This window comes from Amycolatopsis sp. ATCC 39116 (genome assembly GCF_000231075.2).
Classification (GTDB): domain Bacteria; phylum Actinomycetota; class Actinomycetes; order Mycobacteriales; family Pseudonocardiaceae; genus Amycolatopsis_E; species Amycolatopsis_E tucumanensis.
The window spans coordinates 1-55,059 of the sequence record NZ_AFWY03000019.1 but is presented as its reverse complement, the minus strand read 5'-3'; the positions used below and the strand labels follow the sequence as shown (position 1 = coordinate 55,059).

Here is a 55,059-nt window from a genome sequence, read left to right as displayed (position 1 = left end):
TCCCTCCCGCGCCGCCGAACGGCCGACACCCCTCCTGCCGGGAACCCGCCGAGCTGCGTTTCACTAGATAAAACTGACAATCTATTGTGCTCAAGGTACGGCTCATTCGATCAGGCCGTCAAGGGGGCGCGTTCAACCAGCGGTGAAGCCCTTGGCCCCCTGACAGTCGATCGCGCAGCTGACTAAGCTCTGAAACAATCACATTGGCAACCGAAACGAGGAGGAAGACGTGGCTCGCCGTCGCAAGCAGGACCCGGACGACACCGCTTCGGGCGGAAGCGCTCGCGTAGAAGAGGAGCGCGACTACTCGGTACGCGCCGTCGAACGCGTATGCCTGATCTTGAACCTGCTGCAGGAGTCCGTCGACGGCATCACCCTCAACGAGGTCGCCCAGACGACCGGCTTGCCGAAGTCCTCGGCGTTCCGCTACCTCTGGACTCTGGAGAGCCACCGCTACGTCGAGCGCGACGAGGAACGCGGTCTGTTCCGCCTCGGCCTCGGCTTCGTCGGGATGCAGTCGAGGCACCTCGAGATCCTGCGCGAACGCGCGCGCCCGTCACTCGCAGCGCTGCGCGACGAATTCGGCGAGACGGCGAATCTGGGGCTCCTCGACGGGGACCACGTCATATACATCGACATCGTCGAGAGCAGGCGTGGCGTGCGCCTGGCCGCCGCGCGCGGCGATCACGATCCCCTGCACTCCACCGCGTTGGGCAAGGCGATCGCGGCGCACCTTCCCGAGGACCGGGTTCGCAGCCTGCTGGAGACCACGGGGCTACCTCCTCGGACGTCCAGCACGATCACTTCGCTGGACGACTACTTGGATGAACTCGCCAAGGTGCGCCGCGCCGGCTATGCCGTGGACAACGGGGAGAACGAGGAGGACGGTCGCTGTGTCGCGGTACCGCTTCTCGCGACACACCTGCCGGCAGCGATCAGCGTGAGCGGGCCTGCCTCCCGTTTCTCCATGCAGGACGTGAAGCGAGTGGCCAAGACGCTGATCGAGGTGGCTGCGGGGATCGCCACGAACCCGTTGACCGAGGAGCGTTGATCCGGTCAACGGTTTCGGTAGACGACTTGGTCTTCGAAGGGGTACATCGGCCTGCGCCGGTGCAGGTACTCGAAAGCGCCCAGGTTCATGGCCGCGATGCCTGGCGTGTCCACAGTGACGAGTTTCTGCGCGACGGGGGCGTAGGCCGCCCGGGGGGCGTTGCATCCCTTCGCGACCACCACCCGGTAATCCCGGACGTCGATGCCCAGCGAGCGGTACTGCTGCAGGCTCGTGTTGGCTGTCTGCTTGCTCATGACCACCAGCGTGTGCCCGTCTGAGGTGTCCAGCACAGCGGTCGGACCCATGTCGAAGAACCGGAACCCACCATGTGTGGGTCGAGGCTCCTCGAAACGCCCATCGGCCAGCCGGCGCACGACCGCCTCGACCCGGACCGGTTGACCGGCCGAATGCGGATGGCGCGCGCCGACCTCGAGGGCCACCTCAGCCCCCTCACCCGCATCCATGCACTCCGCGACTGTTTCCGGGTCCCACAGGGTCTGCAGCAAGGAACGCACTCCTACCTGCTGGGCCACGGCCAGGATGACAGTCGAGTCCCCGGGTGCTCCACCCCCCACGTTGTCACCCACGTCCAGCAGAACCACTGGGCCGGCGTCAGCGTTCCGCGCCAGGTCGAGCGCTGCCCGCACGTCATGCCCCTCGCCCTGCAACTCGCCACGACAGGACCAGATCTCGTCCGCGAGCTCGTCCGCGGCCGCCGCCGCTGCCCGCGGATCCCCGTCGTGGATCGAGATGCACGACATGCCCATGTGCGACACGTCCGCGTACGGGAACCCCTCGACCACGCTCGCGGAAAGCATCCCGGGCCGATTCTTGATAGCGGCAGCAGTGGCCACCAACCCGGCCATGGGCTCCTCGTCTGTGGTCTGACGCGCGATGTTGACGACGAGAGGCAGTTGCCGCAGCGCTTGGACCGGTCGAACCTCCTCCCGGATCGCCCGCACCAGCAACCGGGCGCAGTCCACTGCCCTCTCGGCGGCGTCGACGTGTGGGTTCGTCTGGTACACGAGGGTGATCGTCAGCGCGTCGATCAGCTGCTGGGAAACGTTGGCGTGCATGTCCAAGACCGCGCCCACAGGCACATCAGGTCCCACGGTCGCGCGCACCATACGCGCCAGCTCCCCATCGGCGTCCTGCACGTGCTCGGCGACCGCCGCACCATGAAGCGCCAACAGGATCCCGTCCCACGGACCATCGGCAGCAAGGCGATCTACCATCTCGGTCGACAGCTGCTCGAAGGCGTCCCGGGTGATCGGTCCAACCGGGTTGACCCTTCCGAACAGCAGCGGGACGAGTTCGAAGCCGAGTTCCGAGCTCGCCTGGATAAAGCCCCCGATCGTCGCGTGCGAGCTCGCGAACTTGTCGATGATCTCGCCGTCCCGGTAAACGCCGCCCTCGTTGAACAGCTCAAGATCCGCGGCGATGGGCGAGTACGTGTTCGCCTCGTGGTAGATGCCCAGAGTCGCTATCCGCAACGGTACCTCCTGGTCGAAGACTCGGATTGGCGGGAAAAACAGTCAAGCCACCACCATCGCGCCAGCGGCGCGGGAAGCCTGCCGGATCGCCAGGCGACTGCGCCGGCGTTCTCGTCCAGCGCAGTGGCTCCTCCGCTGGTGGGTCCTCCTGGAGCTGCGCCGTGAGCGCTCGAGCAGCTCCGTCAGGTCACAAGCCCTGGCTTGACGCGGTCTCGGAGATCCACACACTGGCTCTGCCACCGCAGGTGACCAGGGCGGGCACGGTGTCCTGTCCCACTGGTTTCAGGCATGGCCGGTCACCGCACCTCCGACAACGTCGCGGATACGCTGGCCCTCCGCGACGACATCCAGTCGTCCACATTTGTGGCGACATCCCGGACAGCGACTGTGCGCAGGCGCTCGGCGTCTCCGTGGAACCGGTTGAGATCCTTCCACCCGGCTCCTGTGACGACCAGGACGACGTCGTCATGCGAACCGATGCGACCCCTCCGGACGTCGTCAATGAGGACGGCCAGGGCGCACGCGGACGCAGGTTCGGCGAAGACACCCTCGGTAGACGCCAGAGCACGCTGCGCTTCCAGGATGGCAGTGTCCGGAACAGCCCCGGCCCATCCTCGGGTGCTTCGCACCGACTCAGCGGCGCGCCGCCCGTCCGGCGGACTCGGCAGTTGAAGAGCCGAGATGTCACTGTTGCAGGCACCGACATGCGGATGGTCGATCTCACCGGCGAGGTAGCGCGCGATCGGTGCGCAACCGGAAGGCTGGCACGCGACTACCTTCGTCCTCGATCCGCGGCTTCGCAACCCCCGCGCGATCGCCACCAGAAGCCCGCCACCGCCAGTCGGCACGTAGAGGTGCGACATGCTGGGCGCTTGCTCGGCCAGCTCGTAGCCGATGGTGTCGGCGCCGCGCATCCCCTCGGGATTGAACTCGTGCGCGGTGATCCCCAGGTAGAGGTTGTGCCGTTCCGCTGCCGCCCGCACCTCGTCGAACAGCCCTCGTTCGGCCGCCCTCGTCGCCGCCCTCCCGACACCCTCGACCAGGAGCAGCTCGGTCGCGTAGGGCAGGATCGACAGCCGCTTTTCCGCGGGTGCGGACGCCACCATGCAGAGGCACCCAGGCAAACCCGCGCGAGTTCCGTACGCCGCCATCGCCATCCCGGCGTTGCCCGAAGACGTCGCGATCCACCCGGACATCCCGTCACGCCGGGCCAGGGACACCGACATCGCCGCTATGCGGTCCTTGTAGGAACCTGTGGGGTTCAACGACTCGAGCTTGGCACGAAGTCGCGCCAGACCGAGTTCGGCCGTGAGCCGGGGAAGCTCGACGAGTGGCGTGTCACCCTCACCGAGACTCACGAAGCTGGTCACCGGAGGCAGATCGGCGGCAAAGCGCTCCAACCCACTATGACGATCTGTCATGTCCGCTCCTGTTCTCCGCACTCGCGTCGGCCATCACGAACAGCACGTCGCCGCGTCGTACGCGTGCCTGCCTGCGCAGGAACATCACGAAGCCGGCCTTCGTCGCGCACACGGCTTGGACCTCGTCGCCGTCGAAGGTGTACAGGTGCCCGATCTCAGCGCCGGCCTGAACGAACGCCCCCGCGCCAACCGCCGTGACGAACAGACCGTCGCATCCCGACTGCATCCCGCTGTCGAGATCGCCGGTACCGTGAACCCATTGCGCGGGCGCGGCCGGGGAGCGCGTGAAGCGCTCCGACACCATCCCGTTGGCGGCCATGACCGAAAGCACGCCACGCACGTACGCGTCGAGCTCGGCTTTCCGGATCTCACCACCACCTGAACACTCCGCGTAGATAGAGGGTATGCCTCGTTCAGCGGCAACGGACAGGCTCCGGCCGGTCGAAGGTCTCGGGTGCTGCCAGATCATCGGCGCTCCGAAGGCTTCTGCGAAGGTACGTGACTCCCGGGAGGCAGCGTGTCCCTCCGAGAAGCCGCAGAACAGCGGCATGCTGTAACGGCTACCCGCGGAGTGCAGGTCGATCAGCACATCCGCTTTCAGGAGGACCTCGCTAGTCAGCCCAGCGGCCACGGCAGCCGTGGGACCGGCGTGGGCGGCTCCCGGAAAGCTCCGCGCCAGGTTCTCTCCATCGAGGGGACTGGTCCTGCTTGCCGCGGCCCAGGCCGCGGGATGCGCGCGGGCAACCGCGAGCACCGTGCCGGAAAGATCGATCCCGGCGAGTTCGCGCACGACCCGCAGGACCGCGAGCACTCCCTCGTCCTCGTCCCCGTGAACCCCGCCAAGAAGCGCCAGCGTCGGTCCAGCCCTGCGTCCCCGCACCCTGATCAGGCACGAGCCGCCGGGAAGGACCTGATGATCTGATTGCCCTCCCTGACCTGGGCTGAATGCCGTCATGCCGATTCGAACGAGATCACTCGCACCTCCGCCGTGGGCCAACCTGGTTTCATCTGGCGAACCACATGTCTCAGATGAGCATACATCCGCCCGCAAGCAGCCATGGCGTGTTGACACGAACTTGAACAGGATGTCTCATGTGATGAAACTTCATGCGGCCATCGGCGATGGTGATGCCCCTGGCGCACCGATCACTTCGTGACGCAGCCGCCTGCGAACTCGCCACCCGCAGAAACAGCAAGCACGCATCTTTCCGGCCAGCTGGTTCCGCCGAAGGACTCCCCCGACAAACACCCCTCAACTAGGAGCGAGACATGTCGCCCAACCCCCAGATGAACCGCCGGACCCTCCTACAGGCCGCCGGATTCACTGGTATCGCCCTCACCACCGGGGCCTTGAGCGCAACACTCAGTTCCTGCGGAACCGGCGGGAACAGCACCTCGAACGGCCTCGCCGCCTCAGGCACCGCTGCCAGCGGAAGCGCACTCCAGCCAGGGCAGAGCCTCGAAGGCACGATCTACAGCGATGTGATCGGCCCCCTTCCTCGTGGCGGAAGCCTCGACATCACCCTCACGTTCCCGTCCGCGACACTGAACATCCTTTCCACCACCGCCTCCAACACCCAGTGGTACGCCGACCCGTGCCACGATTTCCTCGAGCGCTTCGACACCCGCGGAAATCTCGTGCCCTCGTTGGCGCAGAAGCTCGAGTTCGTCAACCCCACGACATACCGTTACACCCTGCACGAGGCTCGCTTCCACAACGGCCGCCAGGTCACGGCCGACGATGTCGTCGCCACCGTCGAACAGGTCCGCAGCCCTGCCCTGGGTTCCAACCGCGCAGGCGCCTTCCGCGATGTCCAGGTGAAGGCCGTTGACGTGAAGACCGTGGAGTTCGTTCTTCCCGCACCCAACGCGGGATTCCGCTACAACCTTCCCGGCTTGTGCATCGCTCCCGCCGAGGCCCTCAACCAGCTCGGTGACAGTCCGATCGGTTGCGGCCCGTACCGCTTCGAACGGTGGGTGAAGGACTCGTTCATCGACTACACGGCTTTCCCCGATTACTGGAACAAGGAGCTGCCACGGCTCGACCGGCTCCGGCTCACCCTCCGCACCGACCAGCAAGCGGCAGCCCAATCGATGCGCGCTTCGCAGACCGATGTGCTGGACGTCGTGCCAGCGGCGCAGGTTGGCGCGTTCAAACAGCTGGTCGATTCCAAACAGTTGAACGGCGTCACCTATTCCGCCGGTTGGACTTTCGCCGGCCTCAACACCCGATCACCCGCTCTCGCCGACCCACGTGTCCGTCAGGCACTCGCGCTCACCGCGGATCGGGCCACGATCGCACGTGTCACCGGCGGCGGTCTCAACGAACCCTTGTGCACCGCCCCCTACCCGCCGTCCGACAGCAACTACCCCAAGAACCTCGACTACAACCGGGACGTCGCGAAGGCGCAGTCCCTCATGCAGCAGGCGAACGCGAGCAACCTGACCGTTAACATCCTCACCATCGACGCGGTCTCCGAGGCCGCCGCGACGGTGCTGCGGAGCAACTGGGGCGAGATCGGAGTCACCGCGAACATCTCGCGCGTCGACGCCCCGACCTACGTCAGCCGACGGACCAAGGGCGATTTCGAAGCCGTTGTCAGTCAGTGGTTCCTCAGCCCGGAGCCGTCCTACGTCATCGATCCGCTCTTCTCGTCAAAGGGAACCAGCAACTTCTGGGGCTACAACAATCCCCGCGCCGACGAACTCATCGTGCAGGGGCGCACCACCTTCGATCCCGCGCAACGCGCGTCCATCTACAACGAGCTGTTCAAACTCATCTTCATCGACGAACCGACGATGATTCCGTTGTCCACGGCCGGCCGCCTCATGGTCTACAAGCCCGGCGTCAACGGTGACATGATCGTGCCGAGCTCCCTCGGCTTGTGGCGGTACGCAATCGCCGCCAAGAGGTGAATAGGGGGAACATGTCGCGGTTTCTTCTCGGTCGCCTGGGCGCAGGCCTGGTCACCGTCTTCGTAAGCACCCTCGTCGTCTTCGCGATCGTGCGGTTCATCCCGGGCGATCCGGTGTCCGCACAACTCGCGCAGGGCGGCTTAAGTCCGGAGGCGCAGGAAGCTCTGCGCAGCCACTACGGCCTCGATCACTCGATACCTGTCCAGTACCTCACGTGGATGGGCTCGATCCTGCACGGTGACTTCGGCAGTTCCTTCCTGACGCAGGAACCGGTGGTCACCGAGGTCGCCAGCCGGATATCCCGGACCATCTACCTTGCGGCCGCGGGAATCCTCGTAGCACTCGCGGTCGCCGTGCCTGCAGCCATCGCTAGCGCTCGGTACGCAGGCCGGCGCGCCGACGTCACGATCGCGACCGGCGTCTCGGTCCTGATCTCGATCCCGAACTTCATCATCGGAATCCTGCTGATCGTGGTGTTCGCGGTTCAGCTGCGCATCTTCCCAGTCGCAGGGTACGTCGATCCGACTGCCGATCTGGGCACCTTTTTCCAGAGCATGGTTCTTCCCGCGCTGACCATCGGTCTTCCGGCCTCCGCGGTCATCGCACGTGTGCTGAGATCGAGTCTGCTGGACGAAATGCGCCGGGACTACGTACGTACCGCGGAGGCCCGTGGGTCGTCGAGAATGCGAACGATCGTCCGGCACAGCCTTCGAAACGCGTCGATTCCCACAGTCACGATCGTCGGACTCCAGGTCGGCTACCTACTCGGCGGCGCCTTCGTCGTCGAACTGCTCTTCACGTACCCGGGAGTCGGGCTGCTGCTTCTCAACTCGATCACCCAACGGGACTACCCGACCATCCAGGCCTGTCTGCTGTTCTTCGCAGTCGCTTTCGTCATCGTGAACCTGATCACCGACATCCTGTACGCGGTCCTCAATCCTCGACTGAAGGTGCAGCAATGACGGCCGTCGAGACAACCAGCCGGGCGCCACGGGCAGTGATGCGGACATTGCGACGCGCTGCCACGCGCAACTACCGGGTGACCATTTGCACCACGCTGCTCACACTCGTCGCGATCGCCGCGGTCTTCGCGCCGTTGCTCGCCCCCTACGGACCGCAAGACCTGGCGGTCGGTGAGCCGCTTTCGCCACCATCACCCGAACACATCTTCGGTGTCGACAACTTCGGACGCGACCAACTCAGCCGGATCCTCGACGGTGCGCGGATCAGTTTGGGGATCTCGGCGATCGTCACGATCGTGAGCATGGCGCTGGGCGCCCCTCTCGGCTTGATCCTGGGGTACCGGCGAGGCCGGGTCGATTTCCTGGTCAGCAGGTTCCTCGACCTCCTGTTCGCGTTTCCGGGCATCCTGATCGCGCTGGTGCTCGCGACCGCTCTCGGGCCAGGCTTGACGACCGCGGCGATCGCGATGTGTGTCATCTACGTCCCGCAGGCGACAAGGTTCGTCCGTGGTGTGGTCGCTTCGGAGAGTGTCAAGGACTACGTGGTGGCCGCGAGAACAGTCGGCGCGTCCGGTTTTCGCGTGATATTCGTGCACATCCTGCCCAACATCCGCTCACAACTCCTCGTCATCACGACGCTGGTGCTGAGTTTCGCGGTCCTCACCGAAGCGGCGCTGTCGTTCCTCGGTGTCGGCGCACAAGCTCCGAGCTCCAGCTGGGGCCGGATGCTGACCGACGGCCGCGATTTCCTCATGACCCAGCCTTTCCTGGCAGTCGTACCGGCGCTGGCCATCGCTGCGCTCGTGCTGATCCTCAACGGCCTCGGAGACGGTCTGCGTGACCGCCTCGACACCGATGCCGTGACCGTCGACCCGAAGGCAGCACCGTGAACACTGAACTGAAACCCGGTTATGCGATCCCGTCCGGCGAAAGCACACTCGAGCCATCGTCATTGCTCGAGGTCGACGACCTCACCGTGCGCTTCCGCAGGAACCGCCGGACCCTGGAGGCGGTGCACGGGATCTCCTTCAGCCTGTCCGCCGGCGAGTCACTGGGTATTGTCGGCGAGTCAGGGAGCGGGAAGTCGATCACTGCCCTCGCGATGATCCGCCTGCTCGACCCGATGACATCCTCGGTCTCGGGCGCAGTTCGCTTCGCCGGGCGTGACGTCTTCACCCTGTCACCGAGAGCATTGCGCAAGGTGCGTGGAGCCGACATCGCCTACGTCTTCCAGGACCCACTGGGCTCGCTGAACCCGTCCATGCGCATCGAGCACCAACTCACCGAACCGCTCCGGCTGCACGGGCTCGCTCACGGGCGCCAGGCGCGCCAGCGTGCGCTCAAGATGCTCGAACTCGTCGGCATCAACGATCCCGCGCGACGGCTTCGCCAGTACCCGCACGAAATCAGCGGTGGCATGCGACAGCGGGTGATGATCGCCGGAGCGCTCATCACGAATCCGAGCGTGGTGATCCTGGACGAACCAACGACGGCCCTGGATGCCACGATCCAGGCACAGATCCTGGAGCTACTAGCCGACCTGCGCAAACGACTCTCGATGGGCATGCTCCTGATCAGTCACGACCTCGGGGTCGTGGCGCAGGTGACCGACCGGGTCGCGGTGATGTACGCGGGGCGCATCGTCGAAACCGGTGCCACCGCGGAAGTACTCGCCGCACCCCAGCACCCGTACACCCGCGGGCTGCTCTCCTCACGTCCACGGCTCAACGCTCCACGTACGGCAGCGTTGACGCCGATCCCGGGACAGCCGCCCACCCTCGAGGCGCACCCGCAAACCGGCTGCGGCTTCGCGCCGCGATGTCCACTCGCCGACGACCACTGCCGAAGTGCGCTTCCGCCGCTGGGATCGCAGACCCACGCGGCTGCGTGTTGGAAGGCGACACCGGGGAGGGCGGCGTGACGTCGCAGCAGGCGCAACCGACCACACAAGCGCGAACCACGGGAAGTCCTGACGTCCTCGACATCTCCGACCTGCACGTGCACTTCCCGGTGCGAAGCGGGCTCAGAACTGTACGGCAGCTCCGGGCTGTGGACGGTGTTTCGCTCACGATCGCTCCCGGCGAAACCCTCGGTCTGGTGGGCGAGTCCGGGTCCGGGAAGTCGACGGTCGCACGAGCCGTGGCGCGCATCGAGTCGATCACTTCCGGCTCCATCACGTTGAGCGGCCGGGACATCACTACAGGACGTCCTGACCAGCGCCTGCGGAGATCCGTTCAAATGATCTTCCAGGATCCCCGGGCGAGCCTGAACCCGCGCCACACCATCGAAGCCGCTGTGCGGGAACCGCTCGACATCCACCGCATCGGCGACCCCGGACGCCGCCGCGACGTGGTCGTCGAGCTGTTGCGCAAAGTCGGCCTGGACGCCGCACACCGGAACCGGTTTCCACATGCCCTCAGCGGCGGGCAGTTGCAGCGGGTGGCGATAGCTCGAGCCCTGGCGGTCGAACCGGAGCTCCTGCTCTGCGACGAGCCGGTCAGCTCCCTGGACGTCAGCATCCAGGCTCAGGTGGTCAACCTGTTGAAACAGCTCCAGAACGAACTGGGTTTGAGCTACTTGTTCATCGCCCACGACCTCGCGGTCGTCCGCAACCTCTCGCACCGCATCGGCGTGATGTACCTCGGCGCACTCGTCGAGACGGCCCACTCCGACGACCTGTTCGATCGACCGATGCATCCGTACACCAAGGCGCTGATCGACGCGATCCCTGAGGTCGAAACTGATCCCACGCGCGAAAAGATCGTCCTGCGGGGCGAGGTGCCGAGTCCGTTGTCCGTGCCGAGCGGCTGCCGGTTCCGGACCCGCTGCCGCTGGGCACAGCCCCGCTGTGCGACCGAGCGTCCGGCTCTGCGCCCGATCGCCTCGACGAGCACACTCGTGGCCTGTCACTACGCGGAGTCGATCGAAAACAGCGAGCGAACTGGGGTGCCGGTCTGATCCACGACGCTCACGAGGGCGTCAAGCCTGCTCTGCCGGGTAGCGGGCGCGCCGGCACGCCCGCTACCCGTTCACCTCCGGGCACGTCCCGGACCACTACCGCCCCGGCGCCGATGACCGCCCCGTCACCGACGCGGCGTCCCGGGTGGATGAACGCGCCGACCCCGATGTGCACGCGGGAACCGACAACCGCCCCGCCCCCGATCGCCGCCAGCGGGCTGACGGTCGTGTAGTCGCCCACCAGAACATCATGACCGACCACAGCGTTGACGTTGACGAGCACGTGCCTTCCCACAACCGCATACGACTCGATGCAGGCGCCTGCCAGGAGCAGGTCGCCGGCACCGAGCTCCACCGCGGTTTCGAGATGTGCACCGGCATGGACGAGCGTGGCCGCCCGCCCTCCGCGCTCACACGCGTATGCATCGATCCGCTCCCGGGCAGCCGGATCTGCCACGCCGATGACGAATTCCGCCGCCAGCTCCTCGAACAGCCGATCCGGTCCGAGAACCGGGATCCGCTTGTCCGGGTCCTCTTCTCCGAGAAAACCAATCAACCGGTAGCCGGCGCCTCCGCGGTTGGCGCCCTCGATGAGGGCTTCCATCCGGCGGGCCAGCCCACCGGTTCCGAACACGACGAGGTTCTTCATGCTGTCGTTCATCCTCGGACCTCGAATTGAACATCGTGGAAAGCTTTCCGCGGCTTGCCGACCGGTACGGCTCGCAGGATCCCCGCGATCCGCTGCGCGGCGTGACCGTCCCCGAACGGGGAGGTCGAACGGTTCGTCAGCTCGCGGTGAGGTTCGGACATCGCCCGGTGCAGTGCCTCCGCGATCTGATCCGCGCCACATCCGCTGTCGATGACCGAAGGCGCCCGCGGCCGCCCGTCCTGGCGCGAGCCGATGTTCACGGTCGGGGTTCGCAACGCGGGGGCCTCGACCAACGCGCTCGAGGAATTCCCCGCGACGACATCGGCATGGTTCAGGAGGGACAAGTAGCGGCGCTGCCCCAGCGACGGTACGAGGACCGCCCGGTCGGCGTGGTCGGCGACGAACCGGGAAATCCGCCTCGCGATCCGCCCACCACCGGCGTCCACGTTGGCTCCGGTGAAGACGGCGACGTGGGTCTTCATTTCGCCGAGTGCGTCGAGCAGGCCGTTCAGTCCCTCGTCGCTCCCGTCCGGGTCGGCGGTCGCGGGGTGATATGTGACCGCGATGAGTCGCGTCTCGTCGGGCAGGCCCAGGTCGTCGAGAAGTTCACCGCGCGACATCAACGGGAGCGTCCGCACCGAGTCGAGGCCCAGCGCGCCGACGCAGTGCACCCGCTCCGGGGCCTCCCCCAGCTGCACCACCCGGCGACGGAACTCAGGTGTCGCGGTGAAGTGGAGGTCCGACAGCTTCGTGATCGCATGCCTGAGCGAATCGTCCAGAGCGCCTTCGGTGATCTGCCCGCCCGCGATGTGGGCAACCAGCCGGCCTTGCAGCATGGCCACGGTCGCCACGGCCAGCGCCTCGTACCGGTCTCCGAGTACGACCAGGACATCGGGGCCGATGCGGTCAAGCGCATCTGCGTAGCCGAGCACGCCGACTCCGAACGACTTCGCCACCGCGGTGGGCGTGTCCCCGCACAGGACCATGTCGACGCGACCGCCGATCGGGAATCCGTCACGCTCGATGACCTCCACGGTGTGTCCCTGGCCGTCGACGAGGTGCCCGCCACTGACCAGCAACCGGAGATCGATGTCCTGGTCACGGTGCAACTCTTCGATCAGGGCGAGCAGCGGCCCGTAGTCGGCGCGAGACGCGGTGAAAACGCAGATTCTTCGCATGGCCTGCCCTCACACTGCCGAGTCGTGGCGTGAGTGCGTGCTGTTCAGCGCAGCGCGAAGACTGACGACGACCCGCTCCTGATCGCGCTCGGACAGGTGCGCCGAACTCGGCAAGGACACGCCTCGGCCGTGGAGCTCCTCGGCCGTCTCGCCGGCCAGCCGTTCAACGTCCCGATACGGCGCCTGCAGGTGGAGCGGGGGCCACAGCGGCCGCGCGTGAACTCCGGCTCCCTCGAGGCAGGCCACTACCGCCGCAGTGCTGGAGGCGTCGTTCAGTAGCACCGAGTAGAGCCAGAACGTCGGATCCGCCCAAGGGGCGTGCGGTGGTGGTGACGCCGGCAAGCCGTGTAGCGCGCGTCCGTACCGAGCGCTGATTTCTCGTTTTGCGGCGAGCAGGTCATCGAGGCGCTCGAGTTGCCCAAGACCGAGCGCGGCCGCGACGTTGGTCAGGCGGTAGTTGTAGCCGACGGTGTCGTGCACGTAGTACTTGCCAGCGGTGTTCGCCTGTGTCGTGAGGTGTTTGGCCATGGCAGCCCGCTCGGCGTCATCAGTCGTGATCATTCCGCCACCACCGGTTGTGATCAGTTTGTTGCCGTTGAAGGAAAAACATCCGAAGTCGCCGATCGCGCCCGCTCGCGCGGGCGCCGGCTTTCCCGCCACCCACGCGGCACCGAGGGACTCCGCGGCATCCTCGACTATCCGGATCCCGAACTCTGCCCTGAGCTCCAGCAGCGGCTCCATCCGCGCCGGGTGTCCGAGCACGTGCACGACTTCGACGATGTCCGGGATCCGACGTCCTGTCCTGGCGCGGTATCGCACCGTGTCGTAGAGCATTTCGGTGTTCATGTTCCAGGTGTCGCGCTCGCTGTCCACGAGCAACAGGTCGGCACCCGTGTACGAGACCGCGTTGGCCGAGGCGATGAACGTGAAGTCGGACAGCGCGACCTGTGTGCCCGGCCCGGCTCCAGCCAGACGCAGCGCCACATGCAGAGCCGCGGTGCCGGAAGAACACGCCACGGCGTGACGCGTACCGATGACCCGCGCGAAGGCGTGCTCGAACCGTTCGACGAACGGACCGACCGAGGAGACGAACCCGCTGTCCAAGCACTCCTGTACGTAACGCCGCTCCACGTTTCCCAGAGTCGGCTCCGCCAGAGGGATCATACGTGGTACCTCGTCGCGTGACGGGTGTCCACGCGTGGCCGCATCCAACGGGCGGTCTCTTCCAGGCCTTTGGCCAGGGGCCAGGAAGCTCGCCAGTTGAGCAACGTTCCCGCTTTGGTGGGATCGGACAGGAGTACGTCGACTTCGGCTGCCGGCGGGCGGGCCCGCCGCTTGTCCGTGACGACCTCGGCCTCGGACCCCGTCACCTCGCAACACAGCGCGAACAGCTCGCCGATCGACACCGTCTGCCCAGTACCCAGTTGCACGAGCGACCCGGGACTCAGCCGCGCCGCCGCCATCGCCAGGAACCCGTCCACCGTGTCCTCGACGAAGGTGAGGTCACGGCGGGGGGCGAGGTTTCCGAGCCGGACCTGACGCGCACCCGCGAGGAGCTGGCCGAGGATCGTGGGGATGACGGCTCGGGCGGACTGCCTGGGGCCGTAGGTGTTGAACGGTCGCAGTGTCACGACGTTCGTACCGTACGTCCGCGCGTAAGCCTCGCACATCTGGTCCGCGGCGATCTTCGTCGCCGCGTACGGCGACTGTCCCCGGAGCCGATGTCCCTCCGTGATCGGAATTGTCTCCGGGGTGCCGTAGACCTCACTCGTGGAGGTGTGGATCATCTGCACCTCCCGCGCGTCGCGCACCGATTCCAGCACGTTGAGAGTTCCCCGGATGTTCGTCTCCACGTACGACTCAGGTGCGTCGAAGCTGTACGGGATCGCGATCAGGGCCGCGAGGTGGAAGACGATCTCGGTGTCCCGTACGGCGTTGGCCACGAACCGTCGATCACGGATGTCGCCCAGCCGCACGTCCACGCGCGCCAGCTGGTCGTCGGCGAGCTCGTCGAGCCAGCCGAAGGATCCGTTGGGGTTGTACGCGCAGAACGCGCGAACCTCGGCACCTTCCCTGAGCAGACGATCGACCAGGTGGCTGCCGATGAAGCCGTCGGCACCGGTAACCAAGACGTTTCTTCCGGAGAACGAACCCACAGTCGGCCCCTCGTCGTCGCATCGGCGGCACGATCGTCCGCGCCCGTGCACGTGTCACCGCCCATGGTGTGGGATCGGCGCCGGGTGCGACGAGGCCCCGATTTACGCTGCCGCGACGTTGACAGATCGACGTCTCCCTTCATACGATACGTCTGTTTCACTCAGCGAAATCTCCGTACGAGGGTTGTTCAGGGGAGCCATGGGACACGAGGCAGGACTCGCCGGTGAGCCGGGCACAGCCGATCCCGTCGACGTTCGCGAGGTTCGCATTCCCTTCGCTGACGGATCGGGGTCGCTCGCGGCTGATCTTTATCCCGCATGCCGGGCAGATCGGGCTCCGACCATCGTCACCATGGTTCCCTACCGCAAGGACGTGGCAGGAGGCATCAGCTACGACCACGCCTTCCGCTGGTTCGCCCGGCGCGGGTACAACTGCCTGCTGGTCGATTGCCGCGGGACCGGCTCCTCCGACGGGCCGGCTCTGCCTCCGTTCGCCCCAGAGGAAGCCGACGACGCCCTGCAGGTGATCTCCTGGCTGGAGCTGCAGGACTGGTGCGACGGCAGTGTGGGCATGTGGGGAAGCTCTTACGGTGGCATGACCGCGATGAAAGCGGCGGTTCGCAAGCCCCGTGGCCTGAAGTGCATCATCGCCATGGTGGCGATGACCGATCCCGAACTCGACTTCGTCCACCCCGCCGAAGGTTCGAGCGACCTTGGTCCATTCGCCATGTGGGGGGCCAACACGCTCGCGCTGCAGCTCCTGCCGCCCGTTCGAACGCCGTCCCGCCAAGACGAACAGCGTTGGGAGGAGCGGTTGAACCTGTCTGGCTCCTACCTCGCTGACCTCGCTGAGCACGGGCCTGGGGACCCGGTGTGGCGCGAACGCGCCATCGATGCCGCATCGGTCAGTGTGCCCACCTTCTGCGTCGGCGGGTGGCGTGACATGTGCACGGACAGCATGATCCGCGCCTATGAGGCCATACCGGCACCCAAAAAGCTGATCGTGGGCCCTTGGATGCACTCGCAGCCCCAGGATTCCTTCGTGGAGCCGATCGATTTCCTCCCGATCGCGCTGCGGTGGTGGAACCACTGGTTGATCGGGGAGGAGACGGGCATCCTGGACGAACCTCCCGTCACCGTGTACGTGCAGAAAAGCAGGCCGGGTTGGCACGCGCTCGACCGCTGGCCCCCGTCGTCGACGACGGCGTACTGGTCAAGGGATTCGGACGTGCCCGAGCTGCGTGAGATGACGGACCGAGCGCACCGGTCCGCCGATGTCGAACACATCGACAGCGACCCGACAGTCGGCGCGCTCAGCGGTTTGTGGGGAGTACCTTCCGCGGGGTACGGACTTCCCCAGGACCAGCAGGAGGACGACGCGCGTTGCCTGTCGCTGACGACGAGGCCGCTGGACAAAGGCCTCCTGCTGGTCGGACGACCACACGTCGAGGTCACGGTGTCGCACCGAAGTGGCGACAGCGAAGCCGCTCAGCTCTTCGTTCGACTCACCGACGTGGACCCGGCTGGCCGTTCACATCTGATCACGGCGGGCGCCTCTCCGGTGACGGAACCGGGAGCCATCAAGATCCCTCTTCGCGCCACTGCTTACCAGGTAGCGGCGGGTCACCGTGTCCGCGTCAGCCTCAGTACTGGCGACTTCCCTCGGATCCGGCCAAGGCCGGAGGCAGCCGAGCTGAAGATCACCGATGTTGTCGTGGAGACCCCATCACCGCGTGACGCGCTCGAACGATCACTCGACCTGCCGCCGCCGGCACCTCGACCGGTCACCTCTGATGATCGGTACGATCCGGCCTGGTCCATCAGACCCGACCGCTTGAACCAGCGGCTCGAGGTCGTTCTCGGACACGACTCGTCCGGCCGGATGCCGTCGGGCCAAGTCCTCCGAGCCCACCGGGAAGTCCACGCCGAGGTGTCCAAACGCGCACCGGCCGACGCCGCGATCCGGGCGCACGAGGAGCTGGTCGTCCAGCGCAACGGCACGACACTCGCCCGGGTTGGCGTCGACCTCCACCTGTCCGCCGGCGACTTGATCGCGCACGCGGTTGTCGAACGAAACGGCCTGCCGGTGTTCGAAGGAGGATGGTCGTTCCGCTCCGCACGGGAGCCGCACGGTCACGAGACAGTGTCCTCCGAGCTCAGCACGTGACGTGAGCGCACCGTGCTCGCCGCGACGACCGCAGCCACGCAGGCACCAGCCGCGATGAGCAACATCGTGCTCTGGAAAGCTGCCTGGTAAGCGCCGCGCGCAGCGACTTCCCACTGCGCCGCGGACTGTCCAGCGGGTTGCGCGAACCTGCCCGCAGCCACTCCCGCCAATACCTCAGGGGGGAGCGGGCCCACGGCCCCGGTGAGCGACGTGCCGACGCGGGTCTGGAAGAACACACCGGTGAAGCTGAGTCCGAGTACCACACCGAGCTGCTGCAGACACTGGTTGTGGCCGGACGACAGGCCGGCACGTCCCGGCCCGGCCTCGTGCAGGACGACCATCAACCGCACCGGATTCCACAGGCCCATCCCCAGGCCGAACAGGACCATCATCGGCAAGAGCATCGCCAGTGAGTCCAAGGGGCGGACAAGTCCGGCGAGCACACCGCCTGCCGCGACGAACGACATCGAGGTGATGAGAATGCCGCGCGGTGAGCAGATGCGCAACAGCCGGGCCGACGCCATGTTGCCCGCCCAGATGAGGATCGTCCACGGCAGCAGCGTCAGTCCAGCAGTCGCCGGTGACAACCCCAGACGGTTCTGCAGGTAGGCCATCGAGAAGAAGATCGCCGGCACCGAGGTCGCCCCGGTGAGCAGCGCCAGCAGTGACATGCCGTTGGTGGTGATGCTGCGGAACAACGAGAGGTCGAGGAGGGCATCAGCGCCACGGCGAGCTTCAGTGAGGAGGAAGGCAGTCATGGCGACCACGGCGGCAGCCAGAACGACCCAGACCAGCGTGCCACTCACCGGCTGCTGCCCAATGCTCATCGCCGAGACCACCGTGAGGGTGATCGCGACGATCATCAACGCACCGCCCGTCCAGTCGGTGGCAACGGCTTTCCGGCCCGTCGCGACGGGCACGTGCCGCTGAAGGGCCCACCCGATCAGCAGGCACAACGGAACGTTGATCAGGAATATCAGGCGCCAACCGCCGAGCAGGACAAGCATGCCGCCGACCACCGGACCGAAGGCCATCGCGAAACCCGCGACCGAACCGAAGACGGCCAACGCTCGGGGGCGGGATCTTCCCGTGAACACTTCACTGAGAAGCGCTGGACCGACAGCGAGCAGGGTGGCACCACCGACCCCCTGGACGGCTCGCGCGGCGATGAGCAACTCCGTGTTCCCGGCTAGACCACAGGCCAACGACGCCGCAGCGAACACGCACAGACCGGCCGTGAAGGTCCGCTTCCTACCCCACCGATCCGAAACCGAACCGGCCAGCAGGAGGAACACCGCCAGTGCCACCGCGTAGGCATCGATGACCCACTGCAGCTCGTGGAAGCCGGCCCGGAACTCCTGCCCCAGTGCGGGGAGCGCGACCTGGACCGCGATCACGTCTAGCTGCACCAAGCCGGCAGTCGCCGCAACGGTCGCGAGCGACCACCGCCGCGTCGTCACATCCTCGAGGACACGCAATGTCGCTCCTCAAGCTGTCCAATGCCGTGTGATCACCCGGATGCCGTTGACCTCGACCAGCCCTTCGGCCCGCAACTGGTCGTCTTCGACGGTCACCCGCGCCTCCACGATCACGTCGTCGCCCGACTCGGTACGGACCGACGCGCGGCCGGACCCCTTTATCTCGGTGCTCGTCGCATTCCGGTCCGAGACCGTCGCGCGCATCGTGCGATCAATGATCAGCAAGTGCTCGCCGCCGGACTCGTATGGAGCCCCCTCAGTCGTGTCGATCCGCACAGCCGCGCCGCCGCTCACGTGGTCGCGGGATGTCTCCCACACGGGGTCCGGCAGTTTCACCCGGCTCGTTCCTCCCGTCGATTTCGCGGGTCGAGGCACGGCAACGGGTCGCAGGGTGCTCTCCTCCAAGATGGGCAGTTCGAGCCGCGACCAGTGTCCCTTCGCGCCGGAAAGCCGGTTCGCGGAGGCGACAGCGAGGCAGGAAGGCCCATTCACCGGCCAGAGCCGGGGAAAGTCGTTGTCCGCCAGTACCAGCCGCAGGCGGTGCCGCCGCGCCACCCGGTAGCAAGTCGAGTTCATCGTGACGGTGACTTCGTCCCGCGTGCCGGGAGTCAGACCGGCGACGCCGACAGCAATAGCCCGTGAACGCCCCGCCTCGTCGACGTCGGTCAACTTGGCAACGCAACGTACCGCTGTCGTGTCCTCCCCGCACACCAGTCGTAGAACCGGCCGGCCGGTGATGATGAGGTCCTCCGCCAGCGCATCGCTGGTGAAAGCCATCGACCGTCGATCATCGTCGGTCTGGTCGAGCGGGTAACCGAACACCGCGGTCGGCGTCGTCCACAAACCCGTCAGGGCACCGACGGTGGAATCGTTCTGATGGGCCGCGATGGCTTCGTCCTCGCCAGTCGCCCCACGCTCATCCACCGGCGCCAGTTCGTCCACGCCCATTACCGCATAACTTCGCACAACACTGTCCGGAGGTGGCCATGCTCGCGGGGTGTACCAGCCAGGGCGCGTTCCCTCGAGATAGATCATCTCGTCGTGGTCGGCGCTGTTACCGGTCTCAGCGTCCCGGAGCCACCGGTCCCACCAGTCACACGTCAACTCCGCCGTGCTGACCGGCTCCCTCGGAGACGCGTCGACGAAGGTGTGGAGCCACGGACCCGCGAGCAGCTTCTTCGGCACGGAGAGCTCCTCGTAGGCTTGGATCATGTTGTCGCAGTAGACGTCCCGCCACCCAGCCACACAGAAGGTCGGGACCTCGATGCGCCCGATGTCCACAGCACGTTCCCGCCAAACCGGGTCGCCCGCCTTGTTGCGCCACGCGTCGAGCACCAGGGGTGTGAAGCCACTCGCCCGCGCTTTCCAGCGTCGCCCATCGACGTCATCGCCCGCGCGCAACGCCGGCATCATGCTGAAGATGATGTCCAGGAGCGCGAACCGTCCGAAATATCCGATCCCCCCACGCTGGTGAGCAGGGTGGATCAGATCTCGCTCGATGTCCGTCGCGGCGAGCATGGCCACAACGGCCTTCAGGGACGGTGGCCGCAGGCTTGCCGTTGCGAGTGTGAGCATCCCGCCGTGCGACGACCCCCACATCCCGACCGCTCCGTCGCACCAGCTCTGGTCAGCGATCCACTCGACCACCGCAGCCCCGTCCTCACCCTCGCTCGGACTGAGCAACGGAACCGCCTCGCCATCGGACGAACCAGTCCCCCTGGTGTCCACGAGAAGCGAGGCGTATCCGCGCTTCGCGAAGTAGCGGAGAAATCGTCGGACACCCATGCCGGCCATCGCATCCTTGCGGACACTGTGCATGGTCACGACGGCAGGACACGGCTTGGTGACCAGTGGCATGTAGATGTCGGCGGCCAAGCTCACCCCGGGTGAGCTCGACGGAATCCGCACGTCCTTCACGACGATGACATCGAACTCCTTCGGGGGATTCACCGATCGTCCTTCACGCACATCGGCTCGGACCTCATCCAAGGCCGTACCCCCCGGAGACCGTGAGCACTTCGCCGGTCAGGTAGCCACATCGAGCGCCACTGAGGTACATGACCACGTTCGCCAGTTCCTCGATCGAACCCAGCCTGCCTTGAGGTGTCTTCGCGAGCACTTGCGTCCTCAACCGCTCGTCGCTGCCGAAGGCGGACCCGAGGCCGATGTCGAAGAAACCGGGTGCCACCGCGTTGACGAGGATGCCGTCCACAGCCCAGTCGACGGCGAGTGCGCGGGTGAGGCCCTCGATCCCCGCCTTCGAAGCCACGTAGGCGCTGAGGCCTCGCCGGGGCACTCGCGCCATGATCGAGGAAGTCAGCACGAGACGACCCCTGCCTGTCGCCGCGAGGTGGGCGTGTGCGGCACGGGCCGTGTTGAAGGTTCCTGTGAGGTTGACATCGATCACGCGACGCCACACATCGTCCGAAAGCTTGTGCGCACGGTGGGACGGCAGGGACACTCCCGCGTTCGCGACCACGGAATCGATCCGGCCGAACTGCTCGGCAACGCCCTTGATCGCGGTATCCGTCTCAGCGGGATCGGAAACATCGCAGCCGAATGTGGTGACCTCGGTGGGGAGGTCGTCGGCCAGGCGCTTCAGCGCACCGATATCCCGCGCGAGGAGCCCCAGCCGTGCTCCGCGCTGAGCGAACGCGCGGGCGAGCTCGCTCCCGATGCCGCGACTGGCTCCGGTCACGACGACCACGCGACCTGCGAAATCCATTGCGTCGTCAGTCATGGGACGTCTCCTCGCCATGTGTGTAGGCCCAAGTCAGGAGAGCGCCGCCCCAGCTCATTCCACCGCCGAACGTCACGAGCACGACCCGGTCGTCCTCACCGATCTGCCCGCCGCGCACGGCGTGATCGAGGGTGATCGGCACTGATGCCGCCCCGGTGTTCCCGAAGTGTTCGACCGTGCGGCACATCACCCCCGGCGCGAGCCCGAGCGCGGAGTCGAGTTCAGCGAGCATCACACCGTTGGCCTGGTGCGGCACGAGGTGCTGGACGTCGTCGAGGGTCAGGCCGGCCCGCTTGAGGAGTTGTTCGACCACCTCCGGCATGACCTGTCCGGCGAGTTCGCGCACCGGCCTGCCGATCATCTTGAAGTAGTGCAGGCCGTCAGCGAGTGTCTGCGGGGAAGCCGGTCGCCGGCTCCCGCCTGCGGGCACCTGGACGAGATCGGCCCGCTTCCCGTCACAACCGAGAAGCGTCGTGTGGATACCACGATCCGCGTTCGTCTTGCCCAGCACGACCGCGCCCGCTCCATCACCGAACAGGACCGCCGTCCGCCGGTCGTCGTAGTCGAGGATGCGTGAATAGATGTCGGCACCGATCACGAGCGCCTTCCGGCAACTGTCGTCGGCGAGCAACATGCCGTGAGCGACAACCAGGGCGTAGACGAAACCGGAGCAGACCGCGTCGACGTCGAAGGCTGCGGCCCGGTCGGCGGAGATGTTCGCCTGCACCAACGCGGCGGTGGCCGGAATCGGCTGGTCCGGAGTGGACGTGGCGACGATGACCAGATCCAGCTCGTCCGGACTGGTGCCCGAGCTCTGGAGCGCTCGTCGGGCCGCGGCTGTCGCCAGGTCCGAGGTCGCCTCACTCCCGTCCGCGACACGCCGTTCCCTGATGTGCGTCTTGTCGACGATCCATTGGCCCCCTGTGCCGAGGCGATCACCCAGTTCCGTACTCGTCAGGACTGTGGGCGGCAGGTATGAGCCGGTGCCCAACACGACGGTCTTCATCATCGGAGTGCTCGTTTCCGCTCTGCTCGCGAGTTTGCAATGTGTGTACGACTGGTGATCGCACTCATGCCTGGCCCCGTGCACGTGCCAGCTCGTCGGGTCTCCCGATGTCCTGCCAGTCGTCCCGGAGAGACCAGGAGCAGACTCGTTCACCGCGGCTGATGCAGTCCACGAAGAGCTCGGTGATCGGATACAGCTGCCCGTGCGGCACCCGGGACAACAACGCCGGGTCGATCACGTAGATTCCGGCGTTGACCTCCCAGGTGGGGGTCGGCTTTTCCACGATGCGCACCAGTTCGTTCCCATCGCATTCGGTGACCCCGAACGGGATCTGGTGTTCGTACGTGCTGGTCGCGATGGTCGCCACCGCGCCGCTGCCGGCGTGGGCGTTCAGCAACCCATCAACGGAAAACCCGGTGATCAGGTCGCCGTTCATCAACAGCAACGGTTCCGCCGGCGCGTATCCCAGTTCACCGAGCAGACGCAGCGCTCCGCCGGTGCCGAGTGGCACGTCGGGGTCCTCGCGCAGGTATTCGATGGAGCAACCGAATTGCGAGCCATCGCCGAAGTGTTTCTCCACGATACTCGCGAGGTAGTTGACGGACAGGAAAATCCGTTCGATGCCCGCACCGACGAGATGGAGGACCAGACGCTCCAGAATCGGGCGACCCGCGACGGGGAGCATCGGTTTCGGAATGGTCTTCGTCAGTGGACCGAGTCGCGTTCCCTTGCCACCAGCCATGATTATCGCCCAGTTGGGGCGCTTTCGCACGCCGAGCACACGGTTCTCGATGTGCAGGCCTTCGACGTGCCCTTCGTCGTCGAGGATCGGCACCTGGCGCAGCCCGAGGGCACGCATCAGGTCCAGCACTTCGGCACGGCCCGACTTGGATCCGACGGTCATCATCGGCGGCCGGATCAGGTCGGACACGGGGTCGCCCAGATTCGCTCCTTGCAGCAACGAACGCCGCAGGTCGTTTTCGGACACCGCGCCCAGAAGCTTGTGTCGGGTGTCGGTGACCAGGACCTCGCTGATTTCGTGCATGTCGATGACCAGCAGCGCGTCACGGACAGTGGCGTCCGGGCCTATCAGTAGTTCCTTGAGGCACATACTTCACCCATTCATCCGGTCCCCAGCACAAGTCGATGTTTCCCAACGGTGACGGCGGACAGCCAGGGGACGAGTTCACCCAGCAGCGGGCTCAGCGCGCCGGGGGCGCAAAACAGATGAAAGCGTGCGCGAAACGTACGGTGCGGGGGCCAGGGGCGGAGCTACGGTCGTGGCCCAATCGGCGGAACTAGGAGCCCTGAAGATCATGGAAGTGGACCTGAACCAGCCCATCTCGCACCTGATCCGGGCCGCTCGGCGGGAGCGGAAGCTCAGTCAGTACACCCTGGCGCGCGAACTGGCGACCGTTTCGGGGCGGCCGACCGTCACGCGTGATCTGGTGGCCCGTTGGGAACGCGGGCACCAGATCCCGCGGCTGGGCACCCGACGATGGCTGTCCGTCGTCCTGCAGGTGCCCCAGGAACGGCTCGACCAGGCGGCCGCGGCCGCCCGCCGGCGAAATCGGCTCGGGCACGCCGTCGTCACCGACAACGCGCCCGCCGCGCCCGGGCCCGCGCGCCGCGCGCAGGGCACCCCGGCCCTCCTCCCGGTCTTCCGGTCGCGCGTGCAAGCCGGCATCCTCGCGGCCACGCTGCTGAACCCGGACCGCTCGTTCAGCCTCACCGAACTGGCCGAGCACTCCGGCAGCTCCCTCGCCTCCGTGGACAAGGAGAACAAGCTCCTCGAGAAGGCCGGCATCCTCACCAGCCGCCGCGAGGGCACGATCCGCCTGATGCGCGCGTCCGGGGACGGGCCGCTCGCGCGCCCGCTCGCCGAACTGCTGCGCCTCACCTATGGCGTCCCCCAGATCCTCGGCGAGGAGTTCGGCAACGTGCGCGGCGTGCTGCGCATCCTGGTCGGCGGCGTGTGGGCGGACCGGTTCGCCGGCCTGCCGGGCCCGGCCCCGGAGAGCATCGAACTGCTGGTATCCCTGCAGCCCGGCGCACCCGCCGACGAGCAGGGCCTGCACACCGCCGCGCGGCGCGCCGAGCAGCGGCTCAAGCGCCCGGTGAGCTTCTCGATCGCCGCGCCCGAGCGTGGTCTGGACGGCCTGCAGATCCCGCGGCAGCGGCCGGGCCACCCGGTCGTCGAGATCGCGCCCATCCCGCCCCGGCAGGTGCCGCTGGCCTCCGGCGTCGGCCTCAACGGGCACGACGTCGTCATCCAGCTGGTGCGGGCCGGTCACCTCGACCTCGTCGGCGGGCCCGCGGCCAACGGGCAGCCGTTCCTGGACCTCGCGGCCAAGCACATCTCCTCGGCCGAACGCCTCGCGGAGGTGTCGCCGGACTCGGCGTTCCTGCTGCTGGCCAAGGCCGCGCAGCTGATCGGCTCGGGCCTGCTCGCCCGGCAGGGGCTGCGGCCCGCGCTGTCCGCGCCGGAGCAGGTGGTCGGCACGGCCGTGGCGGCCCAGTTCGGGCACCAGTTCTCGCAGATCGAGCTGCTCCGCCAGCGGGCGCGGGAACTGGACATGCCCACCAGCCGGGACAGCCACATCCTGCCCTCGGAGGCCAAGACCTACCTGGGCACCGTGCGCACCCTGCTCGCGGCCGCCCGCGAGGTCGCCGGGAAGCTCGCCCTGTTCCACTGATCGGGGCCGAAACGAAACCGATACCGGGGCGGCGAAACGAAAATGTCGGTACCCACGGCTAACCTCGCAGCAAGTGGACGACCACCTCGACGGGGAGGTGTGCGATGACGGTTCTGCGTACGGTCGCGGGTGAGATCGCGAGTGTGGTGACGCACGCGGTCCGGTACCCGGCGGGCATCGGGCGGCGCTGGGCGATCCACCCGGTCCGCCGGAGCCTGCCGGCGCCGGTATCGGGCCGCCCGCTGGTGGTGCTGCCCGGTCTGGCCGACAACACCGCGATCTTCACCGACCTGAAGCTCGCGCTCGACCGCTGCGGCGCCGGGCCGGTCGTCTCGTTCAGCTACAGCCTGCTGCTGCGGGACGTCCGGTCCGCCGCCGCGCGGCTGGCCGGGCAGATCGAGCAGCTGTGCGAGGTCACCGGCGCGGCGAAGCTCGACCTGGTCGGCCACAGCCTCGGCGGCCTCATCGCCCGCTACTACGTGCAGCGGCTCGGCGGGCACGAGCGGGTCGGCACCGTGGTCACCGTCGGCACGCCGCACGGCGGCACGGTCGCGGCCTGGCTGTTCTCGCCGATCCCGCTGGCGCGCCAGCTGCGCCCGGGCAGCGATCTGCTGGCCGAGCTGGACCGGCCGGCGCCGGAGGTCGCGACGAAGTTCGTCACGTTCTCCAGCGACGGCGACGAGCTGGTGCTGCCCAGCCGCCACGGCCGCATCGAACACCCCGACCTCGACGTGCGCAACGTGGTGCTGCCCGGGGTCGGTCACCTGGCGCTCGCCGCGCACCGCCAGGTCGTGGAGGAGATCTGCGCGCTGTCCGCGCCCGTCGCCGCCCCGGACGACGACGGGGAGACACTCACCCGGTCGGCCTGACGGGGGCGACGATGGAACAACGACGAAACCTCTCCCGCCGCGCGATGGCGATGCTGCGTGCCGTGAGCGCCGGCCGCGCGGAGATGACGTGCAGCTCGGAGCCGGACCTGTTCATCGACGGGCTCCCCTGCTGCGACCAGGTCACGGCCCACCTGCTCGCGCACGCCGGGTTCGTGTGCCCGTCGCGGCCGGGCCTGCTCGGCCAGCGGGTGGGCGTGCGGCTGACCGAGGCCGGCCGCGAGATCCTCGCCGCCCCGCCCGAAGCGGCCTGAAAAACCGCTGGCCACGGCCGACACAATCAGGGGCATGACCGGACCGTGGATGCTCGACGAGCTCGCCCATGCCGGGCCCGAACACCTCGACCCCGGCTTCGTCGCCGGTTTCGACCGCAAGCAGGGCCGGCCGGACCCGTCCGAGGACCTCGCACTGCTGGACGGCCGCACCGTCGTCGACCTGGGAGCGGGCACCGGACGCTTCGCCACGGCCGCCGCGAAGAAGTTCGAGCGGGTCGTGGCGGTCGACGTGTCGCCGGCGATGCTCGCCGTGATCCGGTCCGCGGCGCTGCCGAACGTCGAGTGCGTCCAGGCCGGGTTCCTCACCTACGAGCACCGGGGCGAGCCGGCGGACGCGGTGTTCACCCGGCACGCGCTGCACCAGCTGCCGGACTTCTGGAAGGCGATCGCGCTGCACCGCATCGCCGGAATGCTCCGGCCGGACGGGCTGCTGCGGCTGCGGGACCTGATCTACGACTTCCAGCCGGGCGAGACGGAATCGGCCCTGCGGGACTGGTTCGACCAGGCGGCCACCGATCCGGAGACCGGCTACACCCGCGACGACCTGGCCGAACACGTGCGGACCGAGCACAGCACCTTCCGGTGGCTGCTCGAGCCGATGCTGGACGCCGCCGGGTTCGAGGTCCTGGACGTGCAGTTCACCGGCCGGGTCTACGGGGCCTACACCTGCCAGAAGCGGGTCTAGGCGGAGCGCGCCGAGGCCTGCTGTACCCTTCTCAGCGGAGGATTGGCCGAGCGGCCTAAGGCGCACGATTGGAAATCGTGTTGGGTGTAACAGCCCTCACGGGTTCGAATCCCGTATCCTCCGCTCTTCGCACGACGCCGGGCACCCCACAGGGGCCCGGCGTTCTGCGTTCAGGGCGCACACGGCCGTGTGAACCGGCTCCGCGCTTCACCCGGATGCACCAGTGACCAGGCTCATGCTCCGGTCCGCTCTACCGATAGTTTGTTGACAGGCCGCACACGCGGCCGTACTAACCGCTAGCTCGAGGAGAACCCGCGTCACTATGGCCGGAGTGGAAGAGATCCGCGCTGGGATCGCGATGGCGAACGAGAAGTGCAACGCCAGCGTCGCAGCCCTCCAGCAGGCCGCTCAGGCACTCGAGGAGGCCCAGCAGATCCTGGGCCAGGTCACCTCGGGAAGCACGCAGCCGGAGGTGACCCAGGCGAACAGCATGCTCGCCGAGGCGTTGCAGGGCATCAGCGGTCAGCAGAACACCATCCAGGCGGCGGTGTCGTCGGCCGAGTCGTACGCCGCCCGCCTCTAGATGTTCTCGCTCCCCGAACTGCAGGCGCAGCTGACCGCGTTCCGTGCGAAACTGGCCGAGGCAAGCGAACACACCAACCGTGCGGTGGAGCTGTTGGACGAAGCGCGCGAAGTGATCGTGAACGCCCATGAACAGGCCGACGCGTGGGTGCCACCGGAGCTGGCGGCGGCGGTCGACCGGCTCGGCAAGGACGCCGACCGGCTGCGCGCCGCCGACGATCTGGTGAACACCTACCTGGCCCGGCTGTAGGCGCGCCATGGCGAAGGCCAACGAGCAGAAACGCCGGGTCGTGACGGCACTGGGCACCATGCGCGAGAAGCTCGGCATGGTGCTCGGCGCCGCGCAGGCGGGCCGCCAGATCGCCGAGACCGAGCTGGCCCGGCTCCAACTGGAGCAGCAGATCGTGCGGGTCGGCATCGACAACGCGGCCGGGGACGAGGAGCTCACCGCAGCGCTCCGCAGCCCGGTGATGGCCGGGGTGCGGGACAAGCTCAACGCGCAGCACGCCGCGTTCTACACCGACGCCGCGACGGTGCCCGCGCGGCTGCGGGACCTGGTCGCGCGCGTCGCGCCGGGGCCGGCGAGCCTGCCGCCCAGCGCGTGGCTCGGCCGTGCGGGCCGGGAACCGCTGAAACCGCCGCCGCTGTGGCGCATCGGCTCGTCCACAATGGACGACTCCGGGCCGTTCCCGGTGGTGGTGCCACTGCTGGACGACTCGCACCTGGCGATCACCACGGCCGTCCGCGGCCGGGCCGCCGTCGAATCGCTCATCGAGGGCCTGCTGCTGCGCGTGCTCAGCACGATGGAGCTGGGCTCGGTGCGGATCCACCTGTGGGACGTCGCGCAGCTGACCGCCGTGCTGCCCAACCTGTACCCGCTGTCCCGCACGTCCGCGGTCACGTTGTACGACCCGGACCAGCTCGGCGTCCTGCTCGACGAGGTGACCGGGCACATCCGCCGCATCCACGCGCACACCATGCAGGCCGGCCACACCTCGCTGCGCGGCCTGCGGGACCAGCTCGGGCAGCGCGTCGAGCCGTGGCGGATCGTCGTGTTGTTCGGCAACGGCGAGACGTGGGCGCCGGAACCGCTGCGGGAGCTCAAGCGCATCGCAGGCGCCGCGCTGGCCGCCGGGATCTCGCTGATCACCGTGGACATCCCGACGATCCTCGGCGGCGCGTTCGAGAACATCCGGATGCTCGACGAGCACCACGCGGCGACCAGCATGACCGGGCCCAACCTGGTCGTCGACCTGGACCCGCCGATCCCGTCGGCCGAGGTCAGCGCAGCGGCGAGCAGGCTGGCCGACGCGATCGTGGAGAAGCAGGGCGGCCCGCGGTCGTTCCGCGACCTGCTGCCCGCCGAGCTGGGCCAGGAGAACTCCGCGCGCGAACTGCGGGCGCCGGTCGGGTTCTTCGAGGGCGATCCGGTCGAGGTCGTCATCGGCGACGCCAGCCCGCACGCGCTGATCGGCGGCCCGAGCGGCTCGGGCAAGACCAACTTCCTCTACGCCCTGCTCGGCAGCCTCGCCGCGCGCTACCCGCCGGACGAGCTCGCGCTGTACCTGCTGGACTTCAAGGAGGGCGTGTCCTTCGCCGGGCTCGCGCCGGGCCGCCGCGACGCGAGCTGGCTGCCGCACGCGCGCCTGATCGGGGTCAACGTCAACACCGACCGCGAGTTCGGCCTGGCGCTGCTGCGGTTCCTCGCCGACGAGCTGCGCCGCCGGTCGGCCGCAGCCAAGGAGCACGAGGTCACCGACCTGGCCGGGCTGCGCCAGCAGGACCCGGACGGGCACTGGCCGCGGATCGTCGCGGTGATCGACGAGTTCCAGTACCTGTTCGCGGGCCGCGACGGCGTCACCAACCAGGCGACCGCGTTGCTGGAGGACATCGCCCGCCGTGGCCGCGCCCAGGGCATCCACCTGATCCTGGCGAGCCAGGACATCGCGGGCATCGACGCGTTCTGGGGCAAGCCGGCGGTGTTCGAGCAGTGCACGCTGCGCATCGCCATGCCCAAGGCGCGGCGCGTGCTGGCCGAGACCAACAACGCGGCCGTTGCCGCGCCGAAGTGGCACGCGGTGGTCAACCACGACTCGGGTGTCGCGCACGGCAACCAGCTCGCGCACGTGCCGGACGCCAGCAGCAAGGACATCTTCTCGTCGCTGCAACGGGAACTGTGGGAGCGCTACGCCCAGGAGCACCAGCGGCCGCGGCTGTTCGACGGCGCGCACTCGCCGGTGCTGGAGCACTCGGCCGCGTTCGCCGGGCTCACGCCGGGCGGGCCGCCGCGGGCGCTGCTGGGCCAGTCGATCGACGTCGAGGACACGGCGTGCGCGGTGGAGCTGACCGGGGCGCCGGGCCGCAACCTGGCGATCATGGGCACCGCGATCGCCGAGGCACTGTCCATCATGGACGCGGCCGCCCGGTCGCTGGCGAAGCAGTACCCGCCGCACGAGGTGGAGTTCCTGGTGGCGTGCCTGGTCGACCGGTGCGCGTCCGCGGTCGGCGAGCTGGCCGACGGGCTGGAGTCGGACGGGCACCGCGTGGTGCGGCTGAGCGACGTCGAACTGGGCGAGCACATGGCCAAGCTCGCCGAGGAGCCGCCCGAGCACGCGCGGATCCTGCTGCTGTACGGCGTCGACGCGGCGCTGCCGATCCTGGAGCAGAAGCAACCCGGTCAGCTCAAGAGCGGGCTGGACCACTTCCGGGTGGTTCTCAAGCAGGGACCAGGCAAGGGCACTCACACGATCGGGTGGTGGCGCAGCACGGCGCGGCTGAAGGACACGCTCGGGTTCGCCGGCACCGACGACATCGGGGCGTGGGCGGCGCTGGACGTGCAGGGCGCGGAGCTGAGCCAGTTCGCGGCCGGGCAGGTCGTGCACTGGTCGCCGCGGCCGGGGCGGGCGCTGTTCTTCGACCGCAGCACGCACGTCTCGCCCGAGGTGATGATCCCCTTCGACCGGCTGGAGCACCAGGCATGAACGCGGCGATGGAGTACAAGCAGATCGTCGGGCTGGCCGGCAAGGCGGCCGAGGAGCTGCGGGCGTGGGAGCGGCGGCGGGCCGAGGAGCTGGACGCCGAGATCGCGGCCGCGGAGGCCGCCGTGGCGGAGGCGAAGGAACGCGAGGCCCGCACGGTGCAGGGCGCGCAGCACTGGTGGCGGATGGCGCAGGACAACGTCAGCAGGTTGCCGTGGCTGGAGGTCGGGGCCGACCCGGCGCCCGCACCACACGCGTACGCCGGACGGTTGGATCTTTACCTGCGCGAGGTCAAGGAGACCTACCAGGAGCTGGTGGACGCGGTGCTGTCGCTGGGGTGGCGCGCGCGGCGCTGAGCGTGGGTGCCGCCGCCGGCCGGCGGTGCACCACTCGGCACGCCGTGGTGGCGACCACGGGATCCTGGCGGCGGGGCAAGCAGTGCGGCGCCGGATCGCGGGGCGCTGCCGCTCGTCGGTGGCCGGCGCCCACTCTGCCGAGCGCTGCGACTAGTTCGCGTCCTGTAATTGATCTAGCTGCGGTTCTGGTTTGATCTTGGGTCGGGGTGAGGTGATGGATCGGGCGTGGGCTCGGATCGAGCCGTTGTTGCCGGTGTCGGGTCGGGGTCGGCGGTGGCGGGATCACCGGCAGGTGCTCGACGCGATTCTGTGGAAGCTACGCACCGGCGCTCCGTGGCGTGACCTGCCCGAACAGTATGGGCCGTGGAAGACCGCGCACGAGCGGTTGCGGTTGTGGACCGCCGACGGCACCTGGCAGAAGATCCTGGACGAGGCGATCGTCAAGGACACCTCGGTCGGCGAGGTCGCGTGGGTCATCTCGGTTGATTCGAGCGTGGTCCGGGCGCACCAGCATTCTGCTGGCGCCCGGAAAAAAGGGGGGCTGCGCCCCCGGCGTCGAGGCGCTCGCGGTCGACGGGAAAGGACTCGGACGCTCCCGCGGAGGACTGAGCACCACAATCCACCTCGCCGTCGATGGCCGCGGGCTGCCGATGCGGGTGCTGCTCACCGGCGGCCACGCCGGCGACAACCCACAACTGCCACTGCTCGACGGCATCGCTCAACCGGCTCAAACAGTTCCGCGACCTAGCCACCCGCTACGCCAAACGCGCCGCCTACTACCAAGCCGAACTCACCATCGCCGCCATCATCCTCTGGCTCCGATGACTTACAGGACACTTCCTAGTTCGCCGGGCGGAGCCAGCTCTCCGGCTCCGGGGTGTCCGGCTTCGGCATCTCGCGGCGGACGTACGCCCGCGCCCAGCTCAGGTCGCCGCGCAGGGTCGCCGGCACCACGGGTGAGACCTCGCGGCGGGAGAGGTGGTCGACGGTCGCGCGTACCCAGTTCATGATCTTTCCGACGTTGCGCGCCTGTGGTTGGTTCCCCACGGAACCGGTGGGGAGTCGGTCACGTCGTAGCAGCCAGGTGAGAGGAAGAGGATCCGGTGAACCGCGAGTTGACCACCCAGTCCGAGGCCGTGGAGGAGCGCCAGGCCGCCCGGCGGCGTCAGGCCGCCCAGCAGGTCGTCACCGCCCAGGACGACTGGGGTCTGGTCGAGGTCGGGGTCGCCGGCAACGGGGAGGTCCTCGAAGTCGCGATCAACTCCGCCCTCTTCGAGCACGTGAAGCCGTCGGACCTGGCCGAGGCGATGCTGCAGGCCGCCCGCGCCGCCCAACGCCGGGCCCGCCAGCTACACCGCTGACCGCCGCCGCCCGGGAGGGCGACGGCGGCCCCGGCGTCAGAGGGTCGGGCGGTACCGGATGATCTGCGGGTCGTGGTCGCTCGCCTGCTCGGCGAACTCGGCGTTGATGTGCACCACGTCGTAGTCGACCCACCACAGCGCCCGCGAGGTCAGGATGTGGTCCAGCACCTGCGAGTTGCCCTCGTAGACGTAGCTGTACCGCTCGTCGGCGGGCAGCCGGTCGATCTGGTCGGTCAGCGCGCCGCCCGCGGTGAGCGTCTTCAGCGCGGGCGAGAACTGGTAGTCGTTCAGGTCGCCGGCCACGATGACGTCCGCCAAGGGATCCGCCTTCAGCAGCTCGTCGACGAACCCGCGCAGCACCTGCGCCTGCTGCCCGCGCTGCACCTCCGAACTCCGCGTCGGCGGCTGGTACCGGCCGTGCGTCGGCTGGTCGCCGCCCTTCGAGTTGAAGTGGTTGGCGATCACGAACACCGTGTGGCCGTGGAAGACGAACTCCCCGGCCAGCGGCTTGCGGCTGTTCGCCCACGCCGGGTTGCCCGGGTCGACACGCCCCGGCGACACCGACAGGTGCGGCTTGCCGCGCTCCTTCACCACGGACACCGCGGTGGTCGCGTCGCCGCCCGGACGGTCCACGAAGGACACCCGGCGCGGGTTGAACAGGAACCCGACGCGGATGTTGCCGCCCGGCTCGCCGCCGTCGGTGAGGTCCTGCGGGTCGATCTGCCGCCACTCGTAACGCGGCCCGCCCGCGGCGGCGATCGCGTCGGTGAACCGCTTCAGCGTCTGGTCGGCGGCCACCACGCCGTCGCCCTCGCCCTCGGGGCCGTTGTTGTCCTGGATCTCCTCCAGCGTCACGATGTCCGGTGACGCCAGGTTCTCCACGACGCCGCGCGCCAGCTGGTCGAACTTGGCCTGGTCGTCCACGGCGGACAGGTTCTCGACGTTGTAGGTGGCCACGGCCAGCTCGCTCGGCGACTGCTTGCGCGTCACCTCGCGCTGGATGCCGCCGTCCTTGACCTCGCCCAGTGTGGTGGCCTGCAGCGTGTACCCGCCGAAGCTGTCGTACTCGACCGGGCCCGCGGTGAGGCCGGTCAGCGTGTCGCCGGTGTTCGCCTGCGGGAACGGGCGCTGCGCGAACGGGATCAGCGACTCGATCTTGAGGATGCCGGTGTTCGGGCTGTCGTAGCCGGTGTAGATCGTGCCGCCGCGGTCGGTCCGGTTCTCCCGCGGCTTGGTGGTCACGTACAGCTCGTAGTACTCGGTGGACGGCCCGACCACGCGGACGTCCTGCACGCTGACGACCTCGCCCTCGTGCGACTCCCAGAAGTCCAGCGAGTACTTCGCCGGCTCCAGCGGCAGGGCTTCGGTGTTGCCGCCGGCGTTCGGGGCGAGGGTGCCGGGCACGGTGGCCGGCGTGATCGCGGTCGCGGCCGGCAGCGGGTTGCCACTCGACTGAACAGTCCACTTCGGACCAGTGATCTCGGTAGTGGACTGGTAGATCGAGCCGGTCTGGCTGTCCGGGTAGTACTCGGCGACGGTGCCGGACACCGTGACCGCGTCGCCGACGGCCACCGCGGGCGTGGTCGAGCCGGTGAACACCAGCACGCCCTCGCTGGTGCGCGGGTCGGCGTCGGGCCGCGGATCGGTCATCCAGAACCCGCGCGCGGAGCCGAAGGTGCGCAGCGCGGTGACGACCCCGGTCACGTCGGTGACCTTCTTGCCTGCCAGGGGCGACAGCCGGGTCGTGCCCTGGATGTCGTGGATCTTGGCCGGGGTGCCGCCCGCGTCGCCGCCGGTGGTCTCGCCCTTGGTGTTGACCGGGGTCGGGGCGCCTGCCGCGAAGTCGGTGGAGTTGTTGTCGGTGTCGGTCAGCGTCGCGCGCGCGACCGAGGTGGTGTTGCTCGGCGCGGGCGCCGGGCTGCCTTCGCGGACGGTCGCCGAGCCGTATCCGACGAGGTCGCGGACCCGCGGGTCGGCGGCGCAGTCGGCCGCGGTGAGGCAGGTGAGGGCAGTGGTGCCCTGGACGAGGGCGACCGTGCCGGACCCCGCGGCCATCGAGATCGATCCGGCGGCGTCGGCGGTGGGCAGCGAGACCGTGCCACCCGATCCGGTGGCCTCGGCTACCAGGTACCGGCCGCCCGCCGCGACGGAGCCGGTCAGCGCGGTCACCTGCCACCTGCTCGACGCGCTGGGCGAGCCGGGCAGGTACTGCACGCTCCAGCCGTCCAGGGCGAAGCTGCCGCCCACCGTGGCGATCTCGATGAAGTCGCTGGTCAGCGTGGCGCCGCTGTTGCCACCACCGCCGTAGACCTCGGCGATCACGACGTCCTGGCTCGCCGCCGACGCGGGTGCGGCGGCGACGGTCGCGCCCGCCAGAGCAGCAGCGGCGAGCACGCCGATTCTTCGACTGGTCGTCACCCTGAGTCCCCTCGTCTGATCAACAGTCGAGGCATCTTCCCTCTATGAGGTGAGACGAAGGAAGACTCAGCGGCAACAACCGGTAACGGTTCGTCCGCCCGGCCTACGACCTACGGAGGGTGCCTCAGTGGTCGTTGACGTACGTGCTCCTGGTTGCGTAACCGGTGCTGACGCCCTTGTAGTAGAGCTCGATGAACGCGCCCTCCGGCAGGTTGTAGGCACCGCCCTCGCTCGCCGAGTGCGTCACGCAGCTCCCGAAACCGCCACTGGCGACGGCCTTGTAACGCCACCCGCCGTCAGCCCAGACGTTGACCTGCGCGCTGGAGCCGTTCGCCGCGCTGTCGCAGACGGAGATCCGGTCGCCGTACTCCTCGACGTAGACGGTGACGCCGGGGGCCGTGAAGGTGTGGTCCCAGCTGTCGCCCGGCGGGTCGGGCATGGCGGCCGCGGTGCCGGCCGGCACCAGCACGCCGGCGGCCGCGACAGCCGCCGCCGCGGACAGGGTGCGGACGTTGAGCAGTCTCATCGGGTACCCCCAGCAGAAGAAGTGACCAAGAGGGTGAACCTACGACCTGGCGCTGGCGGATCCCGCGCACGCCGGCGGGCTGTTCCCGCAGGCGGGGAGCGGCCGGTACGGATCGTCTGCGGGCACTCCAGCGGGCGAACCGTGCCACCCGTCCGCGTGAGCGCGCTGCCGCCGGGGGCCGGGCGAGCCGAGACTGGGCTCCCCGACCATTCCGAAAGGCAAGCAGATGAGGCGGATGCTCGGCGTCCTCGCGGGCGCGCTCGCCGTCGCGGCGCTCGCCGCGCCGGCGCAGGCGGACAACGGTCACTTCGTCACCGGCAGCGCGGCCTGCAGCGACACCGGCGCCGGCTTCGAGTGCACCGGCGAGGTGGCCGGCCTCGGCGGCACGACCTTCGAGATCACCGCCAAGGCGACCGGCACCGCCTGGGTGGAGTGCGTCAACCCGGCCGGGCACCGGGTCACCGGGCAGGACACCGAGGTCGAGGTCACGGCTACCAGCGGGCGGCAGCAGACCCCGCACCACGGGCGGTCCGCCTTCCAGCTCACGAGCACAGCGGTGGGCGTCGGACCCGTGCCTGCCTGCCCGAACCCGATCTGGGCGGCGAAGGTCCTCGACGTCACCTTCGGCACCGCCACCCTGACCCTGTCCGCGAACGGCGCCGCCGCGGCCGAGACCACCGTGGACGTGCGGTAGCGGAAACGACGAACGCCGGGCCTCCCTGGGGAGACCCGGCGTTCGATCCGGCGGTAGCGGTGGGATTTGAACCCACGGACGGGGTCAACCGTCACACGATTTCGAGTCGTGCTCCTTCGGCCGCTCGGACACGCTACCGCCGACTAGGTTACTAGACGCCCAAGAGCGGCTTGCAGGCACTCCTCACCTGGAGCGGAAGCGGCGCTGCGCGTCCCGCGCGGCGGTGGCCGCCCAGTCCGCCACCTCGGTCGTCGTCTCGCGCACGACACCGCGGATCCGCTCGGCACGACCGGCGCTCTGGTGGCGGCGGTTGCCGGTGAGGCGGCCGAACAGCTCCCGCGCCCCGCCCTTGGCCTGGCGGGACCGGCTCGTCATCCGGTTCTTCACGACGTTCATCGACCCTCCTTCGACGCGGTCGACTGAGGGCTACCCCGCCTCGCGCGGCGTCACACGTCCCGGTGACCGGTGAAGAACTCGGCGAGCAGCGCGGCGCACTCGGCCTCCAGGACCCCGCCGCGCACCTCCGGCCGGTGGTTGAGCCGCCGGTCGCGCACCACGTCCCACAGCGAACCGACCGCCCCGGTGCGCGGCTCCCACGCCCCGAACACGACCCGGGCCACGCGCGCGAGCACCAGCGCCCCGGCGCACATCGTGCACGGCTCGACCGTCACCGCGAGCGTGCAGCCGTCCAGCCGCCAGCCGTCGCCGAACTCGCGGGCCGCCTCCCGCAGCGCGATGACCTCGGCGTGCGCCGTCGGGTCGCCCAGCTCCTCGCGGGCGTTGTGGGCGCTGGCGAGCAGGCGGCCGTCGGGTGCGAACACGGCGGCGCCGATCGGCACGTCCGGGCCGGCCTCCCGCGCCGCGGCCAGCGCCACGGACACCAGGTCGGCGTCGGACACGTCAGATCTCGTCGAGCAGCGCGGTGAACTCGCCACCGAACCCGCAGCGCTGCGCGATCATCTGCAGCTGCTCGTCCGGGTAGAGGTCGACCTCGCCCGCGATCACCTCGAGCTCGGGCCCGGGCAGGCCGACGTCGGCGAGGATGTCGAGGTCGCCCTCCGGCCAGATGGAGTCGTCCTCCTCGTCCGGCGGATCGACCCGCAGCACGTCGAGCACGTCGGCGGCGATGTCGTAGTCCAGCGCCGCCGCCGCGTCCGAGAGCAGCAGGGACGGTCCGCGCGGGCTCGGCCGCACGATCACGAAGAACTCGTCGTCCACCGCGAGCAGGCCGAACACGGCCCCGGTGGACCGCAACTTGGCCAGCTCGGTGATGGCGGCGTCCAACCCCGTGAGTGCGCCGGCGTCGAGCGCGCTGCAGCGCCACTTGCCGTCCTCCCGGACCACGGCCACCGCGAATCCCGCAACCGGCTCCTTCACCGACATAGCGCACACCGTATACCTGGACGGATCATCGGTGCAGTCGCTCTGCGAGGATCGGAAGATGACGGGACCCACGGAGTTGCCCCCTTTGCCGGACACCCGGCTCGCCGCGTTGCTCTCCGAGGCCGAGGCTCTGCAACCGGCCACCGTCGCGCTGCGCCGTGAGATCCACCGGAGGCCGGAGCAGGGCCTCCACCTGCCGCACACGCAGGCCGCCGTCCGGCGGGCGCTGGAGGGCCTCCCGCTGGAGATCGTCGAGGGGAAGTCGACCTCCGCGCTGACCGCCGTGCTGCGCGGCGCGCAGGATGGGCCCGCGGTGCTGCTGCGCGGGGACATGGACGCGCTGCCGCTGCAGGAGGACACCGGGCTGGAGTTCGCCTCCGAAGTGGACGGGGCCATGCACGCGTGCGGCCACGACGGCCACACCGCGATGCTCGCCTCCGCCGCGCGGCTGCTCGCGGCCCACCGGCACGAGCTGGCCGGGTCGGTCGTGTTCATGTTCCAGCCGGGCGAGGAGGGCTACCACGGCGCGCGGCACATGATCCACGAAGGCGTGCTGGACGCCGCCGGCTCGCGGGCCGAGAAGGCCTTCGGCATCCACCTGCTGTCCCACGTCGAGTCCGGGCTGATCACCACTCGGCCGGGACCGCTGATGGCCTCGAACGACACGTTCACGGTCCAGGTCACCGGCAAGGGCGGGCACGGGTCCAGCCCGCACAACGCGATCGACCCGGTGCCGGCGGCCGCGGCGATGGTCGGCGCCCTGCAGACGATGGTGACGCGGCGGGTCAGCGTGTTCGACCCGGCGGTGGTGTCGGTGACCCGCATCCAGGCCGGTACGACGACCAACATCATCCCGGAGACAGCGGAGGTCGCGGGCACGATCCGCACGCTGTCCGAGTCCACCCGCGCGCTGGTGAAGGCCGAGCTGCCGAAGGTGTGCGAAGCGGTCGGCGAGGCGCACGGCTGCCGCGTGCTGGCCGACATCGAGCCCGGCTACCCGGTCACCGTGAACGACCCGGACCAGGCGCTGCGGGTGCTGGACCTCGCCCAGCGCGTGCTCGGCCGCGCGGAGCTGATGGCCGACCCGATCATGGGTGCCGAGGACTTCTCGTACGTGCTGCAGCGGGTTCCGGGCGCGTTCGCGTTCCTCGGCGCGTGCCCGCCGGAGGTCGACCCGGCGGAGGCGCCGACCAACCACTCCAACCGCGTGCGCCACCACGAAGGCGCTTTCCCGGCGGGTGTCGCGATGTACGCGGCCTTCGCCCTCGACGCCCTGGCAGGATGACGCCCCGTGCGAGACGTATGCGTGATCGGGCTCGGGTTGATCGGCGGCTCGGTGCTGCGCGCGGCCGCGGCGGTGGGGCGCGAGGTGTGGGGCGCGACGACTTCGGCGGCCGACGCCGAGGCGGCGGCCGCCGACGGGTTCGACGCCTCGACCGACGTGGAAGCCGCGCTGCGGCGGGCCGCCGACCGGGACGCGCTGGTGGTGCTGGCCGTGCCGCTGACCGCCGTCGAGGAGGTGCTGCGGACGGTCGACGTGTGCGCGCCGTCGTGCCTGCTCACCGACGTGACCAGCGTGAAGACGGGTGTGCTGACGGCCGCGCGGGCGTTCGCGCCGAACGCCCGATATGTCGGCGGGCACCCGATGGCGGGCACCGCCGAGTCCGGCTGGCGGGCCGGCAACGCCGCGCTGTTCGGCGGCGCGGCGTGGGTGGTGTGCGTCGAGGACGACACCGATCTCGGCGCGTGGGCCGAGGTGGCCCGGCTGGCGATCGACCTCGGCTCGCACGTGGTTCCGCTGACCGCGGCCACGCACGACGAGGCGGTCGCCCGGATCTCCCACCTGCCGCACCTGCTGGCCGCGGTTCTCGCGGCCGTGGGGGCGGACGGCGGGCCGGTCGCGATGGCGCTGGCCGCCGGCTCCTACACCGACGGCACCCGCGTGGCCGCCACCCGGCCGGCGCTGGTGCGCGCGATGACCGAGGGCAACCGCGAAGCGCTGCTGCCGGTGATCGACGAAGCCCTCGGCCGGCTGGGCGCCCTGCGCGGGTCGCTGGCCTCGACCGGCGGCCTCGCCGTCAGCATCGACTCGGGTCACCAGGGCGCGCAAGCGCTTGCGGCCGCCAGGCAGGCCACGCTGTCGGGCGTCCGCGTCGCTCTGGGCGCGCCGGACGCCCGGGACGGCCTGCGTGCGCTCGGCGAGCGCGGCGGCCGCATCACTTCCCTCACCGAGGACACCGCCATCGGCGAGGTGCCGTAACGGTTACGGCTGGCTGGTCGGTCCCGTCGGTCCGGTCGGGCCGCTCTGGGGTCCGGTCTCGGGTCCGCTCTGGGGTCCGGTCTGGGGTCCGGCCGGTCCGGGGCCGCCCTGCGGACCGGGCTCGCCGTGCCCGCCGCCGGACTGCTTGTGCAGGAAGTCCTTCGCCTTCGACGTGACGTTGTCGATCTTGCTGGAGTGCTGGCCGAACTTCGACTTGGCGAAGCCGCTCGCCTTGTCCAGGCCTTGTTCGATCTTGCCGGCGTTGTGGCCGAGCGCCTCTTGCGCCTTTTTCTTGATCTCGTTGAAGTCGATGCCCATGAATCCATGAAACCCCAAGGTCAGGCCCCCCGCATCCGGTAAGCCCCTGGTTTACTGCTCGGTAACCCCTACCCGAGCGGAAAGGTCACCGATGCCCGCCAGGACGTTCTCCTTCGAGGTCACCCGCACCAGCAGCGCGCCGCCCGCGACCCTCTTCCGGCTGGAGACCGACGGCGCCCGCTGGTCCGACTGGGCGAAACCGCTCATCGTCGTGTCCCGCTGGGACCGGTGGGCCGATCCGGCAGGCGGGGTGGGCGCGATCCGGGCCGTCGGCGCGTGGCCGCTGCTCATGCGTGAGGAGACGCTCGAGTACGAGCAGGACCGCCGCCACGTCTACACCTTCGCCGAGCCGGCGCCGGTTCGCGACTACCGCGGCGAGGTGACCTTCGAGCCCAACGGCACCGGCACGCGGCTGACCTGGCGCGGGTCGTTCCAGGAGAAGATCCCCGGCACCGGGCCGGTCGTGCGCGCCGCGCTCGCGGGGGCGATCAAGTTCCTGTCCGCGAAGCTGGTCAAGGCCGCCGAGCGCTAACCGGCGCCGAGGCAGAGGAACGGGCGGCGCAGCGGATCGGCGGCGGTCGCGTGCGCCAGCGCCAGCGCCGGGGAGATCCCGGACGCGAGCCGCTGGTGCAGGTCGGTCATCGCCTCCGCCGCCGCCCGGTCGCCCACCCGCGCGATCGCACCCACGATCGTGCGGGACCCGCTCGCCAGCAGCGCGCCGGCGAACCCCAGCGCCTCCTCGCCGGGCCGGATGTGGCTCATCGCCAGCTCGCACGAGGCCAGCACCACCCGATCCGGCGGGCGCCGCAGCCGCGCGGTCTCGTGCGCGAACAGCGGCCCGTCGACCAGTTCCAGCCGCGAGAACAACGCGTTCGCCGGTTCGTGCGCGCCGTGCGCGACCAGGTGCGCCAGGCCCGACCCGTCGAGCGCTTCCAGCACCGCCGAACTGGTCGCCGCCGGGCCGTCGACCAGCGTCGCCGACGGGTAGACCGCGCGCAGCTGCCGCACCTCGCCGATCGCGCCGGGCACGTCCGGCCCGCCGACCAGCACGACCGGGTCGATCAGCTCGCGGCGCATCGCGGTCACCCACGCGGTCGCCGACGGCGCGATCGACAGCGGACGGCCACGCAACGACGGCAGCGCCGGCCACGGCAGCGCGTACAGCGGCCCCGTCGGCACGATCACCAGCTCCCGGTCGCCGATCGCGTCCGCGAGCGGCCGCACCACCCGCTCGTCGAGCAGCCGGGCGCGCTTCTCCGCGGACGCCGTGACGGCCGCGACCAGTGGCGGCGGCAGGTGGTCCGGGGCCAGCGCGTTCAGGTCGGCGTGCAGCTGCTTGGTGATCTCCACGACCTCGTCCAGCCCGCCCAGCCGCACCAGCCGGAACCGGCCGTCCCGCACGACCACCGCGGACAGCTCGCCGTCCTGGCCGATCAGGCTGACAAGCACGCGGTCGCCCAGCTCGGTGGCCACCTCCTCGGGTGAGCTGACCGGGCGCGGCCTGCCCCACGGGCTGGTGTACCAGCCGAGGCGGCCAGCCTCCCGCTGCAGCCGGGTGTAGCGCTGCTCCAGCGCCGCCACCGGCCTGCCGTCGAGGCGGTTCTGCTGCGCGAGCCGCTGCACCTGCCGCATCTCGGTGATGAGCCGGGCGAGCACCGGATCGTCGATCGCGGGCAGCGGCTCGTACCGGTAGACCTGCGCGCGCGTCCGCTCCTGCCAGGCGAACAGCCTGCGCGCGCCGGCGTGGCCGCGGGTCGTGCCGAGCACCAGCCCCACCGCGAGACGGCCCAGCTCCTGGCCGTGCACCGCGGTCCCGCACACCAGGTCCAGCCCGCCCATCCGGTCGCGCACGCGGCTCAGCTCGGCGAAGCCGCTGCGCGCCTGCGCCAGCGCCGCACGCGGACGGCCCGTCGCCACGGCGAGTTCGGCCCGGCACAGCCGGAGCAGCATGACGTGGTCGATGGGCGTGGTGCGGCGCGGCCTCGGCACCCGCGCGAGCAGCTCCTCGGCCGCGCCGACGTCCCCACGGCGGAGCAGCAGCCGCACCGCGAGCAGCCGGGCCACCGCCGCTTCGTCCCGCAGCCCCAGTTCCGCGAGGCGGTCGGCGTGCCCGGTGAGACCCGTGACGAGCCGCGCCGGCGGGCGGCGCGTGCCGCCGAGGACCTCGGTGGCGTCGGCACGCAGCCGGGTCAGCGCGGCGACCGCGGCCCAGCGTTCGTTGCCGCGCCGGAGGAACCGCCGCCGCGCGAGCTCGGCCAGCTCGCGGGCCCGGCCGTGGTCGTTGTCGAGGATCGCGGCCGCGGCGCGGGCGACCTCGGCCTCGGCGATGTCCTGCACGTTGCGGGTCGCATACAGCTCGGGCAGCACCTCGTCGAGGTGCCGCGCCGCGTCCTCGGCCAGACCGGCGACGAGCAGCGCCCTGGCCTGGTCGACGCGCAGCCGGGCGAGCCAGCCGGGAGCGGCGTCCTCGTAGATCCGCGCGGCCTGCTCGTAGTGCCGCAACGCGCCGGGGATGTCGCCGAGGAGCTGCCCCTGCTCGCCCAGCAGGTGCCGGACCTTGCCCTCCAGCCGGGTCAGGCCGTGCTCGGTGGCCAGTTCGAGGCAGCGGCGCAGGTCCGCCAGCGCCGCCGCGGGCCGCTGCAGCTCGACGTTGATGTTGGCGCGGTTCATCAGGTTGCGGGTCAGCGACAGCGCGTTGTCGGCGGCCTCGTTTTCCAGCACCGGCAGGATCTCGTCGAACAGCGCCAGCGCTTCGGACAACCGGCCGATCCGGCCGAGCACCAGCGCGCGCTGGGCGCCGACCAGCGCACGCAGGACCCGCTGTGGCGGCCCGGGCGGCAGCCGATCGGTCAGCCGCAGGGCGTCGTCGAGGTGGCGCAGGCCGGCCGCCGCCGAACCGGTCTCGGCCTCCGACATCGCGAGGCCGAGCAGGACCCGTGCCCGCAGGGTGATCCACTCGACGTCGTCCGGCCCGTCCGCGAGCACCCGCAACGCGCGGTTGAACAGCCGCACCGCCTCCACGTTGCGGAAGTTGCCCGCCGCGTCCGCCGCCCGCCCGCGCAGCGCCGATGCCCGGCCCAGCGCACGCCGGGACTCACGCTGAGCTGACACGTGGTCTATCTGAGCACATCCGCGGGCCGGGGGGAGCAGCCGGTCAGAGGACGACCGCGGGCGTGACGACGGTGCGGCGGCTGCTGGCCCCGCCGACCGAGATCACGATCTGCGTGGTGCCGCGCGGCACGTCGTCGAGCACGAACCGGCCGCCCTCGTCGGCCACCGTCGACGACGAGCCGTGCTCGGCCACCCGCACCTCGACCCCGTGCGCGGCGGCGGGCACCAGCCAGCCGTCGATGCGGTGGCAGTGCCCGACCCTGGTCAGGTTGATCATCACCGTGAGATCGCTGACCGTGAACGTGATCGTGCCCTCGTCGGTGATGCTGCGGACGCCGGCCAGCGCCGGGTCGGCCCGCTCCCACTGGGCGATCTCGAAGTCGAGGTTCTCCAGTTCGAGGGCGAACTGCACGCGCTCCACCAGGCCGTCCGGGGGCGGGTCGACCGCGGCCAGCACCCGGCCCAGATCGGCCAGCAGGTCTTCGTCGCCGGGGTGCGCCCCACCCCCTGGCAGATTGTCGTTCATACGCTGCCCCCTTCGATGTCCAGCAGTTCGCGCATCGTCTTCAGGCAGCGGCCGCGGTTGGGTCCGATGCTGCCGCGCGGCATCTGCAGCGCTTCGGCGACGAGCCGGTACTCGGCGCGACCGGCGAGCACGGTGAGCCGCAGCAGTTCCTGGCACCGCTGCGGAAGCCTGCGGAAGGCACGCCAGAGCCGCTGGTCACGCTCGGTGCGCAGCACCTCGGCCTCGGGCGCGGGCTCGGTGCTCGCCACGGTCTCGGCCAGTTCGTCGGTCAACGGCACCGGCGGCGGTTTCCGCCCGCGCACACGCTGCGATTCGTGCCGGGCGGTGACGACCAGCCAGCCGGCGAGCGCCTTCGGCTCACGCAGCCGGTCGAGGTGGCTGACCAGCGCCAGCCACACGGTCTGCACCACGTCCTCGGCCGAGTGGCTGTCCAGCCCCTGGCCGCGCGCCACGTTCCACACCAGCGGGGTCAGCTCGGCGACCAGCCGGTTCAGCGCGCGTTTGTCCCCCGCCCGCGCCGCGGCCAGGCACGCCTCGAACAGCTCCGGTCCGCGGAGTCCCTCCCAGGACGGATCCGCCTCGGCGGTCCTCGCTTCCGTCACCGCGTTCGCCCCCACTTCGCGTGGTTCTCCTCGGGTCAGCGCTAGGCAGTATCTCCGGCTCCGTCACCGTGCAGAGCACGAAGGCGGACGCCAGATACACAACATCACTCGTTTGGAGCAGTCACGGCGAGCACGAACGTGACGGAGCGGCGCGGCTCCACCTCCCACGGCCGCGCCAGCTCCGCCTGGAGCAGGTGCCGGCCGGGCTCGACGACGTCGAGCGCCAGCCGGCGCACACCCCCCTCGCCCGGTGGCCCCTCCCCGTGGGCCACCTCCCTGGACCGGACGTGCTCGTCCGCCACCACGCGGACCGCGTCCGGCAACCGCCAGCGCCACCGGTAACCCGACGCGCGGACCTCCGGCAGGCGCAGCTCCACCGTGTCCCCCACGTGGAGCCGCGCCGTCTCCCCCGAATCCGCCTGCGCGAGCCGGATCTGTGTCACTGGAAGCTCCCCAGGGTGGCGGTGGCCGGCGGCCCCCTCGGCTGCCGGCCACCGCCGGTCTGCGTGCCGTCGTCAGACCAGGATCTGGTCGATCTGCCCGGCGGCGTTCTCGTGGAAGGACACCGGCAGCCCGTGGTTGCGGGCCAGCAGTGCCAGCGTTGTCAGGGAGCTGCGCCCGTCCGCGGTGGCGGCGAGCCGCTTCCAGCCCAGGCCCGCGATGTCCACCCAGACGCCCGGGTTGGCGCTCGTCGACCACAGCCGCGCGACCTGCCGGTTGTGCACCCAGACACCCTGCGCCTGCGGCGCGGGGTGGGCCGGCGTGCCGTTGCCGTTCGGCGGGGTGTTCGGGTCGTAGACCCCGCTCGGGGGCGGCGTGTTGGGGTCGTAGACACCGGTCGGCGGCGGCGTGTTGGGGTCGTAGACACCGGTCGGCGGCGGCGTATTGGGGTCGTAGACACCGGTCGGCGGCGGCGTATTGGGGTCGTAAACCCCCGTCGGCGGCGGCGTGTTCGGGTCGTAGACCCCCGTCGGCGGCGGCGTATTGGGGTCGTAAACCCCCGTCGGCGGCGGCGTGTTCGGGTCGTAAACCCCCGTCGGCGGCGGCGTATTCGGGTCGTAGACGCCGGCCGGGCCGTCGGAGCCGGGCGTCTCCCTGGTCAGTTCGGCGAGTTCGGCGTTCGGGTCGTCCTGCGGGCCGGTGTCCGGCGTCTCGCTCTTGCTCGTGGTCATGCTTCGCTCCCCATCAGTAGGTGGTGGCAACCTTGGTCAGCACGCCCTGGTCGAGGAACGGGCTGACGGGATGCCCGCCCGCCCGAGCCTCGGCGAGCAGCGCGAGCTGACGGCTCACGCCCGCGGCGTCCCCCGCGAGCCGGACCCAGCCCAGCTGCTCCAGGCACACCCATTCACCGGCACCGGCCGAGAACAGGCGCAGCGCGCGCTGCGGCGGTAGCCACGCGCGCAGGGTGACCCCGGTGCAGCCGAGGGTCGTCGGCCGCGGTTCCGGGTAGTCCTCGATGAAGGCCTCGCCGTAGGCGATCCGGAAGAACCCGCCCTCGCCCCAGTCGGTGCCCCAGGAGTTCTTGCCGATCCAGCAGTTCTGCTCGTCGTCCCAGCCGATGAGCGCGACGCAGTGCCCGCCGTTGCTCTCGGTCGTGGTGGCGCGGTAGATGCCGCCGGTGTAGTGGAAGAAGTCGTCGTAGATCACCATGCACGCGGTGACCGGGCCGTAGCCGTAGATGTGGTGCTTGATCGCGGCCGGGTCCTGGGTCAGGTCGACGACGCCTTCCGCACGCGCGACGCGGTTCACCCAGTTCGGGTGCAGCGCGCCGGTGCCCTCGTCCGAGTAGGGCCAGTAGTCCTCGAAGGTGACTCCCTTGGACGCGCAGTCCCCCATCAGGTCGTCCGGCCAGGACCCGGTGTCACCCGGCTTGCGGTGTCCCGGCGCGAACCCGAAGAACAGGTGCGCCTCCGACAGGTCGAGCCGCATGCCGGTGTTGCGGCGCGTGTACGCGGCGGTCCCCTCGAGCGCCGCGATGGTGCCGAACGCGCTGCAGGACCCCGATTCCCCCTGGTCCTTCACCGGCGTGACGTAGCTGCGGCCGCACACGTCGCGGAGGTCGAACTTGGCGGGCAGCGTGCTGCCCGGCGCGTGCAGCGCGGTGCACGGCTGGCCGGCGGCCCCGAGCGCGACCTCGAGCATCCGCCCCGGCAACTCGGCCCGGGCTTCCACTTCGGCCGCGCTCGGGGCCGGCACCCCCAGTCGCACCCTGCGCGACTCGCCCGCCAGCCGGCTGAGCACCGTCTCCCCCGCCTGCCACGGATCCCCCATCGTGGCAAGGGAATCGCGCACGGCGCGGATTTCCTCGGCGAAGGGCCGGGGAGAGCTCATGCGTTCCTCCAGTCGGTGTGCAACCAGCCAACGCCCCCTATGACGCGGGGAGGTCCTCGCCAGATACACAGCGACAGAAGTTTTTCCAAAGCACCTGGTCGGCGGCGGCTGGTTTCACCCGATCAGCCCAATGCGACGGCCTCCGCCAGCTTGTCCGCCCACAGCCGGTAGCCGGCCGGTCCGGGGTGGAACCCGTCCGCCGCGAACAGCTCCGGGTCGACCACCTCACGCGGCACCGGGCAGTGGGTGACACCCGGCAGCCCCGCGAGCGTCGCCGCCGCCGCGTCCAGCGCCTCACCCCGCAGGCCCAGCACGAGGCGCAACGGCTGCGGCAGCGACGGGAACGCGGCGAGCGGCGGGACGCCGGCCAGCAGCACCGGGACCGGCCCGAGCGCCCGCGCCGTCACCACCAGTTCCAGCAGGTCGCGCCGGTAGCGGGCGGGTGAGCGCATCTCGATGGTGTCGTTCACCCCGAGCGCCACCACGACCAGGTCCGCCCGTTCCCGGCACGCCTCGCCGAGCAGCTCCGTCCGGACGGTGCGCGCGTTGGCGCCCGTCCGCCCGGCCACGCGCCAGTCGATCCCGCGCCCCAGCCTGCGGGCCAGCGCCGCGGCCAGCTGCCCGGTCAGCGCCTCCTCGTGCGTCTCCGCGCCGACGCCATCCACAGTGGACTCGCCGATCACCAGCAACCGCAACGGGTCCGGCCCGTGCGCCGAGCCCCTCAGCGGTCCGGACGCGCCCGGCAGCCGCGGTGTCGTCCGGCGCACGTGCAGGCCCTGGGCGACCAGCACCGGGGCGAGCCCGACGGTGACCGCGAGAGTCAGGGCAGCACGTGAAGTTGACACCCGTTCACATTAGCCCTTGGCGATCGACACGGCCATCCTCGTCAGCTCCGGATCCGCGGCCGCGCGCAGCACGTAGTCGGCCAGGTCCGCGCGGGAGATGCTGAAGCTGCCGCGCACGTTTCCCCTGGTCTCGCTCGCGATGCGGCCGGTGTGACGGCCGTCGTTGAGCTTCGGCGGGCGCACGATCGTCCACTCGAGCCCGGACTCGATCACCCGGCGCTCCATCTCGCCCATGTCGGCGTACCCCTCGCGCAGCATGCGGATCAGCAGCGGCTTGACCACCAGACGCGTGAACCACCCGTCCCCCTCGCGGTGCATGCCGCTGTTGCTCACCACGACCAGCCGTCGCACGCCGGCCGCGGCCATCGCGGTCATGATGGCGCTCGTCCCGTCCCGGCAGATCACGCTCGGCCCCCGGTCGCGGGGGCCCAGCGCGGACAGCACGGCCTCGCGGCCGGTGATGGCGGGCACCAGCGAATCCGCGTCGAACACGTCCGCGGTCACGACCTCCAGCCGCGCCTGCGCCGGCACGTCCAGCCGCGCCGGATCACGCACCACCGCCGTCACCTGGTGACCCGCGGCGAGCGCCTGCCGCACGACCTCCACACCCGTCCCGCCGGTCGCGCCGAACACCGTCAGCTTCATGCTTCCTCCCTGGTTAGTGTTCACTCACCTGCTATGGTGGGTGAGTACTCACTAACCGTCAAGCGAGCACTGAGAGAACGCTGAGGACGCATGGGAACTCGGGAGAAGATCCTGGCCGCGGCCGCGGAGGTGATGCGCGAGCAGGGCTACGCGCGCGCCACCACCAAGGAGATCGCCCGCGCCGCCGGGTTTTCGGAAGCGGCGCTGTACAAGCACTTCGCGGACAAGACCGAGATCTTCCTCGGCGTGATGACCTCGCAGCTGCCCGGGCTGAACGCGGTGCTCGGCGACCTCACGCCCGGACGTCACACGGTGCGCGGCAACCTGGTCCGGATCACCAGCACGGCGATCGACTTCTACACCGAGAGCTTCCCGATCGGCGCTTCCCTGTTCTCCTCGCGGGAACTGCTGGCGGCCCACCGCGCCGCGATCCACGAGCACGGCGCCGGGCCGCGCACCCCCGTGACCCGGCTGGCGAACTACCTCCGCGCGGAACGGGACCTGGGCCGCCTGCCGTCCACATCGGACCCCGACGCGATCGCGACGCTGTTGCTGGGCGCCGCCTTCCAGCAAGGGTTCCTGCGGCACTGGGACACCGAGGCCGGGGACCCGACGACGCTGGCGCGCAAGCTCGTCAAGGCCGTCCTGCCCTAGCGGCTCGCCCGCTCCTTCTCCCAGCGCTCGAACAGCAGCGGCAGCTCCCTGATGATGAACGACAGGAAGTCGCGCATGTCGGCGAGCCGCCTGCCGGCCGGGGTGTCGGCCCCCACCGCGTCGATGCCCTCCTCGGCCGCGTCCCGCCACATCTCCACGAAGCGGTCGCGCTTGCGCATGCTGGCGTACCACATGTTGTCGAGCACCCGGAAGTGGTCGCGCCGCGACCCGGGCTCCCGCTCCCGCTCGACCAGCCCCACCTGCTCCAGGTAGCGCACCGCCCCGGACACCGCCGCCGGGCTGACCTGCAGGTTCTCCGCCAGCTCCGCCGCGGTGAGCCGGCTGTCGTCGGTGACCACGAGCGCGGCGAACACGCGCGCGGCCATGCGCTGGATGCCGAGCTGATTGAGCACGAGAGCCAGCCGCTCGACGTACCGGCGAACCGCCTCTTCGTCCCGCATGGAGATCATCCTCCCTCACTCGTCCAGCGCTTCAGCCAATCTATACGTTTTCCTAACTTCACAACTTTGTGAAATCACTGTAGCTTCGGCCGCATGGACAACGCCATCTCCATCGAGGGCCTGCACAAGTCGTTCGGTGCGACCAAGGCCCTCGACGACCTGAACCTGCAGGTCAAGACCGGAGAAGTGCACGGCTTCCTCGGCCCGAACGGGGCCGGGAAGTCGACCACCATCCGCGTCCTGCTCGGTCTGCTGCGCGCGGACCGGGGCACCGTCCGCCTGCTCGGCGGCGACCCCTGGCGCGACGCCGCGAGCCTGCACCACCGGCTCGCCTACGTCCCCGGAGACGTCAACCTCTGGCCCAATCTGTCCGGCGGCGAGGTCATCGACCTGCTCGGGCGGCTGCGCGGCGGACTCGACAAGCGCCGCCGTGACGAGCTGATCGAGCGGTTCGACCTCGATCCGAAGAAGAAGGGCCGCACCTACTCCAAGGGCAACCGGCAGAAGGTCGCGATCGTCGCGGCCCTGTCCTCCGATGTCGAGCTGCTGATCCTCGACGAACCGACCTCCGGCCTCGACCCGTTGATGGAAGCCACCTTCCAGTACGCGATCCAGGAGGAGCGCGACAAGGGCCGCACGGTGCTGCTGTCCAGCCACATCCTCGCCGAGGTCGAGGCGCTGTGCGACCGGGTCAGCATCATCCGCAACGGGCACGCGGTGGAGACCGGCACGCTGAGCGAACTGCGGCACCTGACCCGCACGTCGATCGTGGCGGAGCTCGCCGGCCACCCGAACGGGCTCGGCTCGCTGGCCGAGGTGCACGACCTCAAGGTCGACGGCAACCGGGTCCGCTTCGACGTCGAGACCCAGTCGCTGGACCAGGTGCTGCGCAAGCTGACCGAGGTCGGCGTGCGCAGCCTGACCAGCCAGCCGCCGACGCTGGAGGAGCTGTTCCTGCGCCACTACACGACCGAAGCGAGCTCACGGTGACCGCGCTGGTGGGCACCCGGCACCTGGTGCGTCTCGCGCTGCGGCGGGACCGGGTCGTGCTGCCGCTCTGGGCGCTGGTGATCGGCGTGCTGCCGGCGAGCAGCGCCGGCGCCTACGACCAGCTGTACCCGGACGCGGCCAGCCGGGCGTCGCTGACGACGGGGATGAGCGCGAACCCGTCGATCACCCTGCTCTACGGGCCGCCGTTCGACCTGTCCACCGCGGGCGGGTTCACGGCGTGGCGCTTCGGTGTGTTCCTGCCCCTGTTCACAGCGCTGGCCTGCATCTTCACGGTCACGCGGCACACCCGCCAGGAGGAGGACACCGGGCGGCAGGAGCTGCTGTCGTCGACCGTGACCGGGCGCTACGCCGCCTTGACGGCCGCGCTGATCACCGCCGCCATCGGCGCGGTGGGGACCGGGCTGCTGGTGGCGCTCGGCCTGATCGGCGCGGGACTGCCCGCGGGCGGGTCGGTGGCGTTCGGGCTCGGGACCACGCTGACCGGGCTGCTGTTCGCCGCGGTCGCCGCCATCGCCGCCCAGCTCGCCGAGTACTCGCGCACCGCGAACGGCATCGCCTCCGCAGTGCTCGGGGTCGCGTTCCTGCTGCGCGCGGTCGGCGACTCGGCCACGGACATCTCGTGGCTGTCCTGGCTGTCGCCACTCGGGTGGTCGACGCAGATCCGGCCGTTCGCCGGGGACCGGTGGGCCGTCGCGCTGCTGCTGGTCGCGGTGGCCGTCGTGCTGGGGGCGGTGGCCTACCGGCTGCTGCCGCTGCGGGATGTCGGAATGGGCATCTTCCCGGCTCGTCCCGGCCCGCCGGTGGCGGCGCCCGGGCTGCGGTCGCCGTTCGCGCTGGCCTGGCGGCTGCACAAGGGCGTGCTGATCGGCTGGACCGTCGGCTTCGCGGTGCTGGGGGCCATGTTCGGCTCGCTGGCCGCCGGCATCGGCGACATCGTCGGCGAGAGCGCGCAGGCCCAGCAGATGCTCGAGCGGCTGGGCGGCGCGCAGAGCCTGGTCGACACGTTCCTCGCCGCGATCGCCGGCATCTTCGGGATGGTCGCCTCGATGTACGCGGTGCAGGCGACGCTGCGGATGCGCGCGGAGGAGACCGCGCTGCGGCTGGAGCCGCTGCTGGCGACCCGAGTGCGCCGGTTGCAGTGGGCCGGTAGCCACCTGGTGTTTTCGCTGCTGGGGACGGCACTGCTGCTGGTCGTGTCGGGGGTGTTCGCGGGACTGCTGCACGGGTTGCGCGTCGGCGACGTGAGCGGCCAGGTGCCCGCGGTGCTCGGCGCGACGGTCGCGCAGGTGCCCGCGGTGTGGGTGGTCGTCGGGATCGCCGTGGTGGTGTTCGGGTTCGCGCCGAAGTTCGCGACGGCGGCGTGGGGGGTGGCGGCGGCGTTCCTCCTGCTGTCGCTGTTCGGGCCGGTCGTGCAGGCGCCGCAGCTGTTGCTCGACGTCTCGCCGTTCACGCACGTGCCGAAGCTGCCGAGCGCCGATTTCGCGGTCGCGCCGTTCGCGTGGCTGCTCGGGATCGCGGTGGTCGCGCTTGCCACGGGCCTGGCACGTTTTCAGCGGCGCGACATCGGGTAGTACCTGGTCGTTCGAGTGGCAGAGCCCGGACCTGTCGGGGGGTCCGGGCTCTGCCACTCCGTTTTTGTCGGTACCCCTCGCTAACGTCGTTCAGGTCGCGGGAGCGAGGGGGGAACATGCGATGGGGGTTGTTGCGGCACGGGGATTTCCGGCACCTGTGGCTGGCCGACGCGCTGAGCCAGTTCGGCGACCGGATCAACCTGCTCGCGGTGCCGTTGCTGGCGGCGATCACGCTGCACGCCACGGCGTTCCAGCTGTCCGTGCTGCGGACGCTGGAGACGCTCGCGTACCTGCTGCTGGCGTTGCAGGTCGGCGCGTGGACGGACCGCATGCGCAAGCGGCGGGTGCTGGTGGCGGCCGACCTCGGGCGGGCGGTCGCGTTCGGCTCGGTGCCGGTCGCGGCGGCGTTCGGCGCGCTCACGATGCCGCAGCTGTACGCGGTGGTGGCGGTGGCCGGGGTGCTGTCGGTGTTCTTCGAGGTGGCGCACCGGACGTACCTGCCGAGCCTGGTCGCGCGCTCGCAGCTGGTGGAGGGCAACGCGCGGTTGCAGGCCAACGTCTCGGTCGCGGCGGTGTCCGCGCCGGGCCTGTCGGGGTGGCTGGTGCAGCTGTTCGGCGGGGCGACGGCGGTCGGTGTGAACGCGGTGAGCTTCCTGTGGTCCGCGGCCTGGCTGCGGCGGATCCGCGCGCCGGACCGGGTGCCGCCGGCGCGGGTGCGGGCGCCGCTGCGGCACGAGATCGCCGACGGGCTCCGGTTCGTCTTCCGGCACCCGGTGCTACGCGCGATCGGAGCGCACGACGTGTGCGTCAGCGTTTGCCAGCAGTTCCAGATCACGGTGGCGGCGCTGTTCCTGCTGCGCGAGGTGCACCTGTCGCCGGGCGTGATCGGGCTGCTGCAGGCGGGCGGGCTCACCGGAGCGGTGCTCGGCTCGGCCGTGGCGCGCCGGCTCGGCAGGCGGTTCGGCGAGGCGCGGCTGATGTGGAGCAGCGCCCTGCTGTGGGGCGTCGGGTACCTGATGATCCCGTTGACCACGCCGGGCTGGGGCCTCGCGTGGTATCCCGTCGGCAACTTCCTGACCGGCGTGAGCATCGTGGTGCTCAACGTGCACCAGCTCAGCTACCGGCAGGCGGTGACGCCCGAGCGGCTGCAGGGCCGGGTGGCGGCCACCTCCTCGTTCCTGTACTTCGCGCCGGGACCGATCGGGAGCGTGCTCGCCGGCGTGCTGGCGAGCGTGGTCGGGCTGCGCGGAACGTTGTGGCTGGCGGGCGCAGGGGTGGCGGCTTCGGCGCTGTGGCTGGTCTGCTCGCCGTTGCGCCGGATGCGGCGGTTGCCGGAGGCATACGAGGAGGAGCGCACGGGTAGTCACGCCACATGACCCTCGATGGAGCACCGCGTCAGATCTTCCTCGCCGGTCAGTGGCGCGACGCCGCGGACGGCAGCCGCTTCGGTGTGCAGGACCCGGGGACCGGGCAGCAGCTCTGCGAGGTCTCCGACGCGCAGGACGCCGACGTCGGCGAAGCCATCGAGGCGGCCGTCGCGAAGCAGGAGGAGTGGGCCGCGACGCCGCCGCGGGAGCGGGGCGAGATCCTGCGCCGCGCGTGGCAGCTGATGACCGACCGCGCCGACGAGCTGGCGCGGCTCATGACGATGGAGATGGGCAAGAGCCTGGAGGAGTCGAAAGCCGAAGTCACCTACGCCGCGGAGTTCTTCCGGTGGTTCTCGGAGGAGGCCGTGCGCATCGACGGGCGGTACGCGCGCAGCCCGGCCGGTGGCGGTCGCGTGCTGGTGTCGAAGCACTCGGTGGGTCCGTGCATCCTGGTCACGCCGTGGAACTTCCCGCTGGCGATGGGCACCCGCAAGATCGGGCCCGCCATCGCCGCGGGCTGCACCATGATCGTCAAGCCGGCGCAGCTGACGCCGTTGTCGATGCTGAACCTCGCCGGGCTGCTGAAGGAGGCCGGGCTGCCGGACGGTGTGCTGAGCGTGCTGCCGAGCACGTCGGCGAGCCGGGTGGTGAACCCGGCGCTGGCCGACCCGCGGATCCGGAAGCTGTCCTTCACCGGGTCCACCGAAGTGGGGCGCAAGCTGGTCGAGCAGTGCGCGCCGAACCTGCAGCGGATGTCGATGGAACTGGGCGGCAACGCGCCGTTCCTGATGTTCGAGGACGCGGACCTCGACGCGGCCGTCAAGGGCGCGGTCACCGCGAAGATGCGCAACAACGGCGAATCGTGCGTGGCGGCCAACCGGTTCCACGTGCACTCGTCGGTGGCCGGAGAGTTCACGCGGCAGCTGACCGAGGCGATGTCGTCGCTGAAGGTCGGGCACGGCACCGAGGACGGCGTGAAGGTCGGGCCGCTGATCAGCGCCGAGCAGCGGGACAAGGTCGTCGAGCTGGTCGAGGACGCGTTGTCCCGCGGCGCGCACGCCACCACCGGCGGCAAGGCGCTGGACGGCGACGGCTTCTTCTACGCGCCGACAGTGCTCACCGACGTCCCGCCGGACGCGCGCATCCTGCGCGAGGAGGTCTTCGGGCCGGTCGCGCCGGTGACCACGTTCGAGGACGAGGACGAGGCCGTCCGGCTGGCCAACGACACCGAGTTCGGGCTGGTGGCGTACGTGTTCACGCGGGACCTCGACCGCGCGATCCGCGTCGGGGAGCGGATGGCGACCGGGATGGTCGGGCTCAACACCGGGCTGGTGTCGAACGCGTCGGCGCCCTTCGGCGGTGTCAAGGCGTCCGGGTTCGGCCGCGAGGGCGGCGCCGAGGGCATCGAGGAGTACCTCGACGTGAAGTACATGGCCCTGTCGCTCAGCGGGACTCCGTAGCGATCCGCACCCCCAGTCCGATGAGGACTGTCGCAGTGAGACGGTCCAGCCACCGTCGCACGGCGTCCCGCAACAGGAACCGGCGCGCCTGGGCCGCCAGCAGCAGGACGGTGCTCATCCACAGCCAGCCGATCGACACGTGGATGAGGACGAGCAGGGCGCCCCAGCCCGCCTGCCCTGGGCCCGCCGGCAGGAACTGCGGCAGCAGGCTCAGGTAGAACACGCCGACCTTCGGGTTGAGCAGGTTCGTCACCAGCCCGGCGCGCAGCGCACCACGCCCCGGTTCGACGCTGATCTCCGGGGCTGGCTGGTGGCGGCGGAAGCTCTTCCACAGCGCGGACGCGCCGAGCCAGATCAGGTAGGCCGCGCCGACGACGCGAACCACGTCATAGGCGATGCGGGAGGCCGTCAGCAGCGCGGTGAGGCCCGCGATGCTCGCCGTGCCCCAGACCAGGCAGCCGAGGTTGATCCCGGCCAGCGCCCGGAAGCCGGCCCGCCGCCCGCCGAGGAGCGTGTGGCGCAGCATCAGCATGGTGTCGAGCCCGGGCGTCATGACACCGGCCAACGCGACGAGAACGTAGGCGAACAGGGCGGAAGCCGACATGCCGCCACTACAGCACAACCCGCGCGCCCGGCCCACCCCTTTCGGCCGGCGCCCCCTCCGGTCCCGCTCTCTCCGGCCCGGCTCTCGCTGGCCCCGCTCTCTCCGGCCCCGCTCTCTCCGGCCCCGCTCTCTCCGGCCCCGCTCTCTCCGGCCCGGCTCTCGCCGGCCCGCCCTCGTCCAGGGCACTCCCTGCCCCCGCCCCTCCCGGCAACGTTTGCCCTTGGGGCAGGTGGTTGCCACTCCGGCACGTAGTCGGCGCGCCCCGTGCGGCCGTGGC

General features: G+C 69.9%; 55 protein-coding genes and 2 tRNA genes. 27 read left to right on the top strand and 30 right to left on the bottom strand.

Features of this window, described 5'->3' with window-relative positions; genetic code table 11:
- The first annotated feature begins 229 nt into the window (after positions 1-229).
- Entirely contained in the window at positions 230-1,051 is an 822-nt protein-coding gene (locus tag AMY39116_RS0320520; RefSeq protein ID WP_020419512.1) for an IclR family transcriptional regulator, read from the top strand.
- Positions 1,052-1,056: 5 nt separating this feature from the next.
- Here the strand turns inward: AMY39116_RS0320520 and AMY39116_RS0320515 are convergent, their stop codons facing one another.
- The 3 genes from AMY39116_RS0320515 to AMY39116_RS0320500 form a co-directional block, all read right to left on the bottom strand.
- Positions 1,057-2,544 carry a M81 family metallopeptidase gene (locus AMY39116_RS0320515; protein WP_020419511.1) on the bottom strand — a complete coding sequence of 496 codons (1,488 nt, stop codon included), beginning with the start codon at positions 2,542-2,544 and terminating at the stop codon, positions 1,057-1,059.
- A gap of 296 nt (positions 2,545-2,840) precedes the next feature.
- Entirely contained in the window at positions 2,841-3,965 is a 1,125-nt protein-coding gene (locus AMY39116_RS43315; RefSeq protein ID WP_084506124.1) for a pyridoxal-phosphate dependent enzyme, read from the bottom strand.
- On the bottom strand, positions 3,949-4,920 hold the full coding sequence (locus tag AMY39116_RS0320500) for a succinylglutamate desuccinylase/aspartoacylase family protein (protein ID WP_084506123.1): 972 nt from the start codon (positions 4,918-4,920) through the stop codon (positions 3,949-3,951). Before AMY39116_RS0320500 ends, AMY39116_RS43315 begins: the two co-directional genes overlap by 17 nt.
- 314 nt (positions 4,921-5,234) lie before the next feature.
- Between AMY39116_RS0320500 and AMY39116_RS0320495 the strand changes: the two genes are divergently transcribed.
- From AMY39116_RS0320495 to AMY39116_RS43305, 5 genes are read left to right on the top strand one after another with little or no spacing between them, the layout of a single operon-like run.
- On the top strand, positions 5,235-6,881 hold the full coding sequence (locus AMY39116_RS0320495; RefSeq protein ID WP_084506122.1) for an ABC transporter substrate-binding protein: 1,647 nt from the start codon (positions 5,235-5,237) through the stop codon (positions 6,879-6,881).
- 11 nt (positions 6,882-6,892) lie between these two features.
- A complete protein-coding gene (locus tag AMY39116_RS0320490; protein ID WP_020419507.1) occupies positions 6,893-7,843 on the top strand; it encodes an ABC transporter permease in 951 nt (316 codons plus the stop codon).
- The gene (locus tag AMY39116_RS43310) at positions 7,840-8,733 is read left to right on the top strand and encodes an ABC transporter permease (protein ID WP_051123572.1); all 894 of its coding nucleotides are present in this window, start codon (positions 7,840-7,842) and stop codon (positions 8,731-8,733) included. Before AMY39116_RS0320490 ends, AMY39116_RS43310 begins: the two co-directional genes overlap by 4 nt.
- A complete protein-coding gene (locus AMY39116_RS0320480; protein WP_202961446.1) occupies positions 8,730-9,764 on the top strand; it encodes an ABC transporter ATP-binding protein in 1,035 nt (344 codons plus the stop codon). The genes AMY39116_RS43310 and AMY39116_RS0320480 overlap by 4 nt, the downstream gene beginning before the upstream one ends.
- Complete coding sequence (locus tag AMY39116_RS43305; protein ID WP_051123574.1) at positions 9,761-10,801, top strand: ABC transporter ATP-binding protein; 1,041 nt, start codon at positions 9,761-9,763, stop codon at positions 10,799-10,801. The genes AMY39116_RS0320480 and AMY39116_RS43305 overlap by 4 nt, the downstream gene beginning before the upstream one ends.
- Positions 10,802-10,811: 10 nt before the next feature.
- On the opposite strand, the gene AMY39116_RS43300 is transcribed toward AMY39116_RS43305, so the two are convergent.
- The 4 genes from AMY39116_RS43300 to AMY39116_RS0320455 are packed head-to-tail and all read right to left on the bottom strand — an operon-like array spanning position 10,812 to position 14,784.
- On the bottom strand, positions 10,812-11,462 hold the full coding sequence (locus AMY39116_RS43300; RefSeq protein ID WP_020419503.1) for a NeuD/PglB/VioB family sugar acetyltransferase: 651 nt from the start codon (positions 11,460-11,462) through the stop codon (positions 10,812-10,814).
- The gene (neuC, locus tag AMY39116_RS0320465) at positions 11,459-12,628 is read right to left on the bottom strand and encodes a UDP-N-acetylglucosamine 2-epimerase (RefSeq protein ID WP_020419502.1); all 1,170 of its coding nucleotides are present in this window, start codon (positions 12,626-12,628) and stop codon (positions 11,459-11,461) included. Before neuC ends, AMY39116_RS43300 begins: the two co-directional genes overlap by 4 nt.
- A 9-nt stretch (positions 12,629-12,637) precedes the next feature.
- The gene (locus AMY39116_RS0320460) at positions 12,638-13,759 is read right to left on the bottom strand and encodes a DegT/DnrJ/EryC1/StrS family aminotransferase (protein ID WP_162146048.1); all 1,122 of its coding nucleotides are present in this window, start codon (positions 13,757-13,759) and stop codon (positions 12,638-12,640) included.
- 29 nt (positions 13,760-13,788) lie between these two features.
- Positions 13,789-14,784 carry an SDR family NAD(P)-dependent oxidoreductase gene (locus AMY39116_RS0320455; RefSeq protein ID WP_027936091.1) on the bottom strand — a complete coding sequence of 332 codons (996 nt, stop codon included), beginning with the start codon at positions 14,782-14,784 and terminating at the stop codon, positions 13,789-13,791.
- Here AMY39116_RS0320455 and AMY39116_RS43295 point away from each other — a divergent pair.
- Positions 14,732-16,951: a CocE/NonD family hydrolase gene (locus AMY39116_RS43295; RefSeq protein WP_084506120.1), complete on the top strand. Its 2,220-nt coding sequence runs from the start codon at positions 14,732-14,734 to the stop codon at positions 16,949-16,951. The two genes, AMY39116_RS0320455 and AMY39116_RS43295, sit on opposite strands and share 53 nt — an antisense overlap.
- Here the strand turns inward: AMY39116_RS43295 and AMY39116_RS43290 are convergent.
- The 5 genes from AMY39116_RS43290 to AMY39116_RS0320425 all read right to left on the bottom strand — a co-directional run bounded on the left by AMY39116_RS43290 (position 16,918) and on the right by AMY39116_RS0320425 (position 23,286).
- Entirely contained in the window at positions 16,918-18,429 is a 1,512-nt protein-coding gene (locus AMY39116_RS43290; RefSeq protein ID WP_020419498.1) for an MFS transporter, read from the bottom strand. The genes AMY39116_RS43295 and AMY39116_RS43290 overlap by 34 nt on opposite strands.
- A gap of 9 nt (positions 18,430-18,438) precedes the next feature.
- Positions 18,439-20,379 (bottom strand): CocE/NonD family hydrolase, encoded by a 1,941-nt coding sequence (locus AMY39116_RS0320440; protein WP_020419497.1) that lies wholly within the window; start codon positions 20,377-20,379, stop codon positions 18,439-18,441.
- Positions 20,380-20,410: 31 nt separating this feature from the next.
- The gene (locus AMY39116_RS0320435; RefSeq protein WP_020419496.1) at positions 20,411-21,169 is read right to left on the bottom strand and encodes an SDR family NAD(P)-dependent oxidoreductase; all 759 of its coding nucleotides are present in this window, start codon (positions 21,167-21,169) and stop codon (positions 20,411-20,413) included.
- Entirely contained in the window at positions 21,162-22,178 is a 1,017-nt protein-coding gene (locus AMY39116_RS43285; RefSeq protein ID WP_020419495.1) for a 3-oxoacyl-ACP synthase III family protein, read from the bottom strand. Before AMY39116_RS43285 ends, AMY39116_RS0320435 begins: the two co-directional genes overlap by 8 nt.
- Positions 22,179-22,239: 61 nt before the next feature.
- Positions 22,240-23,286 carry a nucleotidyltransferase family protein gene (locus tag AMY39116_RS0320425; protein ID WP_020419494.1) on the bottom strand — a complete coding sequence of 349 codons (1,047 nt, stop codon included), beginning with the start codon at positions 23,284-23,286 and terminating at the stop codon, positions 22,240-22,242.
- A gap of 205 nt (positions 23,287-23,491) precedes the next feature.
- Between AMY39116_RS0320425 and AMY39116_RS0320420 the strand changes: the two genes are divergently transcribed.
- From AMY39116_RS0320420 to AMY39116_RS45560, 10 genes are all read left to right on the top strand, one after another.
- Positions 23,492-24,871 carry a helix-turn-helix domain-containing protein gene (locus AMY39116_RS0320420; RefSeq protein WP_020419493.1) on the top strand — a complete coding sequence of 460 codons (1,380 nt, stop codon included), beginning with the start codon at positions 23,492-23,494 and terminating at the stop codon, positions 24,869-24,871.
- Positions 24,872-24,975: 104 nt separating this feature from the next.
- The gene (locus tag AMY39116_RS0320415; protein ID WP_020419492.1) at positions 24,976-25,740 is read left to right on the top strand and encodes an alpha/beta fold hydrolase; all 765 of its coding nucleotides are present in this window, start codon (positions 24,976-24,978) and stop codon (positions 25,738-25,740) included.
- A 44-nt stretch (positions 25,741-25,784) separates the two neighbouring features.
- A complete protein-coding gene (locus AMY39116_RS0320410) occupies positions 25,785-26,012 on the top strand; it encodes a hypothetical protein (protein WP_020419491.1) in 228 nt (75 codons plus the stop codon).
- Between the two features lie 34 nt (positions 26,013-26,046).
- Positions 26,047-26,718, top strand: a complete 672-nt coding sequence (locus AMY39116_RS0320405; RefSeq protein ID WP_020419490.1) for a bifunctional 2-polyprenyl-6-hydroxyphenol methylase/3-demethylubiquinol 3-O-methyltransferase UbiG — start codon at positions 26,047-26,049, stop codon at positions 26,716-26,718.
- Positions 26,719-26,754: 36 nt separating this feature from the next.
- Positions 26,755-26,841: transfer RNA gene (locus AMY39116_RS0320400), tRNA-Ser, on the top strand.
- A 199-nt stretch (positions 26,842-27,040) separates the two neighbouring features.
- Positions 27,041-27,301, top strand: a complete 261-nt coding sequence (locus tag AMY39116_RS0320395) for a hypothetical protein (protein WP_017986316.1) — start codon at positions 27,041-27,043, stop codon at positions 27,299-27,301.
- Positions 27,302-27,550, top strand: coding sequence for a hypothetical protein (locus tag AMY39116_RS0320390; protein WP_017986315.1), 249 nt, complete (start codon positions 27,302-27,304; stop codon positions 27,548-27,550). It begins immediately after the preceding gene.
- 7 nt (positions 27,551-27,557) lie between these two features.
- Positions 27,558-30,281, top strand: coding sequence for an FtsK/SpoIIIE domain-containing protein (locus AMY39116_RS0320385; protein WP_020419489.1), 2,724 nt, complete (start codon positions 27,558-27,560; stop codon positions 30,279-30,281).
- The gene (locus tag AMY39116_RS0320380; RefSeq protein ID WP_020419488.1) at positions 30,278-30,634 is read left to right on the top strand and encodes a hypothetical protein; all 357 of its coding nucleotides are present in this window, start codon (positions 30,278-30,280) and stop codon (positions 30,632-30,634) included. The genes AMY39116_RS0320385 and AMY39116_RS0320380 overlap by 4 nt, the downstream gene beginning before the upstream one ends.
- Positions 30,635-30,848: 214 nt before the next feature.
- Positions 30,849-31,382, top strand: coding sequence for an IS5 family transposase (locus tag AMY39116_RS45560; RefSeq protein ID WP_369794330.1), 534 nt, complete (start codon positions 30,849-30,851; stop codon positions 31,380-31,382).
- 92 nt (positions 31,383-31,474) lie between these two features.
- On the opposite strand, the gene AMY39116_RS46845 is transcribed toward AMY39116_RS45560, so the two are convergent.
- On the bottom strand, positions 31,475-31,642 hold the full coding sequence (locus tag AMY39116_RS46845) for a hypothetical protein (protein ID WP_020419487.1): 168 nt from the start codon (positions 31,640-31,642) through the stop codon (positions 31,475-31,477).
- Positions 31,643-31,737: 95 nt separating this feature from the next.
- Here AMY39116_RS46845 and AMY39116_RS0320370 point away from each other — a divergent pair, with 95 nt between their 5' ends.
- The gene (locus tag AMY39116_RS0320370; protein WP_020419486.1) at positions 31,738-31,995 is read left to right on the top strand and encodes a YbaB/EbfC family nucleoid-associated protein; all 258 of its coding nucleotides are present in this window, start codon (positions 31,738-31,740) and stop codon (positions 31,993-31,995) included.
- Between the two features lie 36 nt (positions 31,996-32,031).
- Here AMY39116_RS0320370 and AMY39116_RS0320365 read toward each other — a convergent pair whose 3' ends face one another.
- Both AMY39116_RS0320365 and AMY39116_RS0320360 read right to left on the bottom strand, forming a co-directional pair.
- Positions 32,032-34,413 carry an endonuclease/exonuclease/phosphatase family protein gene (locus tag AMY39116_RS0320365; protein WP_304413083.1) on the bottom strand — a complete coding sequence of 794 codons (2,382 nt, stop codon included), beginning with the start codon at positions 34,411-34,413 and terminating at the stop codon, positions 32,032-32,034.
- Between the two features lie 124 nt (positions 34,414-34,537).
- A complete protein-coding gene (locus AMY39116_RS0320360; protein WP_020419484.1) occupies positions 34,538-34,939 on the bottom strand; it encodes a hypothetical protein in 402 nt (133 codons plus the stop codon).
- A 226-nt stretch (positions 34,940-35,165) separates the two neighbouring features.
- Between AMY39116_RS0320360 and AMY39116_RS0320355 the strand changes: the two genes are divergently transcribed.
- Positions 35,166-35,633 carry a hypothetical protein gene (locus tag AMY39116_RS0320355; protein WP_235716178.1) on the top strand — a complete coding sequence of 156 codons (468 nt, stop codon included), beginning with the start codon at positions 35,166-35,168 and terminating at the stop codon, positions 35,631-35,633.
- A gap of 51 nt (positions 35,634-35,684) precedes the next feature.
- On the opposite strand, the gene AMY39116_RS0320350 is transcribed toward AMY39116_RS0320355, so the two are convergent.
- From AMY39116_RS0320350 to AMY39116_RS0320335, 4 genes are all read right to left on the bottom strand, one after another.
- Positions 35,685-35,771: transfer RNA gene (locus tag AMY39116_RS0320350), tRNA-Ser, on the bottom strand.
- 45 nt (positions 35,772-35,816) lie between these two features.
- The gene (locus tag AMY39116_RS0320345) at positions 35,817-36,029 is read right to left on the bottom strand and encodes a CsbD family protein (protein WP_020419482.1); all 213 of its coding nucleotides are present in this window, start codon (positions 36,027-36,029) and stop codon (positions 35,817-35,819) included.
- A gap of 50 nt (positions 36,030-36,079) precedes the next feature.
- Positions 36,080-36,532, bottom strand: a complete 453-nt coding sequence (locus AMY39116_RS0320340) for a nucleoside deaminase (protein WP_020419481.1) — start codon at positions 36,530-36,532, stop codon at positions 36,080-36,082.
- A 1-nt stretch (position 36,533) separates the two neighbouring features.
- Complete coding sequence (locus tag AMY39116_RS0320335; RefSeq protein WP_020419480.1) at positions 36,534-37,016, bottom strand: tRNA adenosine deaminase-associated protein; 483 nt, start codon at positions 37,014-37,016, stop codon at positions 36,534-36,536.
- A 58-nt stretch (positions 37,017-37,074) separates the two neighbouring features.
- Between AMY39116_RS0320335 and AMY39116_RS0320330 the strand changes: the two genes are divergently transcribed.
- Both AMY39116_RS0320330 and AMY39116_RS0320325 read left to right on the top strand, forming a co-directional pair.
- Positions 37,075-38,301, top strand: a complete 1,227-nt coding sequence (locus AMY39116_RS0320330) for a M20 family metallopeptidase (protein WP_027936089.1) — start codon at positions 37,075-37,077, stop codon at positions 38,299-38,301.
- Positions 38,302-38,322: 21 nt separating this feature from the next.
- Entirely contained in the window at positions 38,323-39,276 is a 954-nt protein-coding gene (locus tag AMY39116_RS0320325; protein ID WP_020419478.1) for a prephenate dehydrogenase, read from the top strand.
- Positions 39,277-39,279: 3 nt separating this feature from the next.
- Here AMY39116_RS0320325 and AMY39116_RS46225 read toward each other — a convergent pair whose 3' ends face one another.
- Positions 39,280-39,594 carry an antitoxin gene (locus tag AMY39116_RS46225; RefSeq protein WP_020419477.1) on the bottom strand — a complete coding sequence of 105 codons (315 nt, stop codon included), beginning with the start codon at positions 39,592-39,594 and terminating at the stop codon, positions 39,280-39,282.
- 91 nt (positions 39,595-39,685) lie between these two features.
- Here AMY39116_RS46225 and AMY39116_RS0320315 point away from each other — a divergent pair, with 91 nt between their 5' ends.
- Positions 39,686-40,126 carry an SRPBCC family protein gene (locus AMY39116_RS0320315; protein ID WP_020419476.1) on the top strand — a complete coding sequence of 147 codons (441 nt, stop codon included), beginning with the start codon at positions 39,686-39,688 and terminating at the stop codon, positions 40,124-40,126.
- On the opposite strand, the gene AMY39116_RS0320310 is transcribed toward AMY39116_RS0320315, so the two are convergent.
- The 8 genes from AMY39116_RS0320310 to AMY39116_RS0320270 form a co-directional block, all read right to left on the bottom strand.
- The gene (locus AMY39116_RS0320310) at positions 40,123-42,705 is read right to left on the bottom strand and encodes a CHAT domain-containing protein (protein ID WP_020419475.1); all 2,583 of its coding nucleotides are present in this window, start codon (positions 42,703-42,705) and stop codon (positions 40,123-40,125) included. The two genes, AMY39116_RS0320315 and AMY39116_RS0320310, sit on opposite strands and share 4 nt — an antisense overlap.
- A 43-nt stretch (positions 42,706-42,748) precedes the next feature.
- Positions 42,749-43,231, bottom strand: a complete 483-nt coding sequence (locus tag AMY39116_RS0320305) for a hypothetical protein (RefSeq protein WP_020419474.1) — start codon at positions 43,229-43,231, stop codon at positions 42,749-42,751.
- Positions 43,228-43,833: an RNA polymerase sigma factor gene (locus AMY39116_RS0320300; RefSeq protein WP_027936087.1), complete on the bottom strand. Its 606-nt coding sequence runs from the start codon at positions 43,831-43,833 to the stop codon at positions 43,228-43,230. Before AMY39116_RS0320300 ends, AMY39116_RS0320305 begins: the two co-directional genes overlap by 4 nt.
- A gap of 104 nt (positions 43,834-43,937) precedes the next feature.
- Positions 43,938-44,276, bottom strand: a complete 339-nt coding sequence (locus AMY39116_RS0320295; RefSeq protein WP_020419472.1) for a protease inhibitor I42 family protein — start codon at positions 44,274-44,276, stop codon at positions 43,938-43,940.
- A gap of 72 nt (positions 44,277-44,348) precedes the next feature.
- Entirely contained in the window at positions 44,349-45,005 is a 657-nt protein-coding gene (locus tag AMY39116_RS0320290) for a hypothetical protein (protein WP_020419471.1), read from the bottom strand.
- Between the two features lie 13 nt (positions 45,006-45,018).
- Complete coding sequence (locus AMY39116_RS0320285) at positions 45,019-46,164, bottom strand: C1 family peptidase (RefSeq protein ID WP_027936086.1); 1,146 nt, start codon at positions 46,162-46,164, stop codon at positions 45,019-45,021.
- Positions 46,165-46,286: 122 nt separating this feature from the next.
- On the bottom strand, positions 46,287-47,009 hold the full coding sequence (locus AMY39116_RS43280) for an SGNH/GDSL hydrolase family protein (protein ID WP_157358632.1): 723 nt from the start codon (positions 47,007-47,009) through the stop codon (positions 46,287-46,289).
- A gap of 9 nt (positions 47,010-47,018) precedes the next feature.
- A complete protein-coding gene (locus AMY39116_RS0320270; RefSeq protein ID WP_020419468.1) occupies positions 47,019-47,654 on the bottom strand; it encodes an NAD(P)-dependent oxidoreductase in 636 nt (211 codons plus the stop codon).
- A gap of 90 nt (positions 47,655-47,744) precedes the next feature.
- Here AMY39116_RS0320270 and AMY39116_RS0320265 point away from each other — a divergent pair, with 90 nt between their 5' ends.
- Entirely contained in the window at positions 47,745-48,308 is a 564-nt protein-coding gene (locus AMY39116_RS0320265; RefSeq protein WP_020419467.1) for a TetR/AcrR family transcriptional regulator, read from the top strand.
- Here the strand turns inward: AMY39116_RS0320265 and AMY39116_RS0320260 are convergent.
- Complete coding sequence (locus tag AMY39116_RS0320260; protein ID WP_027936085.1) at positions 48,305-48,778, bottom strand: GbsR/MarR family transcriptional regulator; 474 nt, start codon at positions 48,776-48,778, stop codon at positions 48,305-48,307. The two genes, AMY39116_RS0320265 and AMY39116_RS0320260, sit on opposite strands and share 4 nt — an antisense overlap.
- An 84-nt stretch (positions 48,779-48,862) precedes the next feature.
- On the opposite strand from AMY39116_RS0320260, the gene AMY39116_RS0320255 reads away from it, so the two are divergent.
- From AMY39116_RS0320255 to AMY39116_RS0320240, 4 genes are all read left to right on the top strand, one after another.
- Positions 48,863-49,759 (top strand): ABC transporter ATP-binding protein, encoded by an 897-nt coding sequence (locus AMY39116_RS0320255; RefSeq protein WP_020419465.1) that lies wholly within the window; start codon positions 48,863-48,865, stop codon positions 49,757-49,759.
- Positions 49,756-51,351, top strand: a complete 1,596-nt coding sequence (locus AMY39116_RS0320250) for an ABC transporter permease (protein WP_020419464.1) — start codon at positions 49,756-49,758, stop codon at positions 51,349-51,351. The genes AMY39116_RS0320255 and AMY39116_RS0320250 overlap by 4 nt, the downstream gene beginning before the upstream one ends.
- A 116-nt stretch (positions 51,352-51,467) precedes the next feature.
- Entirely contained in the window at positions 51,468-52,727 is a 1,260-nt protein-coding gene (locus AMY39116_RS0320245; RefSeq protein ID WP_027936084.1) for an MFS transporter, read from the top strand.
- Positions 52,724-54,178, top strand: coding sequence for an NAD-dependent succinate-semialdehyde dehydrogenase (locus tag AMY39116_RS0320240; RefSeq protein ID WP_020419462.1), 1,455 nt, complete (start codon positions 52,724-52,726; stop codon positions 54,176-54,178). Before AMY39116_RS0320245 ends, AMY39116_RS0320240 begins: the two co-directional genes overlap by 4 nt.
- Here AMY39116_RS0320240 and AMY39116_RS43275 read toward each other — a convergent pair.
- Positions 54,162-54,782, bottom strand: a complete 621-nt coding sequence (locus AMY39116_RS43275; protein ID WP_020419461.1) for a LysE family translocator — start codon at positions 54,780-54,782, stop codon at positions 54,162-54,164. The two genes, AMY39116_RS0320240 and AMY39116_RS43275, sit on opposite strands and share 17 nt — an antisense overlap.
- Positions 54,783-55,059 lie beyond the last annotated feature (277 nt).

What these genes read in the sequence shown, in the direction of transcription:
- AMY39116_RS0320415 (WP_020419492.1), top strand. Translation starts at nt 24,976, where the DNA reads ATGACGGTTCTGCGTACGGTCGCGGGTGAGATCGCGAGTGTGGTGACG.
- AMY39116_RS0320395 (WP_017986316.1), top strand. Translation starts at nt 27,041, where the DNA reads ATGGCCGGAGTGGAAGAGATCCGCGCTGGGATCGCGATGGCGAACGAG.
- AMY39116_RS0320260 (WP_027936085.1), bottom strand. Translation starts at nt 48,778, where the DNA reads ATGATCTCCATGCGGGACGAAGAGGCGGTTCGCCGGTACGTCGAGCGG.
- AMY39116_RS0320360 (WP_020419484.1), bottom strand. Translation starts at nt 34,939, where the DNA reads ATGAGACTGCTCAACGTCCGCACCCTGTCCGCGGCGGCGGCTGTCGCG.
- AMY39116_RS0320380 (WP_020419488.1), top strand. Translation starts at nt 30,278, where the DNA reads ATGAACGCGGCGATGGAGTACAAGCAGATCGTCGGGCTGGCCGGCAAG.
- AMY39116_RS46225 (WP_020419477.1), bottom strand. Translation starts at nt 39,594, where the DNA reads ATGGGCATCGACTTCAACGAGATCAAGAAAAAGGCGCAAGAGGCGCTC.
- AMY39116_RS45560 (WP_369794330.1), top strand. Translation starts at nt 30,849, where the DNA reads ATGGATCGGGCGTGGGCTCGGATCGAGCCGTTGTTGCCGGTGTCGGGT.
- AMY39116_RS0320495 (WP_084506122.1), top strand. Translation starts at nt 5,235, where the DNA reads ATGTCGCCCAACCCCCAGATGAACCGCCGGACCCTCCTACAGGCCGCC.
- AMY39116_RS0320385 (WP_020419489.1), top strand. Translation starts at nt 27,558, where the DNA reads ATGGCGAAGGCCAACGAGCAGAAACGCCGGGTCGTGACGGCACTGGGC.
- AMY39116_RS0320435 (WP_020419496.1), bottom strand. Translation starts at nt 21,169, where the DNA reads ATGACTGACGACGCAATGGATTTCGCAGGTCGCGTGGTCGTCGTGACC.
- AMY39116_RS0320315 (WP_020419476.1), top strand. Translation starts at nt 39,686, where the DNA reads ATGCCCGCCAGGACGTTCTCCTTCGAGGTCACCCGCACCAGCAGCGCG.
- AMY39116_RS0320330 (WP_027936089.1), top strand. Translation starts at nt 37,075, where the DNA reads ATGACGGGACCCACGGAGTTGCCCCCTTTGCCGGACACCCGGCTCGCC.
- AMY39116_RS0320305 (WP_020419474.1), bottom strand. Translation starts at nt 43,231, where the DNA reads ATGAACGACAATCTGCCAGGGGGTGGGGCGCACCCCGGCGACGAAGAC.
- AMY39116_RS0320285 (WP_027936086.1), bottom strand. Translation starts at nt 46,164, where the DNA reads ATGAGCTCTCCCCGGCCCTTCGCCGAGGAAATCCGCGCCGTGCGCGAT.
- AMY39116_RS0320500 (WP_084506123.1), bottom strand. Translation starts at nt 4,920, where the DNA reads ATGACGGCATTCAGCCCAGGTCAGGGAGGGCAATCAGATCATCAGGTC.
- AMY39116_RS0320410 (WP_020419491.1), top strand. Translation starts at nt 25,785, where the DNA reads ATGGCGATGCTGCGTGCCGTGAGCGCCGGCCGCGCGGAGATGACGTGC.
- AMY39116_RS0320265 (WP_020419467.1), top strand. Translation starts at nt 47,745, where the DNA reads ATGGGAACTCGGGAGAAGATCCTGGCCGCGGCCGCGGAGGTGATGCGC.
- AMY39116_RS0320405 (WP_020419490.1), top strand. Translation starts at nt 26,047, where the DNA reads ATGACCGGACCGTGGATGCTCGACGAGCTCGCCCATGCCGGGCCCGAA.
- AMY39116_RS0320255 (WP_020419465.1), top strand. Translation starts at nt 48,863, where the DNA reads ATGGACAACGCCATCTCCATCGAGGGCCTGCACAAGTCGTTCGGTGCG.
- AMY39116_RS0320420 (WP_020419493.1), top strand. Translation starts at nt 23,492, where the DNA reads ATGGAAGTGGACCTGAACCAGCCCATCTCGCACCTGATCCGGGCCGCT.
- neuC (WP_020419502.1), bottom strand. Translation starts at nt 12,628, where the DNA reads ATGCGAAGAATCTGCGTTTTCACCGCGTCTCGCGCCGACTACGGGCCG.
- AMY39116_RS43300 (WP_020419503.1), bottom strand. Translation starts at nt 11,462, where the DNA reads ATGAACGACAGCATGAAGAACCTCGTCGTGTTCGGAACCGGTGGGCTG.
- AMY39116_RS0320245 (WP_027936084.1), top strand. Translation starts at nt 51,468, where the DNA reads ATGCGATGGGGGTTGTTGCGGCACGGGGATTTCCGGCACCTGTGGCTG.
- AMY39116_RS0320335 (WP_020419480.1), bottom strand. Translation starts at nt 37,016, where the DNA reads ATGTCGGTGAAGGAGCCGGTTGCGGGATTCGCGGTGGCCGTGGTCCGG.
- AMY39116_RS43275 (WP_020419461.1), bottom strand. Translation starts at nt 54,782, where the DNA reads ATGTCGGCTTCCGCCCTGTTCGCCTACGTTCTCGTCGCGTTGGCCGGT.
- AMY39116_RS43295 (WP_084506120.1), top strand. Translation starts at nt 14,732, where the DNA reads ATGAAGCCGTCGGCACCGGTAACCAAGACGTTTCTTCCGGAGAACGAA.
- AMY39116_RS0320355 (WP_235716178.1), top strand. Translation starts at nt 35,166, where the DNA reads ATGAGGCGGATGCTCGGCGTCCTCGCGGGCGCGCTCGCCGTCGCGGCG.
- AMY39116_RS0320490 (WP_020419507.1), top strand. Translation starts at nt 6,893, where the DNA reads ATGTCGCGGTTTCTTCTCGGTCGCCTGGGCGCAGGCCTGGTCACCGTC.
- AMY39116_RS0320290 (WP_020419471.1), bottom strand. Translation starts at nt 45,005, where the DNA reads ATGACCACGAGCAAGAGCGAGACGCCGGACACCGGCCCGCAGGACGAC.
- AMY39116_RS0320425 (WP_020419494.1), bottom strand. Translation starts at nt 23,286, where the DNA reads ATGTGCCTCAAGGAACTACTGATAGGCCCGGACGCCACTGTCCGTGAC.
- AMY39116_RS0320270 (WP_020419468.1), bottom strand. Translation starts at nt 47,654, where the DNA reads ATGAAGCTGACGGTGTTCGGCGCGACCGGCGGGACGGGTGTGGAGGTC.
- AMY39116_RS43315 (WP_084506124.1), bottom strand. Translation starts at nt 3,965, where the DNA reads ATGACAGATCGTCATAGTGGGTTGGAGCGCTTTGCCGCCGATCTGCCT.
- AMY39116_RS43285 (WP_020419495.1), bottom strand. Translation starts at nt 22,178, where the DNA reads ATGATGAAGACCGTCGTGTTGGGCACCGGCTCATACCTGCCGCCCACA.
- AMY39116_RS0320390 (WP_017986315.1), top strand. Translation starts at nt 27,302, where the DNA reads ATGTTCTCGCTCCCCGAACTGCAGGCGCAGCTGACCGCGTTCCGTGCG.
- AMY39116_RS43310 (WP_051123572.1), top strand. Translation starts at nt 7,840, where the DNA reads ATGACGGCCGTCGAGACAACCAGCCGGGCGCCACGGGCAGTGATGCGG.
- AMY39116_RS0320240 (WP_020419462.1), top strand. Translation starts at nt 52,724, where the DNA reads ATGACCCTCGATGGAGCACCGCGTCAGATCTTCCTCGCCGGTCAGTGG.
- AMY39116_RS0320345 (WP_020419482.1), bottom strand. Translation starts at nt 36,029, where the DNA reads ATGAACGTCGTGAAGAACCGGATGACGAGCCGGTCCCGCCAGGCCAAG.
- AMY39116_RS46845 (WP_020419487.1), bottom strand. Translation starts at nt 31,642, where the DNA reads ATGAACTGGGTACGCGCGACCGTCGACCACCTCTCCCGCCGCGAGGTC.